This is a genomic window from Oceanicola granulosus HTCC2516 (assembly GCF_000153305.1).
Classification (GTDB): Bacteria; Pseudomonadota; Alphaproteobacteria; order Rhodobacterales; family Rhodobacteraceae; genus Oceanicola; species Oceanicola granulosus.
Map to the genome: position 1 here is coordinate 2,501 of NZ_CH724107.1, position 54,780 is coordinate 57,280.

50 protein-coding genes, 4 tRNA genes and 2 rRNA genes (1 of these 56 running past the window's edge) are annotated in these 54,780 nt (G+C 70.2%); 22 read left to right on the plus strand and 34 right to left on the minus strand.

Annotation, left to right across the window (positions count from 1 at the left end; all coding sequences use genetic code 11):
- Positions 1–112 precede the first annotated feature (112 nt).
- From OG2516_RS00050 to OG2516_RS00060, 3 genes are all read left to right on the plus strand, one after another.
- Positions 113–2,943: ribosomal RNA gene (locus tag OG2516_RS00050) — 23S ribosomal RNA — on the plus strand.
- 119 nt (positions 2,944–3,062) lie between these two features.
- Positions 3,063–3,177, plus strand: a 5S ribosomal RNA gene (gene rrf, locus OG2516_RS00055).
- A gap of 49 nt (positions 3,178–3,226) precedes the next feature.
- Positions 3,227–3,303, plus strand: a tRNA-Met gene (locus OG2516_RS00060).
- 186 nt (positions 3,304–3,489) lie between these two features.
- Here the strand turns inward: OG2516_RS00060 and OG2516_RS19825 are convergent.
- A tRNA-Tyr gene (locus OG2516_RS19825) sits at positions 3,490–3,573 on the minus strand.
- A 90-nt stretch (positions 3,574–3,663) separates the two neighbouring features.
- Between OG2516_RS19825 and rlmB the strand changes: the two genes are divergently transcribed.
- From rlmB to OG2516_RS00075, 3 genes are all read left to right on the plus strand, one after another.
- Positions 3,664–4,443 (plus strand): 23S rRNA (guanosine(2251)-2'-O)-methyltransferase RlmB, encoded by a 780-nt coding sequence (rlmB, locus tag OG2516_RS00065; protein WP_007253536.1) that lies wholly within the window; start codon positions 3,664–3,666, stop codon positions 4,441–4,443.
- A 9-nt stretch (positions 4,444–4,452) separates the two neighbouring features.
- Positions 4,453–4,740 (plus strand): hypothetical protein, encoded by a 288-nt coding sequence (locus OG2516_RS00070; protein ID WP_007253537.1) that lies wholly within the window; start codon positions 4,453–4,455, stop codon positions 4,738–4,740.
- Positions 4,741–4,901: 161 nt separating this feature from the next.
- The gene (locus OG2516_RS00075) at positions 4,902–5,318 is read left to right on the plus strand and encodes a CoA-binding protein (RefSeq protein WP_007253538.1); all 417 of its coding nucleotides are present in this window, start codon (positions 4,902–4,904) and stop codon (positions 5,316–5,318) included.
- Here OG2516_RS00075 and OG2516_RS00080 read toward each other — a convergent pair.
- From OG2516_RS00080 to hisA, 3 genes are read right to left on the minus strand one after another with little or no spacing between them, the layout of a single operon-like run.
- A complete protein-coding gene (locus tag OG2516_RS00080; protein ID WP_007253539.1) occupies positions 5,300–5,620 on the minus strand; it encodes a phosphoribosyl-ATP diphosphatase in 321 nt (106 codons plus the stop codon). The two genes, OG2516_RS00075 and OG2516_RS00080, sit on opposite strands and share 19 nt — an antisense overlap.
- Positions 5,617–6,378: an imidazole glycerol phosphate synthase subunit HisF gene (gene hisF / locus OG2516_RS00085; protein WP_007253540.1), complete on the minus strand. Its 762-nt coding sequence runs from the start codon at positions 6,376–6,378 to the stop codon at positions 5,617–5,619. The genes OG2516_RS00080 and hisF overlap by 4 nt, the downstream gene beginning before the upstream one ends.
- Positions 6,379–6,424: 46 nt before the next feature.
- Positions 6,425–7,141: a 1-(5-phosphoribosyl)-5-[(5-phosphoribosylamino)methylideneamino]imidazole-4-carboxamide isomerase gene (gene hisA / locus OG2516_RS00090; protein WP_007253541.1), complete on the minus strand. Its 717-nt coding sequence runs from the start codon at positions 7,139–7,141 to the stop codon at positions 6,425–6,427.
- 154 nt (positions 7,142–7,295) lie between these two features.
- Between hisA and OG2516_RS00095 the strand changes: the two genes are divergently transcribed.
- The gene (locus tag OG2516_RS00095) at positions 7,296–7,847 is read left to right on the plus strand and encodes a TetR/AcrR family transcriptional regulator (protein ID WP_007253542.1); all 552 of its coding nucleotides are present in this window, start codon (positions 7,296–7,298) and stop codon (positions 7,845–7,847) included.
- 15 nt (positions 7,848–7,862) lie between these two features.
- Here the strand turns inward: OG2516_RS00095 and hisH are convergent, their stop codons facing one another.
- From hisH to OG2516_RS00120, 5 genes are all read right to left on the minus strand, one after another.
- The gene (gene hisH / locus OG2516_RS00100) at positions 7,863–8,501 is read right to left on the minus strand and encodes an imidazole glycerol phosphate synthase subunit HisH (protein WP_007253543.1); all 639 of its coding nucleotides are present in this window, start codon (positions 8,499–8,501) and stop codon (positions 7,863–7,865) included.
- Complete coding sequence (gene hisB, locus OG2516_RS00105) at positions 8,498–9,085, minus strand: imidazoleglycerol-phosphate dehydratase HisB (RefSeq protein ID WP_007253544.1); 588 nt, start codon at positions 9,083–9,085, stop codon at positions 8,498–8,500. Before hisB ends, hisH begins: the two co-directional genes overlap by 4 nt.
- Positions 9,086–9,196: 111 nt before the next feature.
- Positions 9,197–9,598 (minus strand): response regulator, encoded by a 402-nt coding sequence (locus OG2516_RS00110; protein WP_007253545.1) that lies wholly within the window; start codon positions 9,596–9,598, stop codon positions 9,197–9,199.
- Positions 9,588–13,550, minus strand: coding sequence for a chemotaxis protein CheB (locus tag OG2516_RS18795; RefSeq protein ID WP_007253546.1), 3,963 nt, complete (start codon positions 13,548–13,550; stop codon positions 9,588–9,590). The genes OG2516_RS00110 and OG2516_RS18795 overlap by 11 nt, the downstream gene beginning before the upstream one ends.
- On the minus strand, positions 13,537–16,149 hold the full coding sequence (locus OG2516_RS00120) for a CheR family methyltransferase (protein ID WP_040614849.1): 2,613 nt from the start codon (positions 16,147–16,149) through the stop codon (positions 13,537–13,539). Before OG2516_RS00120 ends, OG2516_RS18795 begins: the two co-directional genes overlap by 14 nt.
- A gap of 100 nt (positions 16,150–16,249) precedes the next feature.
- Between OG2516_RS00120 and OG2516_RS00125 the strand changes: the two genes are divergently transcribed.
- From OG2516_RS00125 to OG2516_RS00135, 3 genes are all read left to right on the plus strand, one after another.
- Positions 16,250–16,612 carry a response regulator gene (locus OG2516_RS00125; protein ID WP_007253548.1) on the plus strand — a complete coding sequence of 121 codons (363 nt, stop codon included), beginning with the start codon at positions 16,250–16,252 and terminating at the stop codon, positions 16,610–16,612.
- 70 nt (positions 16,613–16,682) lie between these two features.
- On the plus strand, positions 16,683–18,083 hold the full coding sequence (locus OG2516_RS00130) for a dihydrolipoyl dehydrogenase (RefSeq protein ID WP_007253549.1): 1,401 nt from the start codon (positions 16,683–16,685) through the stop codon (positions 18,081–18,083).
- 61 nt (positions 18,084–18,144) lie between these two features.
- Positions 18,145–18,651: a superoxide dismutase family protein gene (locus OG2516_RS00135; protein ID WP_007253550.1), complete on the plus strand. Its 507-nt coding sequence runs from the start codon at positions 18,145–18,147 to the stop codon at positions 18,649–18,651.
- 55 nt (positions 18,652–18,706) lie between these two features.
- Here the strand turns inward: OG2516_RS00135 and OG2516_RS00140 are convergent, their stop codons facing one another.
- The 3 genes from OG2516_RS00140 to OG2516_RS00150 all read right to left on the minus strand — a co-directional run bounded on the left by OG2516_RS00140 (position 18,707) and on the right by OG2516_RS00150 (position 20,853).
- On the minus strand, positions 18,707–19,312 hold the full coding sequence (locus tag OG2516_RS00140) for a BON domain-containing protein (RefSeq protein ID WP_007253551.1): 606 nt from the start codon (positions 19,310–19,312) through the stop codon (positions 18,707–18,709).
- A 153-nt stretch (positions 19,313–19,465) separates the two neighbouring features.
- A complete protein-coding gene (locus OG2516_RS00145; RefSeq protein ID WP_007253552.1) occupies positions 19,466–19,966 on the minus strand; it encodes a YciE/YciF ferroxidase family protein in 501 nt (166 codons plus the stop codon).
- A 125-nt stretch (positions 19,967–20,091) separates the two neighbouring features.
- Positions 20,092–20,853: a ZIP family metal transporter gene (locus OG2516_RS00150; RefSeq protein WP_425357547.1), complete on the minus strand. Its 762-nt coding sequence runs from the start codon at positions 20,851–20,853 to the stop codon at positions 20,092–20,094.
- A gap of 140 nt (positions 20,854–20,993) precedes the next feature.
- Between OG2516_RS00150 and ku the strand changes: the two genes are divergently transcribed.
- Both ku and ligD read left to right on the plus strand, forming a co-directional pair.
- Positions 20,994–21,860 carry a non-homologous end joining protein Ku gene (ku, locus tag OG2516_RS00155; RefSeq protein ID WP_007253554.1) on the plus strand — a complete coding sequence of 289 codons (867 nt, stop codon included), beginning with the start codon at positions 20,994–20,996 and terminating at the stop codon, positions 21,858–21,860.
- Entirely contained in the window at positions 21,857–24,304 is a 2,448-nt protein-coding gene (gene ligD / locus OG2516_RS00160; protein WP_007253555.1) for a DNA ligase D, read from the plus strand. Before ku ends, ligD begins: the two co-directional genes overlap by 4 nt.
- Before the next feature lie 27 nt (positions 24,305–24,331).
- Here ligD and OG2516_RS00165 read toward each other — a convergent pair.
- The 5 genes from OG2516_RS00165 to OG2516_RS00185 form a co-directional block, all read right to left on the minus strand.
- Positions 24,332–24,406, minus strand: a tRNA-Gly gene (locus OG2516_RS00165).
- Positions 24,407–24,489: 83 nt separating this feature from the next.
- Complete coding sequence (locus OG2516_RS00170) at positions 24,490–25,008, minus strand: hypothetical protein (protein ID WP_156799251.1); 519 nt, start codon at positions 25,006–25,008, stop codon at positions 24,490–24,492.
- A gap of 81 nt (positions 25,009–25,089) precedes the next feature.
- Positions 25,090–25,839, minus strand: coding sequence for a TerC family protein (locus tag OG2516_RS00175; protein ID WP_007253557.1), 750 nt, complete (start codon positions 25,837–25,839; stop codon positions 25,090–25,092).
- 226 nt (positions 25,840–26,065) lie between these two features.
- Entirely contained in the window at positions 26,066–29,509 is a 3,444-nt protein-coding gene (locus OG2516_RS00180) for a pyruvate carboxylase (RefSeq protein WP_007253558.1), read from the minus strand.
- Positions 29,510–29,614: 105 nt separating this feature from the next.
- A complete protein-coding gene (locus OG2516_RS00185) occupies positions 29,615–30,010 on the minus strand; it encodes a hypothetical protein (protein WP_007253559.1) in 396 nt (131 codons plus the stop codon).
- A gap of 146 nt (positions 30,011–30,156) precedes the next feature.
- Here OG2516_RS00185 and OG2516_RS00190 point away from each other — a divergent pair, with 146 nt between their 5' ends.
- Positions 30,157–32,541 carry an ATP-dependent helicase gene (locus OG2516_RS00190; protein ID WP_007253560.1) on the plus strand — a complete coding sequence of 795 codons (2,385 nt, stop codon included), beginning with the start codon at positions 30,157–30,159 and terminating at the stop codon, positions 32,539–32,541.
- A gap of 76 nt (positions 32,542–32,617) precedes the next feature.
- Here OG2516_RS00190 and OG2516_RS00195 read toward each other — a convergent pair whose 3' ends face one another.
- Entirely contained in the window at positions 32,618–33,085 is a 468-nt protein-coding gene (locus OG2516_RS00195) for a YbaK/EbsC family protein (RefSeq protein WP_007253561.1), read from the minus strand.
- Between the two features lie 91 nt (positions 33,086–33,176).
- Between OG2516_RS00195 and OG2516_RS00200 the strand changes: the two genes are divergently transcribed.
- Positions 33,177–35,948, plus strand: coding sequence for a [protein-PII] uridylyltransferase family protein (locus OG2516_RS00200; protein ID WP_007253562.1), 2,772 nt, complete (start codon positions 33,177–33,179; stop codon positions 35,946–35,948).
- The gene (locus OG2516_RS00205) at positions 35,941–36,204 is read left to right on the plus strand and encodes a hypothetical protein (protein WP_007253563.1); all 264 of its coding nucleotides are present in this window, start codon (positions 35,941–35,943) and stop codon (positions 36,202–36,204) included. The genes OG2516_RS00200 and OG2516_RS00205 overlap by 8 nt, the downstream gene beginning before the upstream one ends.
- Positions 36,205–36,283: 79 nt before the next feature.
- Here OG2516_RS00205 and eda read toward each other — a convergent pair whose 3' ends face one another.
- Positions 36,284–36,931: a bifunctional 4-hydroxy-2-oxoglutarate aldolase/2-dehydro-3-deoxy-phosphogluconate aldolase gene (gene eda, locus OG2516_RS00210; protein WP_007253564.1), complete on the minus strand. Its 648-nt coding sequence runs from the start codon at positions 36,929–36,931 to the stop codon at positions 36,284–36,286.
- Positions 36,932–37,066: 135 nt separating this feature from the next.
- Entirely contained in the window at positions 37,067–38,869 is a 1,803-nt protein-coding gene (gene edd / locus OG2516_RS00215; RefSeq protein WP_007253565.1) for a phosphogluconate dehydratase, read from the minus strand.
- 175 nt (positions 38,870–39,044) lie between these two features.
- On the opposite strand from edd, the gene OG2516_RS00220 reads away from it, so the two are divergent.
- Both OG2516_RS00220 and OG2516_RS00225 read left to right on the plus strand, forming a co-directional pair.
- Positions 39,045–40,241, plus strand: a complete 1,197-nt coding sequence (locus tag OG2516_RS00220) for an RSP_2647 family RNA methyltransferase (RefSeq protein WP_040614851.1) — start codon at positions 39,045–39,047, stop codon at positions 40,239–40,241.
- Positions 40,238–40,795, plus strand: coding sequence for an RSP_2648 family PIN domain-containing protein (locus OG2516_RS00225; protein ID WP_007253567.1), 558 nt, complete (start codon positions 40,238–40,240; stop codon positions 40,793–40,795). The genes OG2516_RS00220 and OG2516_RS00225 overlap by 4 nt, the downstream gene beginning before the upstream one ends.
- A gap of 61 nt (positions 40,796–40,856) precedes the next feature.
- On the opposite strand, the gene OG2516_RS00230 is transcribed toward OG2516_RS00225, so the two are convergent.
- The 4 genes from OG2516_RS00230 to ihfA all read right to left on the minus strand — a co-directional run bounded on the left by OG2516_RS00230 (position 40,857) and on the right by ihfA (position 43,161).
- The gene (locus OG2516_RS00230; RefSeq protein WP_007253568.1) at positions 40,857–41,933 is read right to left on the minus strand and encodes a 2'-deoxycytidine 5'-triphosphate deaminase; all 1,077 of its coding nucleotides are present in this window, start codon (positions 41,931–41,933) and stop codon (positions 40,857–40,859) included.
- Positions 41,934–41,995: 62 nt separating this feature from the next.
- Positions 41,996–42,072: transfer RNA gene (locus OG2516_RS00235), tRNA-Pro, on the minus strand.
- Positions 42,073–42,129: 57 nt separating this feature from the next.
- Positions 42,130–42,852, minus strand: a complete 723-nt coding sequence (locus OG2516_RS19250; protein ID WP_007253569.1) for a MerR family transcriptional regulator — start codon at positions 42,850–42,852, stop codon at positions 42,130–42,132.
- A 3-nt stretch (positions 42,853–42,855) separates the two neighbouring features.
- A complete protein-coding gene (gene ihfA, locus OG2516_RS00245) occupies positions 42,856–43,161 on the minus strand; it encodes an integration host factor subunit alpha (RefSeq protein WP_007253570.1) in 306 nt (101 codons plus the stop codon).
- 144 nt (positions 43,162–43,305) lie between these two features.
- On the opposite strand from ihfA, the gene OG2516_RS00250 reads away from it, so the two are divergent.
- A complete protein-coding gene (locus OG2516_RS00250; protein WP_040614852.1) occupies positions 43,306–43,575 on the plus strand; it encodes a DksA/TraR family C4-type zinc finger protein in 270 nt (89 codons plus the stop codon).
- A gap of 3 nt (positions 43,576–43,578) precedes the next feature.
- On the opposite strand, the gene OG2516_RS00255 is transcribed toward OG2516_RS00250, so the two are convergent.
- From OG2516_RS00255 to OG2516_RS00270, 4 genes are all read right to left on the minus strand, one after another.
- Complete coding sequence (locus OG2516_RS00255; RefSeq protein ID WP_007253572.1) at positions 43,579–44,547, minus strand: beta-ketoacyl-ACP synthase III; 969 nt, start codon at positions 44,545–44,547, stop codon at positions 43,579–43,581.
- A complete protein-coding gene (gene plsX, locus OG2516_RS00260; RefSeq protein ID WP_007253573.1) occupies positions 44,548–45,687 on the minus strand; it encodes a phosphate acyltransferase PlsX in 1,140 nt (379 codons plus the stop codon).
- A gap of 16 nt (positions 45,688–45,703) precedes the next feature.
- Positions 45,704–45,910, minus strand: coding sequence for a 50S ribosomal protein L32 (rpmF, locus tag OG2516_RS00265; RefSeq protein ID WP_007253574.1), 207 nt, complete (start codon positions 45,908–45,910; stop codon positions 45,704–45,706).
- Positions 45,911–46,062: 152 nt separating this feature from the next.
- The gene (locus OG2516_RS00270) at positions 46,063–46,623 is read right to left on the minus strand and encodes a YceD family protein (protein ID WP_007253575.1); all 561 of its coding nucleotides are present in this window, start codon (positions 46,621–46,623) and stop codon (positions 46,063–46,065) included.
- 80 nt (positions 46,624–46,703) lie between these two features.
- On the opposite strand from OG2516_RS00270, the gene OG2516_RS00275 reads away from it, so the two are divergent.
- Both OG2516_RS00275 and OG2516_RS00280 read left to right on the plus strand, forming a co-directional pair.
- Positions 46,704–47,180, plus strand: coding sequence for an outer membrane protein assembly factor BamE (locus OG2516_RS00275; protein ID WP_007253576.1), 477 nt, complete (start codon positions 46,704–46,706; stop codon positions 47,178–47,180).
- A 53-nt stretch (positions 47,181–47,233) separates the two neighbouring features.
- On the plus strand, positions 47,234–47,944 hold the full coding sequence (locus tag OG2516_RS00280; RefSeq protein WP_007253577.1) for a GNAT family N-acetyltransferase: 711 nt from the start codon (positions 47,234–47,236) through the stop codon (positions 47,942–47,944).
- Between the two features lie 96 nt (positions 47,945–48,040).
- Here the strand turns inward: OG2516_RS00280 and OG2516_RS00285 are convergent, their stop codons facing one another.
- Entirely contained in the window at positions 48,041–48,610 is a 570-nt protein-coding gene (locus tag OG2516_RS00285) for a 5-formyltetrahydrofolate cyclo-ligase (RefSeq protein WP_007253578.1), read from the minus strand.
- Complete coding sequence (gene mgtE, locus OG2516_RS00290; protein ID WP_007253579.1) at positions 48,607–49,983, minus strand: magnesium transporter; 1,377 nt, start codon at positions 49,981–49,983, stop codon at positions 48,607–48,609. The genes OG2516_RS00285 and mgtE overlap by 4 nt, the downstream gene beginning before the upstream one ends.
- Positions 49,984–50,097: 114 nt before the next feature.
- Between mgtE and guaD the strand changes: the two genes are divergently transcribed.
- Entirely contained in the window at positions 50,098–51,402 is a 1,305-nt protein-coding gene (gene guaD / locus OG2516_RS00295) for a guanine deaminase (protein ID WP_007253580.1), read from the plus strand.
- Positions 51,399–51,914 carry a hypothetical protein gene (locus OG2516_RS00300; protein ID WP_007253581.1) on the plus strand — a complete coding sequence of 172 codons (516 nt, stop codon included), beginning with the start codon at positions 51,399–51,401 and terminating at the stop codon, positions 51,912–51,914. Before guaD ends, OG2516_RS00300 begins: the two co-directional genes overlap by 4 nt.
- Here the strand turns inward: OG2516_RS00300 and OG2516_RS00305 are convergent.
- The 4 genes from OG2516_RS00305 to OG2516_RS00320 all read right to left on the minus strand — a co-directional run.
- Positions 51,850–52,314, minus strand: coding sequence for a CAP domain-containing protein (locus tag OG2516_RS00305; protein ID WP_007253582.1), 465 nt, complete (start codon positions 52,312–52,314; stop codon positions 51,850–51,852). The genes OG2516_RS00300 and OG2516_RS00305 overlap by 65 nt on opposite strands.
- Before the next feature lie 101 nt (positions 52,315–52,415).
- The gene (locus OG2516_RS18805) at positions 52,416–52,937 is read right to left on the minus strand and encodes a CAP domain-containing protein (RefSeq protein ID WP_156799253.1); all 522 of its coding nucleotides are present in this window, start codon (positions 52,935–52,937) and stop codon (positions 52,416–52,418) included.
- 76 nt (positions 52,938–53,013) lie between these two features.
- Entirely contained in the window at positions 53,014–54,348 is a 1,335-nt protein-coding gene (locus OG2516_RS00315) for an 8-oxoguanine deaminase (RefSeq protein ID WP_007253584.1), read from the minus strand.
- Positions 54,341–54,780: the 3' portion of an inositol monophosphatase family protein gene (locus OG2516_RS00320; protein ID WP_007253585.1), read on the minus strand. It continues 382 nt past the right edge of the window; 440 of the gene's 822 nt are visible here — the last part of the coding sequence; the start codon falls outside the window, past its right edge; its stop codon occupies positions 54,341–54,343. Before OG2516_RS00320 ends, OG2516_RS00315 begins: the two co-directional genes overlap by 8 nt.

Below are 54,780 nucleotides of genomic sequence, written 5' to 3' on the forward strand. Positions count from 1 at the left end.
TCAAGTACACTAACCCGTGCGATCGCGAGATCGCACAGAGCTCCACACGAACCAGGTGGAGCTCGGGAAAGTATGACTTCTGATCGGAAGAGGCCTTGCTTCTTCTGGATCAGATCAAGCGCGAAAAGGGCGTTTGGTGGATGCCTTGGCAGTAAGAGGCGATGAAGGACGTGATACTCTGCGATAAGCCATGGGGAGCTGAGAATAAGCTTTGATCCATGGATCTCCGAATGGGGCAACCCACCTGACAGTTTGTTATAATTGCCGCTTGCGGCAGCCTATAATGAGCTGAACCAGGTACTTCTCACCTGAATACATAGGGTTTGAAGAGCAAACCCGGGGAACTGAAACATCTAAGTACCCGGAGGAAAGGAAATCAACAGATACTCCGCTAGTAGTGGCGAGCGAACGCGGACCAGCCGAGCAATGAGAGTGACCGGAACATGTTGGAAAGCATGGCCACAGCGGGTGACAGCCCCGTACGGGAAGCTCGATTTGACGTATTAAGTAGGGCGGGACACGTGAAATCCTGTCTGAAGATCGGGGGACCACCCTCGAAGGCTAAGTACTCCTTACTGACCGATAGCGAACCAGTACCGTGAGGGAAAGGTGAAAAGCACCCCGACGAGGGGAGTGAAACAGTACCTGAAACCGAACGCCTACAATCAGTCGGAGGCTCCTTGCGAGCTGACGGCGTACCTTTTGTATAATGGGTCATCGACTTGGTCTCACGAGCAAGCTTAAGCCGTTAGGTGTAGGCGCAGCGAAAGCGAGTCTTAATAGGGCGCATGAGTTCGTGGGATCAGACCCGAAACCGAGTGATCTAGGCATGACCAGGATGAAGGTAAGGTAACACTTACTGGAGGTCCGAACCCACACCTGTTGAAAAAGGTCGGGATGAGTTGTGCCTAGGGGTGAAAGGCCAATCAAACTCGGAGATAGCTGGTTCTCCGCGAAATCTATTTAGGTAGAGCGTCATCCGAATACCCTCGGGGGTAGAGCACTGGATGGGTAATGGGGCCCCACAGGCTTACTGATCCTAACCAAACTCCGAATACCGAGGAGTACTAGATGGCAGACACACGGCGGGTGCTAACGTCCGTCGTGGAGAGGGAAACAACCCTGACCTACAGCTAAGGCCCCCAATTCGTGGCTAAGTGGGAAAGCAGGTGGGACGACCAAAACAACCAGGAGGTTGGCTTAGAAGCAGCCATCCTTTAAAGATAGCGTAACAGCTCACTGGTCTAAACAAGTTGTCCTGCGGCGAAGATGTAACGGGGCTCAAGCCACGAGCCGAAGCTTAGGATGTGCATAGCACATGGTAGCGGAGCGTAGTGTGACATAATTCCATGTCTCCTTACTGCCCTCGGGCAGATTGGAGACACGGAGTTTTCTGTGAAGCCGGGGCGTGAGCCATCCGGTGGAGAGATCACTAGCGAGAATGATGACATGAGTAGCGACAAACAGGGTGAGAGACCCTGTCGCCGAAAGTCCAAGGGTTCCTGCTTAAAGCTAATCTGAGCAGGGTGAGCCGACCCCTAAGGCGAGGCCGAAAGGCGTAGTCGATGGGAACCAGGTTAATATTCCTGGGCCAGGAGGATGTGACGGATCTCGACGGTAGTTCGTCCTTATCGGATTGAACGGGCTGCTTAGAGGTTCCTGGAAATAGCCCTCCATGAGATCGTACCCTAAACCGACACAGGTGGACTGGTAGAGAATACCAAGGCGCTTGAGAGAACGATGTTGAAGGAACTCGGCAAAATACCTCCGTAAGTTCGCGAGAAGGAGGCCCGGTTTTTACGCAAGTAGAGGCCGGGGGCACAAACCAGGGGGTGGCGACTGTTTACTAAAAACACAGGGCTCTGCGAAGTCGCAAGACGACGTATAGGGTCTGACGCCTGCCCGGTGCCGGAAGGTTAAAAGGAGAGGTGCAAGCCTTGAATTGAAGCCCCGGTAAACGGCGGCCGTAACTATAACGGTCCTAAGGTAGCGAAATTCCTTGTCGGGTAAGTTCCGACCTGCACGAATGGCGTAACGACTTCCCCGCTGTCTCCAACATCGACTCAGCGAAATTGAATTGCCGGTCAAGATGCCGGCTTCCCGCGGTTAGACGGAAAGACCCCATGAACCTTTACTATAGCTTCGCACTGGCATCAGGATTGCGATGTGCAGGATAGGTGGTAGGCTTTGAAGCAGTGACGCCAGTCGCTGTGGAGCCATCCTTGAGATACCACCCTTCGCACTCTTGATGTCTAACCGCGGCCCGTTATCCGGGTCCGGGACCCTGCGTGGTGGGTAGTTTGACTGGGGCGGTCGCCTCCCAAACAGTAACGGAGGCGCGCGAAGGTTGGCTCAGAGCGGTCGGAAATCGCTCGTTGAGTGCAATGGCAGAAGCCAGCCTGACTGCGAGACTGACAAGTCGAGCAGAGTCGAAAGACGGCCATAGTGATCCGGTGGTCCCGAGTGGAAGGGCCATCGCTCAACGGATAAAAGGTACTCTGGGGATAACAGGCTGATGGTGCCCAAGAGTCCATATCGACGGCACCGTTTGGCACCTCGATGTCGGCTCATCTCATCCTGGGGCTGAAGCAGGTCCCAAGGGTATGGCTGTTCGCCATTTAAAGAGGTACGTGAGCTGGGTTTAGAACGTCGTGAGACAGTTCGGTCCCTATCTGCCGTGGGTGTAGGATACTTGAGAGGAGTTGCCCCTAGTACGAGAGGACCGGGGTGAACGATCCACTGGTGGACCAGTTGTCGTGCCAACGGCAGTGCTGGGTAGCTATGATCGGAAAGGATAACCGCTGAAGGCATCTAAGCGGGAAGCCCCCCTCAAAACAAGGTATCCCTGAGGACCGTGGTAGACCACCACGTCGATAGGCCGGAGGTGTAAGCGCAGCAATGTGCTCAGCTGACCGGTACTAATGGTCCGATAGGCTTGATTTGATCCAGTAGAAGCAAGGTCGAAAGACCGACTGGACCAGAAGTCACACACACAACACGACCTGGACAATCCTGATGTTCGCACCCCCGCCCGAAAGGGCCGCGGGGTGTTCCTTTCTCGGTTTGGTGGTCATAGCACGAGCAAAACACCTGGCTCCATTCCGAACCCAGCCGTTAAGTGCCGTAGCGCTGATGGTACTGCGTCTTAAGACGTGGGAGAGTAAGTCACCGCCAAACCTAGCAAGGAACACCCGATCTCTCGACGATGATCAAACAAAGAAATTGGCGCGGGATGGAGCAGCCCGGTAGCTCGTCAGGCTCATAACCTGAAGGTCGTAGGTTCAAATCCTACTCCCGCAACCAAACACAAGCCGCAAAAACGCCGCCCAAAAAGGGCGGCGTTTTGCTGTGGGGCAGTGAGCAGCCAGACAGGCGAGTTCAAGCTGCTCAGCGGCTTTGAACACGTCGCAATGCCTGATTTGCCAGCTATCGAAATATGGGATTGAACGCGATTGTTTCCGCGTCCCTCACCACCACTCCCGAAGGGAATGGTGGGCGACCCTGGAATCGAACCAGGCATGGGTCTCCCCGGCGGAGTTACAGTCCGCTGCCGCACCTTGCAGCTCGTCGCCCTTTGTGGGAGGCACCGATAAAGCCGGCGCATGGGAGCGTCAAGGCGATTTTCCCGTGTATGTTAACCTCCGTTAAGTCAGCGAGACGACCATGAAAAAGCCGACCTGGGTGATCGACAAGGAACGCGCCAAGCGGGCGGCAGCGGCCGAGACGCTGTGGCTCTTCGGCCTCCACGCGGTGCGGGACGCGCTGGAGAACCCGCGCCGCGACAAGCGCCGGCTGGTGGTGACGAAGAATGCCCTCGACCGCCTCGGCGACGCGGTGGGGCAGGCCGGTCTCGAGCCCGAGATCAGCGATCCCCGCAAGTTCGCCGCGCCGCTCGATCCGGGCTCCGTTCACCAGGGTGCGGCGCTCGAGGTGCGGCCGCTGGACTGGGGGTCGCTGGCGGACGTCTGTACGGCGGGGAGCGACCTGCCGCCCCGCGTCGTGCTCCTCGACCGGGTGAGCGATCCGCACAATGTCGGGGCCATCCTGCGCTCCGCGGAGGTGTTCGGCGCCCGCGCCGTGATCGGCGTGCAGCGCCATTCCGCCCCGGAGACGGGCGCGCTCGCCAAGGCCGCCTCGGGCGCGCTGGAGCGGCAGCCCTACCTGCGGGTGACGAACCTGGCGCGCGCGATGGAGGAGCTCAAGGACATGGGCTACCTCGTCGCCGGATTGGCCGGGGAGGCGGAAACGGACATCCGTCCGGCACTGGACGGCCACCGGGACCGGCCCGTCGCGCTGGTGCTGGGCGCCGAGGGGCCGGGCCTGCGCGACAAGACCCGTGAGACCTGCGACGTGCTGGTGCGTATCGACGCAGCCGGCGGGTTTGGCTCCCTCAACGTCTCAAATGCGGCCGCGGTCGCCTTATATGCCTCTCGGAGCGACTAGAGAGGCGAGATGGGCGAGGCGAAGATTGCAACCTGTTGTTATTGCGGCACGCGGGCCGCGCTGGTGCTGAAGGGGCAGGGGCGGCACGAGCTGGCCTGCGCGACGTGCGGCGCGCCGCTCCACGACATGAAGCGGCTGAGGGCCGATGTTCCGCACCCTGCGCCTCCCAAGCCCGGGCCGCCGCGGCCCAAGCCGGGGGGCTGGAAGGGCAGGAAAGTCAAGAAGATCAAGAAGAAGTCTCTGAAGCGCAAGGTGTTCGGTGAAGTCTTCGACATGATCGAGGACCTGTTCGACTGACGCAACGTGATCACATTGTGATGAGGCGACCTGTTCCTGCGGCCGATCGGACACATGTCCTGTACCAGACGCGCACTTGGAACATCCGCGTGTCTGCACTGTCCCTCGTTCCACAACTCTGCGCCCTTGGCTTTCGGCCTCGGGCGCATTTTTATCAGGCCATGCATTACCCCGACTCGCTCCTCAAGGACGTGTTGAGCCAGGCCCGGACCATCGCGGTCGTCGGCTTCAGCGCGAACCCGATGCGCCCGGCGCACTACGTGTCGCGCTTCCTGCGCGACGTCGGCTACAGGGTGATCCCGGTCAACCCGGGGCTGGCGGGGCAGAGCTTCCTCGGCGAGGAGGTGCGGGCGGGGCTGTCCGACATCGACGAAGCAGTGGACATGATCGACATCTTCCGTCGCCCCGAGGCCGTTGCCGGGGTGGTCGATGAGGCGCTTGCGATGACACCGCTACCGAAGGTCATCTGGATGCAGCTCGGCATCACCGAACCGCAAGCCGCGGCGAGGGCCGAGGCGGCCGGCTTGACGGTGATCCAGGACCGCTGTCCGAAAATGGACTATCCGCGGCTCTTCTGATCGCGCGCCGCTTTCTCGGCGAGCCCGCTCTGCGCCGAGCGGCGCTCGAGCTCGCGCTCGATGTCGGCGAGGGTGATGTCGTTTACCGCACACATGACCAGCAAGTGGTAGATGACGTCCGCGGCCTCCGAGACCAGCCGGTCGCGATCGCCCTTGACCGCCTCGATGATCGCCTCGACGGCCTCCTCGCCGAACTTCTCCGCGGCCATCTCGGGCGATGCGAGCAGCCGCGCCGTCCAGCTCTTGTCCGGGTCCGCGCCCTTGCGGCGCGCGATCGTCTCTGCCAGCGCGGCGAGGCTCATGACAGGCGCACCGGGATGCCAGCGCCGGCCATGTGGGCCTTGGCCTCGGCGATGGTGAAGTGTCCGAAATGGAAGATCGACGCCGCCAGCACCGCCGACGCGCCCCCCTCCGTCACCCCCTCGACGAGGTGGTCGAGCGTCCCGACGCCGCCCGAGGCGATGACCGGCACGTCCACCGCGTCGGAGATCGCGCGGGTCAGCGGGATGTTGAAGCCTTGCCGCGTGCCGTCGCGGTCCATCGACGTCAGCAGGATTTCCCCCGCGCCATTTTCCGCAGCGGTGACAGCGAATTGCACCGCGTCGATCCCCGTTGGCTTGCGGCCGCCGTGGGTGAAGATTTCCCACCGTCCGGGCGCGACGGTCTTGGCGTCGATGGCGCAGACGATGCACTGCGCGCCGAAGATCATCGCCGCATCGGTCAGCACCGACGGATTGGCGACGGCGGCGGAGTTGAAGCTCACCTTGTCGGCGCCCGCGAGCAGCAGCGCGCGGACGTCGTCGACGGTGCGGACGCCGCCGCCGATGGTCAGCGGCATGAAGCACTGCTCGGCGGTGCGCGTCACGAGATCGTACATCGTGCCGCGGTTTTCGTGGGTGGCGTGGATGTCGAGGAAGCAGAGCTCGTCCGCGCCGGCCGCGTCGTAGGCGCGGGCGCTCTCGACAGGGTCGCCGGCGTCGACGAGATCGACGAAGTTGATGCCCTTGACGACGCGCCCGTCGGCAACGTCGAGGCACGGGATGATGCGGGTCTTCAGCATGTGACCGTCCGTTTGTGGACGCACGCCCGATACCGGACACTCCCAGTCATTTCAGCATCTCCAGCGCCTCTTCCAGGTCGATCGCGCCGTCGTAGAGCGCGCGCCCGGAGATCGCCCCGGAGATCACGCCGGTCTCTTTCAGACGCCGCAGGTCCTCGAGCGAGGAGACGCCGCCGCTGGCGATGACGGGCACGTCCACGGCCCGCGCGAGCGCGGCCGTCGCCTCCGTGTTCGGCCCGCCCATGGCGCCGTCGCGGTCGATGTCGGTGTGGATGATCGCGCAGATGCCGGCATCCTCGAGCTCGCGGGCGAGGTCGATCGCATCGACGTCCGTTTCCTCGGCCCACCCCTTCGTCGCGACCTTGCCGTTGCGCGCGTCGAGGCCGACCGCGACTCGTCCCGGGAAGGCTTTGGCCGCTTCCCGGACAAGCGTCGGGTTCTCGACAGCCACCGTGCCGAGGATCACCCGCGCCAGCCCCTGCTCGAGCCAGCGCTCGATCGTCGCCATGTCGCGCACGCCGCCGCCGAGCTGGACGGGAATGTCGACGGTGGAGAGGATCTCGCGCACCGGCCCGGCATTGACGGGGGTGCCGGCGAAAGCGCCGTTGAGGTCGACGATATGGAGCCATTCCGCACCCGCGTCCGCAAAACGACGCGCCTGGTCGGCCGGAGCGTCGTTGAACACGGTCGCCTTGTCCATGTCGCCGCGCAGAAGGCGCACGGCCTGGCCGTCCTTGAGGTCGATGGCGGGGTAAAGGATCATCGGCTCGCTCCTGTCTGTGCGCCAATTGGCATGAAGACGACGTGGATGCAACGCGCGCCCGTGGACGCGTGTCCGCAAATGGACATGCCGGCTTAACGCTTTGGCAACCTGTCCTGCGCTATCCCGTCCGCGGGAGGCGGCGAAGGAGACCGACATGGCGAGAGACAGCACGGACCGGCGCGTCCGCCGGACGAGGACCATGCTGCTGCAGGCCGCAGAGCGGCTGATCAAGGAGGAGCGCTGGCCGGAGATCTCGGTGCAGGCCCTGTGCGAGGAGGCCGATATCGCCCGCTCGTCCTTCTACGCCCATTTCGGCAGCAAGGAAGCGCTGCTGGCGGAGGTGCTGGAGCGTGTGCTGACACGGGCGGAGGACGAGATCGGCTCGCTGCCGCGCCGCCCCGGCCGGCTGGTGAGCCTGACGTGGATGGTCTGGCACATCCGGGGCAACCGGGAGCTCTACCGGCTGATCCTGGGCGGTGAGGGGGGCGACGGTCTGCGCCGCCGCGTCGAGGGGCGCTTCCGCGCGGCCATGGGAGGCGAACTGACCGCGCGGGGCATGGCGGCGCCGCTCGAGGCGCGCCGCTTCGTCTCGGCGGGCCTGCTCGCGGTGTTGGACGCATGGCTGCGGACGGACACCACTATCGGCGCCATCGAGCTCGAAATCCGCCTGCAGCGCCTCGCGGCACCGGCGTTGTCGGTCACCTGACCGACAACGGACAGGTCAGGGCCGCCAGGCGAGGAAATTGGCGATCAGCCGCAGCCCGGCCGCCTGGCTCTTCTCCGGGTGAAACTGCGCCCCGACCACCGTGTCGCGCGCGACGATGGCCGTGACGTCGCCGCCATACTCCACGTGCGCCAGCCGATCGGCGCCGTCGGCGACCTGCATCTGGTAGGAGTGCACGAAGTAGGTATGGTCCCCCGTCGCCAGCCCCTCGAGGACCGGGTGAGGGCGGTCGACGACAAGGTCGTTCCACCCCATGTGCGGCACCTTCAGAACTGCCGGCTCCGGCGTGATCCGCCGGATCTCGCCGGGCACCCAGCCGAAGCCCGAAGTCTCTTCGAACTCGTGTCCGACACTGGCCAGCAGTTGCATCCCAACACAGATGCCCAGAAACGGACGGCCCTGTCCTTCGACCGCCTCGACCATCGCCTCCGCGAGCCCCGGCACGGCGAACAGCGCGTTGCGGCAGGCGGGAAAAGCGCCGTCGCCGGGCAGCACCAGCCGGTCCGCGCGGGCCACGAGATCGGGATCGGACGTGACGATGACCGGGCCCGCGCCCGTCTCGGCGGCCATGCGCTCGAAGGCCTTCTGCGCGGAGTGCAGGTTGCCGCTCTGGTAGTCGATGATGGCCGTGGTCACAGGGCCCCCTTCGTCGACGGGATCGCATCGGACTTGCGCGGATCGGGCTCGATGGCCGTCCGCAGCGCCCGCGCGACGGCCTTGAAGGCGGCCTCGGCGATGTGGTGGGAGTTCAGCCCGCGCACCAGGTCGATATGCAGGGTGATACCGCCATGGGTCGAGAATCCCTGGAAGAATTCGCGCACGAGCTCTGTGTCGAAGCTGCCGATCCGCCCGGAGGGGAAGGGCAGCTCGCACACCAGGTAGGGCCGCGCGGAGAGGTCCAGGGCGGCGCGCACCTGCGTGTCGTCCATCGCGAGCGCGCAGTCGCCGTAGCGGCGGATGCCGCGCTTGTCGCCGAGGGCCTTGGTCAGCGCCTGGCCGAGCGCGATGCCAACATCCTCGACCGTGTGGTGATCGTCGATGTGCAGGTCGCCCGTGCAGCGGACCGTCATGTCGATCAGGGAATGGCGGGAGAGCTGGTCGAGCATGTGGTCGAAGAACCCGACCCCCGTCCGGTTGTCGTACACCCCGCTGCCATCGAGATCGATCTCGACGGAGATGTCCGTTTCGGACGTCTGTCTGCTAACGGTCGCCTTCCGCATCCTGAGCTCCTTCGGCCGGTCGGGGCGCTTATAGGCACCCCTCCCGCCGGTGGAAAGCCGCTGCGTCAGCCGCCGGGCCGCGCTTGACGAATTTGCAGGGACGCCCGGGAGCTAGGAGACCTGCTCGCTTCGCTGCGCGACGAGGCTGTTGATGTGGCCGAGCAACTCGGATTCGCGGAACGGCTTGGCGATCAGCGGCCGGTGGCGATGGCGCTCGGGCAGCGCCTCGCGGGTGTGGCCGGTGAGGAAGACGAACGGCACGTCGCAGGCCTCGAGGCTGTCGGCGATGTCGTCGCTGCGCTCGTCGTGGAGATTCACGTCGAGCACCGCCGCGTCGATGTGTTCGCCGCCGATCAGCGCCAGCGCGTCGCTCACCGAGCCCGCCGGTCCGAGGACCTCGAAGCCGGCCTCGTCGAGCACCATCTCGAGCTCCATCGCAAGCAGCGCCTCGTCGTCGACGACGAGCACCAGCGGCCGGGATGGCCTCGCCGCTGTCGTCTTCTCAGCCTCCATTGGCGGCGTCTCCGTCCGTGTTGGTCAGCCGGATCGCGCAGCGCAGGCCGTCGTCGCTGTAGGTGGTGCTGAGGTCGCCGCCGAGCTGACGCAGGATCGCGCCCTCGATGACCGAGATGCCGAAGCCGGGCCGCTCCGGGCGCTCCACGGGGCCCACGCCGCTCTCGGACCAGTCGATCTCGAGCACCGCGTCGCCCTTCCGCCACACCACCTCGAGCCGTCCGGCGGGCCGCGCCAGGGCACCGAAGCGGGCGGCGTTGGTGGTCAATTCGTGGACCGCGAGCGACAGGGTCTGAGCAGAGCGGTTGGAGAGGGTGACGTCGGGCCCCTCGAGCGCGACGGCGCCGGGCGCGCCCGACGCATAGGCCTCGATCTGCTCGGACAGCAGCGTGCGCAAGTCCATCCCCCTCCAGTTGGTGGCCGCAAGCTTGACGTGCGTCCGCGACAGTGAATCGATCCGTTCCATGAAAACGCGACGGAACTCGTCAAAGTTCCTCGCGTGGCGTCCCGTCATCCGGGCGATGGTGCCGACCAGCGCGAGCACGTTCTTGACGCGGTGATCGAGCTCGGCCGACATCACCCGGTTCTGCTCCTCCCAGGCCTTGCGCTCGCTGATGTCGAGGGCGGCGAGGAAGTAGCCGTGGGTGGGCTGGCCCGCCACGCGGGGGACGCAGTAGAGCAGGTAGGTGCGCCGCTCGCCGTGGGGCAGGGCGACGGCGATTTCGGCGGAGGCGGGCTCGCCGGAGTCGGAGCGGGCGAGCTCGGCCGCGGCGGCGCCGGCTTCGGCACCGAGGATGCGGCTCACGGGCTCCGAGAGCACCTCGTCGGGGGTGAAGCCCAGTTCTCCGAAGGTGTTGTTGAACAGCTCGAAGCGCATCCCGCCGTCGACGATCCCGATCAGGATCGGCAGCCCGTCGATCAGCGCCTGCAGCTCTTCGCGCTCGCCCTCGCGGAGCCGCTGGGTCTCGGCCTGGTGGATCGCGAGCCACAGCACCCCGGCGACGGCGGTGAGGAAATGGACGTCCTCCTCGCTCGGCGCGCCGGTGATGCGCCACCAGGCGTGAAGCACGCCCCACGGCTCGACCACGGGACCGATAGGCAGGCAGATGCCGGCGCGGCCGGTGGCGTCGGCGAGCTTGGTGGAGGGGGAGAAGCGGGTGTCGGCGGTGGCGTCGGCGGTGCTGAGCGCGTTGGCGTGGCGGAAGGCGAAGCCGAGCTCGTTGCGAACGTCGTCCCACGTGGCGGTGTTGCCGGCGAGGCCGCGCGCCCAGCCGTGCCCGGCCAGCAGCTTGAAGGTGGCGTCGTCGGCGTCGTAGCGCTCGATCCCGACGAGGTCGGCGCCGAGGCCACGCGCGACCTCGCGCGCCGCCCGCTCGAACAGCGCCGGCACGTCGCCCGACCCGAGCGCCTGGGTACCCAGTTCGGCGATGATCGCCTGCCGGTCGACCTGCCGCTGCAGGTTGCGGGTGGCGCGGCGCAGGCGGGTGACGTCGGCATAGGTCACCACCGCGCCCTCGATGCGGTCGTCGGCGGTGCGGAACGGCGAGATGCGGCGCAGGTAGGCGACGCCGTCCCCGTCGATCTCGGCCTCGCGGGTCTCGAGATCGGCGAGCACCCGGCCGAGGTCGTCGAGCAGCGTCGGGTCGTCCACCTTCAGCGACAGCTCGGCCAGCGGACGGCCGATGTCGGCGTCGCGCACCGCGAGCAGATTGCGGGTCTGGGCCGAGAAGCGGCGGATGGCGAGGTCGGTGTCGAGGAACAGCGTGGCGACGTCGGTGGAGCTGATGAGGTTGGCGAGGTCGTCGTTCGTCGCCTCGAGCTGGGCGATCTTGTCCTCGAGCTCGGCGTTGATCGTGGTGAGCTCCTGGTTGAGCGATTGCAGCTCCTCGCGCGAGGTCTCGAGCTCCTCGTTGGAGCTCTGCAGCTCCTCGTTGGCGCTCATCACCTCCTCGTTGGCCGCCTGCAGCTCCTCGTGCGAGGTCTCGCCCTTCTCGATGACGGTGTGCAGCTCCTGGCGCAGGGCCATCACCTCGGCCTGGTAGTTGGCGACCAGCGCGGTGGCGTCGCCGCTGGGGCGCACGGTGCCCTCGCTTTCGCCGACGGCGGGCGGGGCGGGGGCGTCGGGGCGCAGGAAGTAGAGCAGGTAGTTGCGCCGGCCGCGGGCCTGGATCGGCTCGACGAGAAGGGTCAGTGCCTGCTCTCCCTCGCGCACCGGGTTGACCGGCATCTCCGCGAGGCTCTCCTCGCGCCGCGCGGTGTGCAGGGCGGTCCAGACCTGCGCGCGCAGCGGCTCGATCACCATGTCGGGAAAGCTGCGGGTCATCGCGCCGGAGCGAAAGCCGAGGATGCCATCGAGGTCGCCGTGCAGGCCGAGCAGCTCGAAATCCTCGCCCAGGTGCACCGTCGGCGGCGCGAAGCGGCCGAGCATGGCCTGCACGGCGGAATCGGCCCCGAAATGCGTCGCGGGGCGGCCCGGCTCGGCCTCGCGCACGGTCGGGCGGCGCGGGGTCGGCGCGCGGCGGCGGCCGCCCGAGCGGCGGCGGTAGATGCGGTGGCGCGGCGACAGGGCGACGAAGTGGTCCTCCGCGCGGTCGGCGCTCTCGGACAGGCCGAGGACGAGCACCCCCTCGGGGCGCAGCGCGAAGTGGAACGTCTCGATCAGCCGGTTCTGCGCCGAAGGCTCGAGGTAGATCATCAGGTTGCGGCAGCTGACGATGTCGAGCGACGAGAACGGCGGATCGGTGACGGCGTTCTGCACCGCGAAGACCAGCCGGCCGCGCAGCTCCGCCGTCACCCGCACCTCGTCGCCCACGTCCGCGAACCACCGCGCCCGCCGCTCCGCGTCGATGTCCTCGACGCTGGCGCGCGGGTAGCGGCCCAGGCGGGCGGTCTCGATCGCGATCGGGTTCACGTCGGTGCCGAAGACCTGGACCTCGATCGACTTCCCGCTCGCCTCCACCGCCTCGGTCAGCGCGATGGCGAGGCTGTAGGCCTCCTCGCCGCTGGCGCATCCCGCGACCCACGCGCGCAGCGCCTCGCCGGGCTGGAGCCGCTCGACGACGGGCGCGATGGCGACGCGGGCGATCTCGTCCCAGGTGTCGCGGTCGCGGAAGAAGCGGGTGACGCCGATGAGCATGTCGCGCACCAGCTCGTCGAGCTCGCCGCGCTCGCGCTCGACGGTGTCGATGTAGCCGGCGACGCTCTCCTGCCGGGCGATCGCCATGCGGCGGCGGATGCGGCGGGTCAGGGTGCCGGGCTTGTAGTCGCGGAAGTCGTAGCCCGTCTCGCGCAGCATCAGCTCGAGCAGCCGGGCAAGGTCCTGCGGGTCGATCTCCTCCTCGGGCGCCGTCTCCTCCTCCGCGCGCGGCGGCGCAGCGGGCGGGCCGCGCAGACGGGCGGCGAGTTCCGTGACGGCGCCGCTGAAGTCGACGCGCCCTGTGGAGAGCGCGGCGCGGGGCATCCCGTCGAACTCCGCCTCCTCGGGCGACTGCGCCAGCACCAGCCCGCCGGCGTCGGCGATCTCGACGAGCCCGCGGCTGCCGTCCGTGCCCGTCCCCGACAGCACCACCCCCACGCTGCGCGCGCCGTACTGGGCGGCGAGCGAGCGGAGCATCGAGTCGATGGGCGCGCGCCCGATGGCCTCGCCGCTGCGCTCCGAGATCCGGATGCGCCCGTTGGCGACGGTCATCTCCATGCCCGGCGGCGCGGTGTAGACGGCGTCGGGGCGGATCTCGTCGCCGTCGGTCGCCTCGCGCACGCTGAGGTCGCAGCGCCGCGCGATCAACTCGTGCATGATGCTCGGATGGCTCGGGTCGAGGTGCTGCACCACCAGCACCGCCGCGCCCAGCCGCTCGCCCAGCGCGCCGAACAGCCGCTGCAGCGCGTCGAGCCCGCCCGCCGAGGCGCCGATGCCGATGACGGGGTAATCCCGGCTGGGGTCAGTCGGTGTCATGCCGTTCCTTCTTGCCCGCCTCACGGAGGTAGGGCCCGCTGAACAACATGGCCACCCCCCGCTTCGGTCCGGAGCCGAACGGGACAGCGCGCATGGTCATCTCGGCGCCCTGGAACGTGCCGCGCGCCTCGCGCACCTCGCCGCTGTCGAGCGCCGTCTGCGCCAGCTCGGCGGGATCCGCGAAGCCCGGCCGCACGCCGACGCTGGTGAGCGGCCGGCCGATATCGTGGCGCTCGAGCTGCAGCAGGCGGCCGCAGATCTCGGTGATCCGGGTCAGCCGGAGGTCGGCGTCGAGCACCAGCACGCCGATGTCGAGCATCTGGAAGACCAGCTCGGTGTCGCGGTTGAGGTCGGACAGCAGGTCGATCTTGCGCTCGTGCTCGGCGCTGACCGAGACCAGCTCCTCGTTGACCGCGTGCAGCTCCTCGTTCGAGCTCTGCAGCTCCTCGTTGGAGGCCTGCAGCTCCTCGTTCGACGCCTGCAGTTCCTCGTTCGACGCCTGCAGCTCCTCGCCCGACGCCTCGAGCCGCTCGGTGACGTATTGCAGGCTCTCCTCGGTGAGCCGCAGGTCGCGCTCCAGCTCGCGGATGCGCCGCGTCAGGACCTGCCGGTCCTCGTGGTCCGGATCCTCCCCTGCGGCGAGCCGCACCACGCGCTCCGCCTCGCGGTCCTCGGCGTCGTCGAGCCGCTGCAGCGTGACCAGCATGAAGCGCTTGCCGTCGGCGCGCCCGCCCAGCGGCTCGATGCGCACCAGCAGATCGTGCGGATCGCCGCCCACGTCGGGGATGCGCACCTCGCGCTCGTAAAGCCCGTCCTCGCCGTTGCGCAGCCGCTCGACGCCGACGTTGATCGGGTAGTGCAGGGTCGGGTGGATGATCTCCTCGACGGTCCAGGCGGCGAGGTTGCTCATCGTGTCGACGTAGGCGCTCGCGGCCCCGAACCAGGTGAGCACGGTGCCGTCGAGCGTGATCAGGATCGAGGAGGGGGCGAAGCGCTTCAGCAGCGCGTCGTAGCCGCGCAGCAGGCTGTCGCGGTCGCGGCGCGGCTCCTGGTCGTGGTCGACTTCCGCCAGCGGCGGGCGGGCGGCGCGGGGCCGGCCGGGTTCGTTGCCCCGGTGCCCGCCGAACGAGCCGTGGCCGCCGCGCCCGGCGAGCAGCGCGGTGTCGACGACGCGCCGGTCGGTCGACTTGCGGAACACCCGCCACTTGGCGTCGATGGCGGTGAAGTCCTCATTGTGATGGCCCACCGTCTCCGACGAGCCGAGGAACAGGAAGCCGTCCTTGCGCAGCCCGAACACGAACATCGACAGCACCCGCGCCTGCGCTTCCTCGTCGAAGTAGATCAGCAGGTTGCGGCAGGAGATCAGGTCGAGCCGCATGAAGGGCGGATCGCTCAGCACGTCGTGGACCGAGAAGATCACCTTCTGGCGCAGGGCCGGGTCGACGAGCACGCCGTAGCGGTGCTCGATGAAGTAGCGCTGCCGCAGCGCCTCGGGCAGCTTGTGGATCGCGCGCGCCGGGTAGATCCCGGCGGCGGCGTGATCGACGGACGGGCGGTGGACGTCGGTGGCGATGATGCGGAAGTTCGGCTCGCGGTTGGCGGCGCGCATCACCTCCGACAGCTCGATGGCGATGGTGTAGGCTTCCTCGCCGCTGGCGCAGGCCGGCACCCAGATCCGCAGCTCGGTGTCCGGGTCGGACTGGCTCACCAGCGTCACCAGCGCGTTGCGCGACAGCGACTGCATCGCATCCGGGTCGCGGAAGAACTCCGTCACCCCGATCAGCATGTCGTGGTAGAGTTCCTCGAGCGCCTCGCGGTCGTCGAGCAGCAGGTCGCGGTAGGCCTCGATCGTGTCCAGCCCGCGCAGGTTCTGGCGCCGCTCGATGCGGCGGATCACCGTGGGCGACTTGTAGGCCGAGAAGTCGATCCGGTGTTCGCGCTCGAGCAGGTGCAGGATCGCCTGCGTCGGGTCTTCGGGCATCCGCCGCAGCTGCGCGTCGGGCGAATCCTCGCGCTCGAGCAGCTCGGCGATGGCGCGGGGGATGTCACCGGCGTCGAGCACCCGGTCGACGGACCCGGAGGCGAGCACCGCGCGCGGCATCGAGGTGAACTTCGCCTCCGCCGGCGACTGCACCACCACCTTGCCGCCAGCCCGCTGCACCTCCACCGCGCCACGCGCCCCGTCGGCGCCCGAGCCCGACAGCACCACCGCCACCGAGCGCGCGCCGCCGCGCACGGCCATCGAGTAGAAGAACGCGTCGATGGGCAGGTGCGGCCGGCGGTCGGTGTCGTCGTAGCGGGTGAGGCGGAACGTGTCGCCGTCGAGCTCGGCGAGCGTGTTGGGCGGGTTGAGGAAGATCGTGTTGGGGGCGAGCTTGGCGCCCTCCTCGATATGGCGGATCTCGAGCGAGGACTTCCGCGCCAGCAGCTCGTCCATCATCGAGCGGTAATCGGGCGACAGGTGCTGGAGCACCACGAAGCACCAGCCCGCGTCGGCCGGCGCGGCGCTGAAGAAGGCCTCGAGCGGGTCGAGGCCGCCGGCCGAGGCACCGAGGGCGATGAGAGGAAGCCTGTCGTTTCGCTCGTCCGCGCTCGTCATCGCCTCGTCCCCATCGTCAATGAACACTTTCCCCTTTTGCCGGGTCCGCAACCTGTGCGAAAGGCAAAGTTCGGGCTCGGCCCGCTTTCGGAGGTTCACGATGGCGCGGATTCTCATCGCCGACGACGACCCGAGCTATCACCAGGCGTTCTACGCCGCCGTCGAGGTGCTCGGCCACGAGGCCGTCGGCGTCGCCTCCAGCGACAAGGTGGTGCCGGCGCTCAAGGAGCAGCGCTTCGACATCCTGTTCCTCGACGTGCTGATGCCCGGGGGCGGGGCGATCAGCACCATCCACGCCGTGCGCGCCGTCGACGCCGACCTGCCCATCGTCATCATCACCGGCAACGCCGCCGTGTTCGACTCGCCCATCGTCTCGGAGGGGCTGAGGATGGCGCAGGCGCGGGTGCCCAAGACGGCCGGGCTCGACGATCTGCGCCGGGTGATCGACGACCTCCTCGCCTGAGACCGCGTCCGCTTCGGGAACGCCACGACCGCGGACGGGTTTAGGTTGCGCTGCAACCGAGGGGGCCGAGATGATCACACTGACCTGCGACGTCGCCGTGATCGGGGCGGGAACGGCGGGCATCGCCGCCGAGAGCCGCGCCCGGGCCGCCGGCGTCCGCACCATGCTGATCGACCCCGCCTTCGAGGGCACCCTCTGCGCCAACGTCGGCTGCATGCCTTCCAAGCTGCTCATCGCCGCCGCCGAGGCCGCCCACGCCGTGCGCGGCGCGCATGCCTTCGGAGTCGCGGCGACCGGGGAGGTCGACGGCGTCGCGGTGATGGCCCGGGTGCGCGCTTGGCGCGACCGCTTCGCGCAGGGGGTGCGCGACAACCTCGACGAACTGCCCGAGGGCGTGAGGGTGCGCGGACGGGCGCGCTTCGTCGGCGAGACGGTGCTCGCGCTCGAGGACGGCACCCGCATCGAGGCGGGCTCGGTGGTCATCGCCACGGGCTCCGAGCCGATGATCCCCGACAGCTTCGACATGGTCCGCGACCTCGTCCTCACCAACCGTACCGTGTTCGAGCTCGAGGACTTGCCCGAGAGCCTCGGCGTCATCGGCGCCGGGCCGGTCGGCGTCGAGCTGGCGCAGGCGATGGCGCGGCTCGGGGTGGCGGTGACGCTGTTCGACGGCGGCACCTCCATCGGCGGACTTCCCGACGAGACGAGCGCGGTGCTCCACGACATCCTCTCCGAGGAGTTCACCCTCCATCTCGGCACCAGGCCCGAGGTCAGCCGCGCCGGCGACAAGGTGCGCCTGTCCCACCCGGGCGGCAGCGTCGAGGTGGCGCGGGTGCTCGTCGCGGCGGGGCGGCCGCCGGCGCTCGACGGGCTCGACCTCGCCAAGGCCGGCCTCGCGCTCGACGACCACGGCACGCCGCTGTTCGACCCGGAGACGATGCGCTGCGGCGACTCGCAGGTGTTTCTCGTCGGCGACGCGAACGCCGACCGCCCGGTGCTGCACGAAGCCTCCACCGAGGGCACCGTCGCCGGCTACAACGCCGCCTGCTGCCCCGAGACCAACGCCGCCCGCCGCCGGGTGCCGATGGCGGTCACGTTCACCAGCCCCGCCGCCGCGGTGGTCGGCAGGATCCCCGGCGAGGGCGACGACATCATCACCGGCCGCGTCGACTTCTCCGACCAGGGCCGCGCCAAGGTGATGCACCGGGCCCACGGCCTCTGCCGCATCCACGCCGAGCCCGGCACCTGCCGCCTGCTCGGCGCCGATCTCTGCGCCCCCGGCGGCGAGCACCTCGCGCACCTGCTGGCCTGGGCGATCCAGTGCGGGCTGACGGCGGCCGAGGTGCTGCAGCTGCCGTTCTACCACCCGACGCTCGAGGAGGGGCTGAAGACCGCGCTCAAGGATGTCACGCGCCTCGGCGAGGACGAGACGCCGTGGGATCGCGAACGGGTGCCCAGCCCCGGCACCTAGGCGGGAACCCCCGGTGGCGAGTCCGCCTTGTGGTGGCGGTAACCATTGGGAGGTTTCACCGATGAAATCGTATCAACTCGCACTCGCCAGCCTCACCGCCTGCACCCTCGGCACCGCCGCCCTCGCCGACAGCGTGAGCGGCGAGGTCATGGACCGCGACGGCAACGCCGTCGGCACCGTCTCCGTCGAGGACACCGCCTCGGGCCGCGCGCTCGTGACCCTCGATCTGAACGGCCTGCCGGAGGGGATGCACGCGGTCCACCTGCACGAGACCGGCGACTGCTCCGCCGACGACTTCTCGTCCGCCGGCGGCCACATCGCCGGCGACAACGCGCACGGCGTGCTCGCGGAGGGCGGCCCGCATCCGGGCGACATGCCCAACCTCGAGATCGACGCCGACGGCACGGCCTGGGCGGAGGTCTTCCTCTCCGACCTCGACGTCGGCACGCACCTGACGGACGAGGACGGCGCGGCCTTCATCGTCCACGCGGGCACCGACGACTACGAGAGCCAGCCCTCGGGCGACGCGGGTGACCGGATCGCCTGCGCCGAGCTCGCGGCGCAGTAACGAAAAAGGCCCCGGCGGCGTGCCGGGGCCTTCCTCGCTCAGGTTTCATTGAGGGTCAGAACGTCGAGGCCTGACGCCGCACCCGCAGGTTGTTCTGCACGTGCTCGACGCCCACGCAATCCTCGGCGCAATCCTCCGCCCGGCGCTTCGCCTGGCGCGAATCGACCTCGCCGTCGAGCGTCACTTCCCGGTCCTTGACCGTCACCGTGATCTCGGACGCATCGACCAGCCGGTCGTGCGTCAGCGCGTCGTTGACGTCCTCGGAGATGCGTGCGTCGGAGCGGACATAGCCCTTCGGCCCGCGACCGCGGTGATCCTGTTCGCGACGGCGCTCCGCGTCGTCGTCGCCGAACCACGAGGCGATCTCGTCTCCGGCCTTGTCGAAGAAGTCCCGCTCGTGCGGGTGCCGGTCGCGGCCCGGGCCGCCCCGCCCGTAGGGCGCGCCCATCCAGGGCATCATCGGGGCGGGCCAGCCGGCGGCCCAGGGGAACATGCCTGCACTGTAGGGGTCGAAGCCGCGGCGCTGGCGTTCGTCGTAGTCGCTGTCGGCGTCGCCGTAAGGATCCTGCCCGCGCTGGGCGGATTGGCGGTAGGGGTCGAAGCCGCGCCGGCCGCGCGTGTCGTCGGGGTCCGGGCGGAAGTCGTGCTTGCTGCGAGCCATTGTCTCCTCCTTTGGACGTGGCGGCGCGCATCTTTCGCGCGTCGGGAAAATAACGAACTGCGAGAGGCCCTGTTCCGGCCCCGTCGCGCACGAAAAAGGCCCGGCGGAGGTCCGCCGGGCCGTGATCGGTCGTAACGGTCGCGCAGCGCCGGATCAGGCGGCGTGGTTCAGCCGGGTCTCGGCGAGCTGCGTCAGCTTCTCGTCAGTCGCGCGCTCCTCGGCGAGGGTCTGCGCGAGGATGTCGGCGGCCTCGTGGCGGCCGAGCTCCTTCGACCAGGCGATCAGCGTGCCGTAGCGCGTGATCTCGTAGTGCTCCACGGCCTGCGCGGCGGCGGCGAGGGCGGCGTCGAGCACTTTCTGGTCACCGATGTCGCCGGCGATGTGGTTGGCTTCCTTGATGATGCCGTCGATGGCGGGGCAGGTGACGGCCTTCGGGCTCTCGCCGATGGTCTGGAACACGCGCTCGAGCCGGTCGATCTGGCCGCGGGTCTCCTGCAGGTGCGTCTCGAAGCCGCTCTTGAGCGGGCCCGCCGAGGCCTTCTCGATCATCTTGGGCAGCGCCTTCTCGATCTGCTGCTCGGCGTAGTAGATGTCCTGCAGGGTGTGCAGGTAGAGGTCTTCCATGGTCTGGATGTCGTTGGTGAAAAGTCCCATAACGTGAGTCCTCCTGAGTTTGGCAGCCGCACGGTGGCGGCGTGTCATGCCCCCAGAAACGAGTGGCGACGACGCCTGTTCCGCGCAGATCACGGTTCCCTGAATAATGTTAGGATCGGCCGGTTTCAGCCGAGCCAGACGTCCAGGAACAGCATCACCACGAGGCCGACGGCGAGGCCCGCCGTGGCGCGGTTCTGGTGGCCCCGGCGGTGGGTCTCGGGGATGATCTCGTGGCTGATGACGTAGAGCATCGCGCCTGCCGCGAAGGCGAGCGCCCACGGCAGCAGCGGCTCCGAGATCGACACGATGCCCGCCCCGAACAACCCGCCCAGCGGCTCGACGAGGCCGGTCAGGGCGGCGATGACGAAGGCGCGCAGGCGGCTGTAGCCCTCGCCGAGCAGCGACACGGCCACGGCCAGCCCCTCCGGCGCGTTCTGCAGCCCGATCCCGATGGCGAGCGGCAGCCCGCCGCTGACTCCGTCGGCGCCGAAGCCGACGCCCACGGCCATGCCCTCGGGCACGTTGTGGATGGTGATGGCGAAGACGAACAGCCAGATCCGCCTCAGCGACGCGCCGCCCGGCCCCTCGGGGCCGCTGTCGAAATGCTCGTGCGGCAGCTTCTCGTTGAGCAGCGCCACCGCGCCCATGCCCAGCAGGATCGAGACGCATACGATCGCCGCCGGCCCGGCCTTGCTCGCGCCCTCGCTTCCGGCGGCGTCGAGCGCGGGGATGATGAGCGAGAAGAACGACGCCGCGATCATCACCCCGGCCGCGAAGCCGAGCGCGAGGTCGCGCGTCGCCGAGCCTATGGTGCGGCCCAGCAGCACCGGCAGCGCGCCGACGCCGGTCATCAGGCCCGCGGCGAGCGCGCCGAGGAAGCCGAGCATCAGCGGGTTGTCGATCACGCGCTCTCTCCTGTCGCTGCCAGAGCGACGAGGTGGGGCGCCCGCCGCGCCTGACCAGTGCGGAAACCATCGCGCATCGCGGACGTTCGCTCTGCAACCGCCCCGGCACAGGAGACGACGACATGGCATCCCGCGCGATCTGGAAAGGCCAGCTGCGCCTTTCGCTCGTCTCGATCCCCGTCGAGATCCACTCCGCGAAGAACTCCTCCAAAAGGGTCTCGTTCCGCCAGATCCACCAGCCCTCCGGCAAGCCCGTGCGCTACGAGAAGGTCGTCGCCGGGGTCGGGCCGGTGGAGAGCAGCGAGATCATGAAGGGCTACGAGGTCGGCGACGACGAGTACATCCTGCTCGAGCCCGAGGAGATCGACGCGATCAAGCTCGAGACCAAGAAGACGCTGGAGCTCGTGCAGTTCGTCGACGCCACCGAGATCGCCCCGCTCTGGTTCGACCGGCCCTACTACGTGATCCCCACCGACGACCTCGCCGAGGATGCCTACCGCGTGGTCCGCGACGCGCTGCGCAAAGCCAGGAAGACGGCGCTGGGACAGCTGACGATGCGCGGCAAGGAGTATCTCTGCGCCATCCGCCCCTGCGGCGACGGCCTGCTGATGGAGACGCTGCACTACGAGAGCGACATCCGCTCCGCCGAGCCGCTGTTCTCCTCCATCGAGGACAAGCCCGCCGACGACGAGCTGCTCGACGTCGCTACCCAGCTCATCGAGCGCAAGACCGCCCCCTTCGACGCCTCCGCCTTCAAGGATCACTACGCCGAAGCGCTGCGCGAGCTGATCGCGCGCAAGCAGAAGTCGAAAACCACGAAGCGCACCAAGACCTCCGACAGCGACAAGGCCCCCGAGGCGACCAACGTCGTCGACCTGATGGACGCGCTGAAGAAGAGCCTCAAGGACGGCGGCACCGCCAAGAAGAAGGCCCCGGCCAAGAAGCCCGCCGCCAAGAGCGGCGGAGGCAGCCGCAAGAAGGCCTCATGAGCAGCCTCGACGCGTACCGCGCCAAGCGCGACTTCGACCTCACCGCCGAGCCCGGTGCCGACATCGCCGACGCCGCCACCGAGCGCCCCGCCTTCGTGGTCCAGAAGCACGACGCGACGCGCCTGCACTACGATTTCCGCCTCGAGCACGGCGGCGTACTCTGGTCGTGGGCCGTCACCAAGGGCCCCTCGGCCGATCCGTCGGAGAAGCGCCTCGCGGTGCGCACCGAGGACCACCCCGTCGCCTACGGCGACTTCGAGGGCACCATTCCGAAGGGCCAGTACGGCGGCGGCACGGTCATGCTCTGGGACCAGGGGTGGTGGGAGCCGGTGGGCGATCCCGAGGCGGGGCTGGCGAAGGGCAAGCTGAAGTTCCGCCTCCACGGCGCGCGCATGAGCGGCGGCTGGACGCTGGTGCGGATGCGCGGGCGGGGCAACGAGACGCGCGAGAACTGGCTGCTCATCAAGGAGCGCGACGACGCCGCCGGCCGCACGCCCGACGCGCTGACCAACAAGTACAAGACCTCCGTCACCACCGGCCGCACCATGCGCCGGATCGCCGCCGGCGCCGAGACGGCGAAGCCCGCCGGCCACGCCAAGCCGACCCCGCCGTTCCGGAAGGTCCAGCTCGCCAGCCTGCGCGACGCCCCGCCCGAGGGCGGCGAATGGCGCCACGAGGCCAAGTTCGACGGCTACCGCTGCCTGATCGCCATCGGCAAGGACGGGGTGCGGCTCTACACCCGCAACGGCAAGGACTGGACCGACCGCTTCGGCGACCTCGCCGCCCCCGCCGACGCGCTCGCCTGCGACGCCGCGCTGATCGACGGCGAGGTGATCGCGGGGCAGGGGGGCGGCGACTTCTCGGCGTTGCAGAAGGCGCTGAAATCCGGCGCGCCGCTGACCTTTTACGCGTTCGACCTGCTCCACCTCGACGGCACCGACCTCACCGGCGAGCCGCTCACCGCCCGCCGCGCCGCGCTCGAGGGCCTGCTCGCCGACGTGCCGCCGCGCGGCCCGCTGCGGCTCAGCCCGTTCATCGAGGGCGCGGGTGACGAGGTGCTGGCGGCGATCTGCGAGGGCGGCGGCGAGGGCATCGTCTCCAAGCTGGCCGACGCCGCCTATCGCGCCGGGCGCGGCACCGCGTGGATCAAGTCCAAGTGCATCCGCCGCGCCGAGTTCGTCATCGTCGGCTGGGCCCCCTCCGACAAGCGCGGCCGCCCGTTCTCGTCGCTGCTGCTGGCGAGCCAAGAGGACGGCGCGCTGACCTATCGCGGCCGCGTCGGCACCGGCTTCGACGCCGCCGCGTTCGAGGAGCTGGCCCGCGCCCTGAAGCCGCTCGCCCGCAAGACGCCGCCGCTCCCCAAGCCGCTGCCGCCCGAGACGAAGGGCGCACGCTGGGTGACGCCGAAGCTCGTCGCGGAAGTGGCGTATGCCGAGTTCACCGACGACGGCGCGGTGCGCCACGGCGTCTTCCAGGGCCTGCGCGAGGACAAGGCGGCCGAGGATGTCAGCGCCGGGGCCGAGGCCGCACAGGCACGCCCGGCCAAGGGCGAGGCCACCGTCGCCGGCGTCCGCATCTCGAGCGCCGATCGTGTGGTGTTCCCCAAGGCGAAGCTCACCAAGGGCGGCATCGCCGAGCACTACGCCGAGGTGGCCGACCGCTTCCTCTCCCATGCCGCCGATCACCCGGTCTCGCTGCTGCGCTGCCCCGGCGGGATCGACGGCGAATGCTTCTTCCAGAAGCACGCCGGCAAGGGCTTTCCCGACGCCGTCAAGCCCGTCCCCATCGAGGAGAGCGACGGCGAGATCGAGGATTACATGTACCTCGACAGCGCCGAGGGCATCCTCGGCGCTGTGCAGATGGGGACGATCGAGTTCCACATCTGGGGCAGCCGCCGCGACCGGCTCGAGCGGCCCGACCGGCTGGTCTTCGACCTCGACCCCGACGAGGGTCTGGCCTTCGCCGAGGTCAAGGCGGCGGCCGTCGAGGTGCGCGACGCCTTGGCCGGGCTGGGGCTGGAGAGCGGCGCGATGGTGACGGGGGGCAAGGGCGTCCACGTCATCGTGCCGCTGCGCCGCGTGGCGGGGTGGGAGACGGTCAAGACCTTCTCGCAGACCGTCGCCACGATCCTCGCCCAGCAGCAGCCCGACCGCTACGTCGCCACCATGTCGAAGGCCAAGCGCAAGGGGCGCATCTTCGTCGACTGGCTGCGCAACGATCGCGGCGCGACGGCCATCGCGCCCTATTCCCTGCGCGCCCGCCCCGGGGCCGGCGTCGCGGTGCCGGTGACGTGGGACGAGCTGGCCGACCTCGAGCGCGCCGACGGCTTCGCGCCCGCCGACATGGCGGCCCGGTTCGCCGCGCCGTGCCCACTCGCGGCGGTGCCGACGTCGAGCATCACGACCAAGGTCGTCGACGCGCTGGGCGACTGGGCCGGCGGCTGACCTCTGATCCTGTGTGGGAGGCGAAACTGGAGCGGGTGATGAGATTCGAACTCACGACCCTTACCTTGGCAAGGTAATGCTCTACCCCTGAGCTACACCCGCATCCGTTTCGTGAGGCGTGATCTACAAAGTGCCGCGGGCGGCTGCAAGAGGAAATTTCGCCGATCCGCCGGCTTCCTCCGACGTCACCTCCAGACCGCCGGAACGGGGTCCTCCGAGAGTGTCGCCCCGAGCGCCGCGGCGGCGGAGGGGTGGAAGGACGGCAGGCTCGCGCGGGCGATGTAGCTGCCGTAGAGCCGGCCGTCCTCGCCGCGCCAGATCCAGTCGCGTATGTGGCTCGGATCGAACGACACCCGACCCGGCCGACCCTCCACGACGCCGCTGAACTGGATGTTGTCGACCCGCACGTCGCTCACCAGCACGACCTGCAGGCCGGGCCCGTCCTCGGCCGGCAGGGCGACCTGCAGCGCCGCCCCCTCCGCCGCCCGGCCGTCGGGGCCGACGGCATGTCGCAGGAACATCGCCAGCGTCTCCGACGCCTGCACCCGCGCCGCCTCGAGCGTGCGGGGCGCGAGCGGCAGTCCCGTATCGGCAGCCGCCGCGCTCCTGACCGGCTCGGGCAGGGCGAAGAGCGGATTGTCCGCCATCAGGAAACAGCCGAAAATCCCCGCCGCCGCGACACTCACGAAGGTTCGATCACTCATCAACAAACTACGCAAGGACACCATCCGTACATACGTTACCCATACAAGCTTGCGTTGTGTCGTGGCAGAAGAAGGGCAACCTCAGGCCTTCTTGTGGTCAATGGTCGCTCTGGCCCGCATCCGCCGCTTCTGCCGCCACAGGTTGAGCCCCTCGACCGCGCCGGCGAAGACCATGGCCGCGTAGATGAACCCGCGCTCCACGTGGACGTGGAAGCCGTCCGCGACCAGCGCCATGCCGACCATGACGAGGAACGCCAGCGCGAGCATCTTGGTGGAGGGGTGCGCCTCCACGAAGTTGGCGATGGGCGTGGCGGCGACCATCATCACGATGATCGCGATGACCACGGCGGCGATCATGATCTCGATGTGGTCGGCGATGCCCACGGCGGTGATGACGCTGTCGATGGAGAACACCAGGTCGAGAATCATGATCTGCACGATCACCGAGGCGAACCCCGCCCGCACCGTCGCCTCGGCGGCGGTCTGGAGGTGGCCGCCCTCGACCTCGTCGAAGATCTCGGTCGCGGCCTTGTAGATCAGGAACAACCCGCCCGCGAGCAGGATCAGGTCGCGCCACGACACTTCCCAGCCGAAGACGGAGGCGAACGGCTCGGACAGGCCGATGATCCAGGCGATCGAGAACAGCAGCGCGACCCGCAGCACCAGGGCGCCGGTCAGCCCCAGGATGCGCGCCCGCCGCCGCTGCGCCTCGGGCAGCTTGGCGGCGGCGATGGAGATGAAGATCACGTTGTCGACCCCGAGCACGATCTCGAGGATGGTCAGCGTCAGGAACGAGGCCCAGACGGCGGGGTCGGAGAACAGCTCGAGCATGGTGGCTCCGTGAGTGCGTGTTGCGCACATCTAGCGTGGCCCGCCGCCGCTGCCAGAGCCGCGCGCCACCCCGGCGTCCGCTCCGTGAGACGCCGGTCGCCGTGCATACTTACGGCCAGATGAAGCAGGGGCGCATTAACCTTAACGGCCCCCCTTTCATCTGGCTCCAAATATGCACGGCAAGACCTCCCCGCCGCCGCGACGCCGCGGCAGCGGGGCGGGGCGGTCAGTCCTCGAACTCGACGAGCAGGTCCTTGGCGTCGATCTGCGCGCCCGGCGCGACGTGGACCGCCTTGACGGTGGCTGCGCGCTCGGCGTGCAGGCCGGTCTCCATCTTCATCGCCTCGATGGTCAGAAGCAGGTCGCCCTCCTTCACCTTCGCGCCCGGCTGGGCGGCGACGGTGGCGATGACGCCGGGCATGGGCGCGCCGAGATGGGCCGGGTTGCCCTGGTCCGCCTTGGGCCGCGCCGTCGCGCCGCCGCCGGCCTTGCGGTCGGGGACGCGGATGGTGCGGGGCTGGCCGTTGAGCTCGAAGAAGACGCGCACGTCGCCCTCCTCGTTGGTCTCGCTGACCGCGCTGAGGCGGATCTCGAGCGTCTTGCCCGGGTCGATCTCGGCGGAGATCTCCTCGCCCGGCTCCATGCCGTAGAAGAAGGTCGAGGTCGGCAGCGAGCGCACGGGGCCGTAGGTCTCGTGGCGGCGGGCGTAGTCGGTGAAGACCTTGGGATACATCAGGTAGCCGTTCAGGTCCTCGTCGTCGATCTCGACGCCCAACTCCTCCGCCAGTGCGGCGCGGGTGGCCTCGATGTCGGCGGCGGGCAGGTGCTTGCCGGGGCGGTCGGTCATCGGCGTCTCGCCCTTGAGCACCTTCTTCTGGATCCCGTTGGGCCAGCCGCCGGGGGGCTGGCCGAGGTTGCCCTTCATCATGTCCACCACCGAATCGGGGAACGAAACCTCGACCGAAGGATCCTCGACCTGCTCGCGGGTGAGCCCCTGGGCGACCATCATCAGGGCCATGTCGCCGACGACCTTCGACGACGGCGTCACCTTCACGATGTCGCCGAACATCATGTTGACGTCGGCATAGGTCTTGGCGACCTCGTGCCACTTCTCCTCGAGCCCGAGCGAGCGGGCCTGGGCCTTGAGGTTGGTGAACTGCCCGCCGGGCATCTCGTGGAGGTAGACCTCGGAGGCCGGCGCCTGCAGGCCGCTCTCGAAGGCGGTGTAGTGGTTACGCACCGACTCCCAGTAGTTCGAGATCTCGCGGATCGCGGCGATGTCGAGGCCGGTGTCGCGCTCGTCGAAGCGCAACGCCTCGACGATCGAGCCCAGCGTGGGCTGGCTGGTGTTGCCCGAGAGCGCGTCCATGGCGGCGTCGACGCAGTCCACGCCGGCGCGCGCGGCGGCCATGATCGTGGAGATCGCCGCGCCCGAGGTGTCGTGGGTGTGGAAGTGGATCGGCAGGCCGGTCTCGGCCTTCAGCGCCTCGATCAGCGCCGTGGCCTGGCGCGGCTTGAGCAGGCCGGCCATGTCCTTGAGGCCGAGCACGTGCGCCCCGGCGGCCTCGAGGTCGCGGGCCATGCCGACGTAGTACTTCAGGTCGTACTTCGAGCGGTCCGGGTCGTACAGGTCGCCGGTGTAGCAGATCGTGCCTTCGCAGACCTTGCCCGACGCAATCACCGCGTCCATCGCGACGCGCATGTTCTCGACCCAGTTCAGCGAATCGAACACCCGGAACACGTCGACGCCCGAGGTGGCGGCCTGGGCGACGAAGCTCTGCACGACGTTGTCGGGGTAGTTGGTGTAGCCGACGCCGTTGGAGGCCCGCAGCAGCATCTGGGTCAGCACGTTCGGCATCTTGGCGCGGATGTCGCGCAGGCGCTGCCAGGGGCATTCCTGGAGGAAACGGTAGGCGACGTCGAAGGTCGCGCCGCCCCAGCATTCGACGCTGAACAGGCCCGACATGCGCTCGGCGTAGGTGGGGGCGATGCGCACCATGTCGATCGAGCGCATCCGTGTCGCCAGCAGCGACTGGTGACCGTCGCGCATGGTGGTGTCGGTGATGAGCAGGCGCTGCTGGTCCTTCATCCAGACCGCCAGCGCCTCGGGGCCCTGGCGCTCGAGGATCTGGCGCGTGCCGTCGGGGGGCGGCGCGTCGGAGGTGCGCGGCGCGACCGGCTCCTTGATGTCGGCGGGCGGACGCGGGCGGCCCTCGGTCTCGGGATGCCCGTTGACGGTGATGTCGGCGATGTAGGTGAGGATCTTCGTCGCCCGGTCGCGGCGGGGCTTGAAGTCGAACAGCTCGGGCGTCGTGTCGATGAACTTGGTCGAGTACTCGTAGTTCAGGAAGGTCGGGTGCTTGAGCAGGTTGATGACGAAGTCGATGTTGGTACTCACGCCGCGGATGCGGAATTCGCGCAGCGCCCGGTCCATCCGCTTGATCGCCGCCTCCGGGGTCGGCGCCCAGGCGGTGACCTTGGTGAGCAGCGAATCGTAGTAGCGGGTGATGACCGCGCCCGAGTAGGCGGTGCCGCCGTCGAGGCGGATGCCCATGCCGGTGGCCGAGCGGTAGGTCTGGATGCGGCCGTAATCGGGGATGAAGTTGTTCGTCGGGTCCTCCGTGGTCACGCGGCACTGCAGCGCGTGGCCGTCGAGCTGGACGTCGTATTGCGAGGCGACGCCCGTCGCCTCGGTCAGGCTCTTGCCCTCGGCGATCAGGATCTGGGCGCGCACGATGTCGATGCCGGTGACCTCCTCGGTGACGGTGTGCTCGACCTGCACGCGGGGGTTCACCTCGATGAAGTAGAACTCGCCCGACTCCATATCCATCAGGAATTCGACGGTGCCGGCGCACTCGTAGCTGACGTGCTCGCAGATCTTCTTGCCGAGGTTGCAGAGCCGCTCGCGCTGGGCGTCGGAGAGGTAGGGGGCGGGGGCGCGCTCGACGACCTTCTGGTTGCGGCGCTGCACCGAGCAGTCGCGCTCCCAGAGGTGGTAGATGTTGCCCTCCTTGTCGCCGAGGATCTGCACCTCGACGTGGCGGGCGCGGGTGATCATCTTCTCGAGGTAGCCCTCGCCGTTGCCGAAGGCCGCCTCGGCCTCGCGGCGGCCCTCGCGGACCTTGTCCTCGAGCTCGTCGGCGCTCTCGATTGGCCGCATGCCGCGCCCGCCGCCGCCCCAGCTGGCCTTGAGCATCAGGGGATAGCCGATCTCGTCAGCCTGCTTGCGGATCAGCGCCATGTCGTCGCCGAGCACCTCGGTGGCCGGGATCACCGGGACGCCGGCCTCGATGGCGACGCGGCGCGCGCTGGCCTTGTCGCCGAGGGCGCGCATGGTCTCGGCGCGGGGGCCGATGAAGGCGATGCCGGCCTCGTTGCAGGCATCGACGAAATCGGGGTTCTCGCTCAGCAGCCCGTAGCCCGGATGAATCGCGTCGGCGCCGCAGGCGCGGGCGACGCGGATGATCTCGGGGATCGACAGGTAGGCGGCGACGGGGCCGAGACCCTCGCCGATCCGGTAGGCCTCGTCGGCCTTGAAGCGGTGCAGCCCGAGCTTGTCCTCCTCGGCGTAGACGGCGACCGTCTTCTTGCCCATCTCGTTGGCGGCACGCATGATGCGGATCGCGATCTCACCGCGGTTGGCAACGAGGATCTTGTCGAAGTCGGGCATACGCTGGAACTCCTTTTCGCAGTCGCAGAAAAACCTAAAAGGTTTACGCGACGGCGTAAATGGCTCCAGGCGCAGAAGGCGCGGGTTCGCGCCGCTGGCGGCGGGTCAGTATTCGATGATCGGGTTGCCGTTCCAGTCCCAGATCTGGGTCAGCATGCACTCCATGATGTAGGGGCGCAGGGAGGTGTCGCAGAGCGTCTCGCCGACGGCGCGGGCGACGTCCTCGTCGGGCAGGCCGCAGAAGGTCTCGTGCCAGTGGTTGCCCGCCTGGTGCTGGACGAAGACGTCGATCGAGTAGCCGGCGTGGTCGCAGGCGACGATGAGGCAATCCTGCTCCATCGCGCCGCCCTCGACGCACTGGGCGCGAGCCTCGGCGATGGCCGCGTCGGCCGTGTCGGCCACGGCCATTCCGTCGCTCTGCTCGACGGCCTGCGCGAAGGCGATGGACTGTGCCGAGGCGGGGGCGGCGAGCAGCAGGAAGGCGGCGGCGAGGCGGATCATGGCGGGTCTCCCGGGCGGTTGTCTCCGCGTCAGCCTAGCGGCGGGCCGGAACTTCTCCTAGCCTTTTCCGCGCCTTCGCGGGCGTGATGGAACAGAGCGGGAACGCGCTCTTCCTTCCCGGGCGGGCATGGGCTAGTTTGCGGTGCATGAGCAGCTTTTCCGAAGAAGACGCCTTCGAGGGGGCGATGTCGCTGTCGCAGCGGGCGATGCGGCAGAGCGCGCCGCCCTATCTCGACGGGCTGAACCCGGCGCAGCGCGCGGCCGTCGAGGCGCTCGAGGGGCCGGTGCTGATGCTGGCCGGCGCGGGCACCGGCAAGACCAAGGCGCTGACGACACGGATCGTGCACCTGCTGTGCACCGGCAGTGCACGGCCCAACGAGATCCTCGCCGTCACCTTCACCAACAAGGCGGCGCGCGAGATGAAGTCGCGCATCGGCGGCCAGCTCGGCGAGGCGGTCGAGGGGATGCCCTGGCTCGGCACCTTCCACTCGATCTGCGTCAAGCTCTTGCGCCGCCATGCCGAGCTCGCCGGGCTCAAGTCGAACTTCACCATCCTCGACACCGACGACCAGATCCGGCTGCTCAAGCAGCTCGTCGCCGCCGCCAACATCGACGACAAGCGCTGGCCGGCGCGGATGCTCGCCGGGGTCATCGACAACTGGAAGAACCGCGCCTGGACGCCCGAAAACGTCCCCGTCGGCGAGTCCAGCGCCTACGACGGCAAGGGCGTGGCGCTCTACGCCCAGTACCAGGCCCGGCTCAAGGAGCTGAACGCGGTCGATTTCGGCGACCTGCTGCTGCACGTCGTCACCATCTTCCAGCAGCGCCCGGACGTGCTCGAGCAATACCAGCGCTGGTTCCGCTACATCCTCGTGGACGAGTACCAGGACACCAACGTCGCCCAGTATCTCTGGCTGCGGCTGCTGGCGGGCGGGCACAGGAACATCTGCTGCGTCGGCGACGACGACCAGTCGATCTACGGCTGGCGCGGCGCCGAGGTGGGCAACATCCTGCGCTTCGAGAAGGATTTCCCCGGCGCCGAGGTGGTGCGGCTCGAGCAGAACTATCGCTCGACGGGCCACATCCTCGCCGCCGCCTCGGGCGTGATCGCCGCCAACAAGGGCCGGCTCGGCAAGACCCTGTTCACCGACGGCGAGGACGGCGAGAAGGTCCGGCTGATCGGCCACTGGGACGGCGAGGAGGAGGCGCGCTGGATCGGCGAGGAGATCGAGGCGATGCAGGGCGGCACCCGCGGCATGGCGCCGGTCTCGCTCGACGACGTCGCCATCCTGGTCCGGGCCTCGCACCAGATGCGCGGCTTCGAGGACCGCTTCCTCACCATCGGGCTGCCCTACCGGGTGATCGGGGGCCCGCGCTTTTACGAGCGGATGGAGATCCGCGACGCGATGGCCTATTTCCGTCTCGCCGTGAGCCCCGACGACGACCTCGCCTTCGAGCGCATCGTCAATACCCCCAAGCGCGGCCTCGGCGACAAGGCGGTGCAGACCATCCAGCGCACCGCCCGCGCCAACGGCGTCAGCCTGGTCGAGGGGGCGCGGCTGGCGGTGGAGGCGGCGCTGCTCAAGGGCAAGGGCGCCAAGGAGCTGCGCAACCTCGTGCAGTCGCTCGACCGCTGGCACGCCCAGGTTCGCGCCGAGGCCGACACCCATGTCGAGCTCGCCGAGATGATCCTCGACGAGAGCGGCTACACGGGGATGTGGCAGGCCGACAAGACGCCCGAGGCGCCGGGCCGGCTGGAGAACCTCAAGGAGTTGGTCAAGGCGCTCGAGGGCTTCGACAACCTGCAGGGCTTCCTCGAGCACGTGGCGCTGATCATGGACAACGAGACCGAGGAGCACGGCGCCAAGGTCTCGATCATGACCCTGCACGCCGCCAAGGGGCTCGAGTTCCCCGCGGTGTTCCTGCCGGGCTGGGAGGACGGGCTGTTCCCGTCCCAGCGCAGCATGGACGAAAGCGGGCTGAAGGGGCTCGAGGAAGAGCGGCGGCTGGCCTACGTGGGCATCACCCGGGCCGAGCGGCTCTGCACCATCTCCTTCGCCGCCAACCGCCGGGTCTACGGCCAGTGGCAATCGGCGCTGCCCTCGCGCTTCATCGACGAGCTGCCCGAGGACCATGTCGACGTGCTCACCCCGCCCGGCCTCTACGGCGGCGGCTACGGCGCGGCGGGGATGGCCGGGGGGCTCGGGGTGACCGGCGGGCTGAACGACGCGATGACCCAGCGGGTGCGCGACGCCGACGGCTACAACTCGCCGGGCTGGAAGCGCCTGCAATCGCGCAGCCAGCAGCGCGGCATGAGCCAGCCGCGCGAGAGCCGCAACGTGACCATCGACCTCACCGCGGTCTCGGCCTTCACCGAGGGCGACCGGGTGTTCCACCAGAAGTTCGGGTACGGCGAGGTGATGGCGATCGAGGGCGACAAGCTCGACATCGAGTTCGACAAGGCCGGCAGCAAGAAGGTCGTCGCGCGGTTCGTCGTGGCGGCGGAGCAGGCGGACGACGTTCCTTTTTGAGATGCGTTTGCGCGGGGCGGGCGGGTGCGCAATGAGTGCGCACCCTACGCGACGCGTGGGGCGGTTGCGCAATGTGTCAGGTGAAATCGGCGACGGTGGCGGCGGTGACGCGCAGGAGGTCGTCGGGGGCGACCGGGAAGATGTGGCGCGGGGTTCCGGCGGCGGCGTAGATCAGGGGGAAGTCCGACAGGCGCGGGTCCCAGAAGGTCGGGATCGGGGCGAGGTGGCCGACCGGGGCGACGCCGCCGATGGCGAAGCCGGTGCGGGCGCGGATCAGCGCGGCGTCGGCCTTGCCGAGCGGCTCGCCGGCCACCTCGGCGGCACGCGCGGGATCGACCTTGTTGCCGCCGGCGGTGAGGAACAGCACCGGCTCCCCCGAGGCTTCGCCGCGGAACACGATCGACTTCGCGATCTGGTCGAGCGCGCAGCCGGCGGCGTCGGCGGCCTGTTGGGCGGTGCGGGTCTCGCTGTCCATCTCGACGACCACGTCGGCCAGCCCCGCCGCGCGCAGCGCCGCCGTCACCCGTGCCAGGCTCTTGCTCATCGACCATCCTCCCTCGTCAACGTCTCGCGGGCGCGACCCTACAAGTCCTGCCTCCATTGACCAGCCCCCCGGCCGCCGCCAAAGGTGCGCCATGACCTTCGCCGCCCGCCTGACCCGCTCGCCCGACCCGTTCGACACCGCCCGCGGCGCCGAGCTCGCCGGGCGCTTCGCCGACCAGCCGCCCGAGCTGCGCGACCTGGTCGCGGGCACGGCGGGCTGCAGCCCCTACCTCGCCGGCCTCCTCGAGAGCGAGGCGGACTGGATCGAGGCGGCGTTCGACGATCCCGAGGCCGCGCTCGCCGCCGAGATCGCCGCCGCGCGCGGACTCGCCACCGACGACCTCGCCGCCGGGCTGCGCCGGGCCAAGCGGCGGGTGGCGCTGCTCACGGCGCTGGCGGACCTCGGCGGCGTCTGGCCGCTCGAGACGGTGACGGCCGCGCTCACCGATCTCGCCGACGCGGCCACCGACGTCTGCCTGCAGCGCCTCGTCGCCGCCGAGATCGCGCGCGGCAAGGTGCCCGGCATCCACGAGCCCGACGCCACCGCCGCCGGGATCGTGGCGCTCGCGATGGGCAAGGGCGGGGCGCACGAGCTGAACTACTCGAGCGACATCGACCTGATCTGCCTCTACGACGAGACCCGCTTCGAGCGCGACGACCACCACGAGGCGCGCGCCGCCTTCGTCAAGGTGGTGCGGCGGATGTGCGCGCTCCTGTCGGACAACAAGGCCGGCGGCTACGTCTTCCGCACCGACCTGCGGCTGCGCCCCGACGCCGCCGTCACCCCCGTCTGCCTCGCCATGAGCGCCGCCGAGACCTACTACGAGAGCGTCGGGCGCACCTGGGAGCGGGCGGCCTACATCAAGGCGCGCGCCGCCGCCGGCGACATCGCGGCCGGCGAGCGGTTTCTCGAGACGCTGACGCCGTTCGTGTTCCGCAAGCACCTCGACTTCGCCGCGATCCAGGACGCCCACGACATGCGGCTGAAGATCCGCGACCACAAGCGCCTCGGCGGCGCGCTGGTGCTCGAGGGGCACGACATGAAGCTCGGGCGGGGCGGCATCCGGGAGATCGAGTTCTTCACCCAGACCCGCCAGCTCATCGCCGGCGGGCGCGACAGCTCGCTGCGGGTGCGCGGCACCATCGACGGGCTGGCGGCGCTGGCGCGGGCCGGGTGGATCGCCGAGACCACCGCCGACTCGCTGACCCGGCACTACCGGGCGCACCGCGAAGTCGAGCACCGGCTGCAGATGATCAACGACGCCCAGACCCACCAGCTGCCGCGCGACGAGGAGGGCTTCGCCCGGCTCGCGGCGTTCATGGGCACCGACGTCGCCGCGCTGCGCAAGGGGCTGGAGGAGCGGCTGTCGGCGGTGCACGAGCTGACGGAGGATTTCTTCGCCCCCGGCGCCGCGCCCGAGGACGACGACGATTTCGGCGCCGCGATCACCGAGCGCTGGACCAGCTACCCGGCCTTCCGCTCGCCGCGCGCGCAGGACACGTTCAATCGCCTCAAGCCCGGCCTGTTCCGCCAGCTCAAGGAGGCGGCGCGGCCCGAGGAGGCGCTGGTGCAGTTCGACGGCTTCCTGCGCGGGCTGCCGGCGGGGGTGCAGATCTTCTCGCTGTTCGAGGCCAACCCGCAGCTTACCGGCCTGATCGCCGACATCTGCGCCACCTCGCCCGCGCTCGCGCAGTACCTGTCGCGCAACGCCGGGGTGCTCGACGCGGTGCTCGGCGGCGACTTCTTCACCGAGTGGCCCGGCACCGACGCGCTGGTCGAGCGGCTCGGCGCGGAGATGGCGCGGGCGTCCGACTACGAGACCAGGCTCGACGCGGCGCGGCGCTGGGCGAAGGAATGGCACTTCCGCACCGGCGTCCACCACCTGCGCGGGCTGATCTCGGCGGCGGAGGCGGGGGCGCAATACGCCAGCCTCGCCGACGCCTCGGTGCGCGGCCTGTGGCCGGTGGTGGTGGAGGAGTTCGCCGCCAAGCACGGGCCGATGCCGGGGCGCGGCGCGGTGGTGCTCGGGATGGGCTCGCTGGGCGCGGGGCGGCTCAACGCGGCGTCCGACCTCGACCTGATCGTCGTCTACGACGCCGCCGGGGTGGAGAGCTCGGAGGGCCGCCGCCCGCTCGCGGCGCGGCCCTATTACGCCCGGCTGACCCAGGCGCTGGTGACGGCGCTGTCGGCGCCGATGGCGGAGGGGCGGCTCTACGAGGTGGACATGCGTTTGCGCCCCTCGGGGCGGCAGGGCCCCGTGGCGACCGCGCTCGCCGCGTTCCGCAGCTACCACGCCGAGGAGGCCTGGACCTGGGAGCACCTGGCGCTGACGCGGGCGCGGCCGGTGGTGGGCACGGATGCGCTGGCCGACGAGGTCGAGGCGATCCGGCGCGAGGTGCTGGCCCTGCGGGGCGGCAGCCGCGACGTGCGCGCCGACGTGGCCGACATGCGCGCCCGCATCGCGTCGGCCAAGCCGCCGCAGGGGCTCTACGACGCCAAGATCGGCCGCGGGCGGCTGCAGGACATCGAGCTCTGCACCCAGGCCGCCGCGCTGCTGGCCGGCAGTCCGGAGCGCACGCCCGAGGGCCAGCTCTCCGCCGGCGTGGCGGCGGGGGTGCTGTCGGAGGCGCAGGCGGAGGTGCTGGCGCGCTCGGCGGAGATGTTCTGGGGGCTGCAGGCGGCGTCGCGGCTGTTGACCGGCGAGCCGCTCGATCTCGGCGCGGTCGGCGAGGGCGGGCTGCGGCTGATCCTGCGCGAAACGGGCATGGCAAGCGAGGCCGAGCTGAGGCAGGCTATCGAGGAAACCGGCGCGGCCGCAGGAGCGGTCGTCGACGCGGTGACGGGGGCGGCGAGCGATGCGTGACGAGAACGATCCCAAGGGGCTGATCGGCGAAGCCTACCGGATGAAGGGGATCGGGCGCGCCGAGTGCCGGTCGATCTTCCTTGACTGGGCGCTGTCGCTGACCGACGGGCGCAGCCCGGAACAGGCGATCCCCGAGTTGCTCGCCCGCCACGAGGAGGGCGACGAGACCCACCCGATGACCGAGACGCTGCGGGAGGGACTCGCGGCGCCGCCACGGCCGACCCGGCGCGGTGGCCGGGAAGGGCGGCGGTCTTAGGGGGCTGCACGGGGGTAAGGTGCGCGATGAATGCGCGCCCTACGTGGGCCGGGGGGAGGGTGCGCGATGAATGCGCACCCTACGTGGGCCGGTCCAGGCGCGCGGCTTCGGCGGCGAGGGCGGTGATGCCGGCCCAGTCGCCGGCGGCGACCTTGTCCTTCGGGGCGACCCAGCTGCCGCCGACGCAGATGGTGTTGGACAGCGCCAGGTAGTCGGGCGCGTTCTCGAGGCTGACGCCGCCGGTGGGGCAGAAACGCACCTGCGGGATCGGCGCGCCGATCGCCTTCAGCGCCGCGACGCCGCCGTTGGCCTCGGCGGGAAAGAACTTCTGCACGTTGTAGCCGCGCTCGAGCAGCGCCATCGCCTCCGTCGAGGTGGCCACGCCGGGCAGCAGGGGCAGGTCGTTGGCCTCGCAGGCGTCGAGCAGCCGGTCGGTCGCGCCCGGCGAGACGCCGAAGGTCGCGCCCGCCGCCTTGGCGTTCTCCACGTCGCGCGCCGTGAGCAGCGTGCCCGCCCCGACCACGCCGCCCTCCACCTTCGCCATCTCGGCGATCGCCTCGAGCGCCGCCGGCGTGCGCAGCGTCACCTCCAGCGCGGGCAGCCCGCCCGCCACCAGCGCGCGCGCCAGGTCGGCGGCCTGCGCGGCGTCGTCGATCACCAGGACCGGCACCACGGGCGCGAGCGCGCACACCTTGGCGTTGAGCTCGGAAGCGTGTTCGGGGGTCATCTCGTCATCCTTTCCCATGGCGTCTGGCGCCGTGATAGGCCTCCGGCGGGGATATATGAAGGACAGAGAAAACCGGGCGCGCGCCGCCCCCTCTGTCCGTCAAATATCCCCGCCGGCAGGCGGAACATGCGTCTTTCAGACCACCACCGCGGCGCCCTCCGAGGCGAGGCCGACATTCTCGCGGAACGCCTTGAACAGCTCGCGCCCGACGCCGGTGCCGTTGCCGGCGAGGTCGGCGTCGGCGGGGGTGCGGCCGTCGAGGCTGTCGAGGCATTCGAGCGTGCCGCTGGTGGCGTCGAGGCGCAGGCGGTCGCCGTCGCGCAGGAGCGCGATGGGCCCGCCGTCGGCGGCCTCGGGGGAGACGTGGATCGCCGCCGGCACCTTGCCCGACGCGCCCGACATGCGCCCGTCTGTGACGAGCGCGACCTTGTGGCCACGATCCTGCAGCACCGCGAGTGTGGGGGTGAGGCCGTGCAGCTCGGGCATGCCGTTGGATTTCGGCCCCTGGAAGCGGACGACGACGATGGTGTCGCCGGTGAACTCGCCGTTGCGGAAGGCCGTCTTGACCGCCTCCTGGTCGGAGAAGACGCGGGCCGGGGCCTCGATCACCTGGCGGTCGGGGGCGACCGCGCTGACCTTGATGACGCCGCGCCCGAGGTTGCCGGTGAGCTGCACCAGTCCGCCCGTCTTCTGGAACGGGTCGGCGGCGGGGCGCAGGATCTTGTCGTTGTGGCTCTTGCCGTCGGACTCGACGAACGAGATCCCGGCGTCGGTGAGCTTCGGCTCGTGGGTGTAGAGCGACAGCCCGTCGCCCGCGACGGTCTTGACGTCGTCGTGCAGCAGGCCCGCGCCGAGCAGCTCGCCGATCATGAATTGCAGGCCCCCGGCGGCGTGGAAGTGGTTCACGTCGGCGAGGCCGTTGGGGTAGACCTTGGCCATCAGGGGCGTGACCGCGGAGAGGTCGGCGAAGTCCTGCAGGTCGAGGATCACCCCGGCGGCGCGCGCCATGGCGGGGAGGTGGAGCACGAGGTTGGTCGAGCCGCCCGTCGCCATCAGCCCGACGATCCCGTTCACGAAGGCCTTCTCGTCGAGGATGTCCGACACCGGCCGGTAGTCGTTGCCGAGGGCCGTGATCTCGAGCGCGCGCTCGGTGCCCGCCACGGTCAGGGCGTCGCGCAGCTCGGTGCCCGGGTTGACGAAGCTCGCGCCGGGCAGGTGCAGGCCCATGAACTCCATCAGCATCTGGTTGGTGTTGGCGGTGCCGTAGAAGGTGCAGGTGCCGGAACCGTGGTAGCTCGCCATCTCGGCGGCCATGAGCGCGTCGCGCCCGACCTCGCCGGTGGCGTACTTCTGGCGCACCTTGGCCTTCTCGTCGTTGGGCAGGCCCGAGGTCATCGGTCCCGCGGGCAGGAACACCGCCGGGATGTAGCCGAAGGTGGCGGCGGCCATCACCAGGCCGGGGACGATCTTGTCGCAGACGCCGAGGTAGAGGGAGGTGTCGAAGACGTTGTGGCTGAGCCCGACCCCGGCGGCCAGCGCGATCACGTCGCGCGAGAACAGGCTCAGCTCCATGCCCGTCTGCCCCTGCGTGACCCCGTCGCACATGGCCGGCACGCCACCCGCCACCTGCGCCGTCGCGCCGGCGCGGCGGGCGGCCTCGCGGATCAGGGCGGGGTAGGTCTCGAAGGGCTGGTGGGCCGAGAGCATGTCGTTGTAGGCGGTGATGATGCCGATGTTGGGCGTCTTCTCCGCCACCAGCGCGTCCTTGTCGCCGCCCATCGCGGCGTAGGCGTGGGCCTGGTTCGAGCAGCTCATGTGGGCGCGGCGCGGGCCGTCGGCGGCGGCGGCGGCCATCGTGTCGAGGTAGCGCCGGCGCGGACCCTCGGAGCGGGCGACGATGCGGTCGGTGACGTCGGAGATCACGGGGTGAAGAGCCATGACAGGTGCTCCCTTGCTCAAGATTGGCTGCCCGATAGCAGAGGCCGTTACCGCTAACAACCTGCCCCGTTGCCGCAGGGCCGGGTCTGCGGCGCAACATGGGGCGGCGGCGGCGAAAGGCACGCGCGGGCGGCGCGGTCTTGCCGGGCGGGTGGCTTGGCCGTAGGAGGCGGCCATGCAGGATACATCCCTCCCCACGATCCGCCTGATGCCCAGGGCCGAGGCGCGCGCCATCCGCCACGGCTTTCCCTGGGTCTATGCCAACGAGCTGGTGCTCGACCGGCGCACCAAGGCGCTCGCGCCGGGCACGCTGGCGGTGCTCGAGGATGCCGAGCGCCGGCCGATGGGGCTGGTGGCGGTCAACCCGCTCTCCAAGATCGCGGCGCGGATGCTCGACCGCGCGCCCGACGCCACCATCGATGAGGCCTGGTTCGAGGCGCGGCTGACGCGGGCGCTCGCGCACCGGGCGCGGCTCTACGAGGCGCCGTTCTACCGGCTCGTCCATGCCGAGGCCGACGGGCTGCCGGGCGTGGTGATCGACCGCTTCGGCGGCGCGGCGGTGATCCAGCCCAACGCCGCCTGGGCCGACCGGCGGCTGCCCGAGCTCGTCGCGGCGCTGCAGCGCGTCACCGGCGTCACCACGGTGCTGAAGAGTGCCACCGGCCGCACCCGCGCGCTCGAGGGGCTCGACGCCGAGGGCGGGGTGCTGGCGGGCGAGAGGCCCGGGGGGCCGGTGGCGGTGCCGATGAACGGGGCGCGCTACATGGCCGATCTCGCGGGCGGGCAGAAGACGGGCCTGTTCTACGACCAGCGCCCGAACCACGCCTTCGCGGCCGGGCTGGCGCGGGGCGGGCGGGTGCTCGACGTGTTCGCCCATGTGGGCGGCTTCGGCCTCGCGGCGCTGGCGGCGGGAGCCGAGAGCGCGCTGGCGGTCGACGGCTCGGCCGCCGCGCTCGGGCTGGCGCGGGCCGGCGCGGAGGAGAGCGGGCTGGCCGCGCGCTTCGAGACCCGCGAGGGCGACGCGTTCGAGGTCATGGCCGCGCTGGGCGAGGAGGGGGAGACGTTCGACCTCGTGGTTTGCGACCCGCCCGCCTTCGCGCCCGCCAAGCCGGCGCTCGAGGCCGGCCTGCGCGCCTACGAGCGGGTCGCGCGGCTCGCGGCGGGGCTGGTGGCGGAGGGCGGCTACCTCGTCCTGTGCTCCTGCTCGCACGCCGCCGATCTCGCGCGCTTCCGCAACGCCTCGGCGCGCGGCATCGGCAAGGCCGGCCGGCGCGGGCCGCTGGTCCACACCGGCTTCGCCGGGCCGGACCACCCCCTGCTGCCGCAACTCGCCGAGAGCGGCTACCTCAAGGCGCTGGTGTTCCGCCTGTGAGCGAGCGGAAGCGCTGGCTCATTGACGCCTGCGTGCTCTACCCGACGGTGATGCGCGAGATGGTGCTCGGGGTGGCCGAGGCCGGCGCCTTCGACGTCCGCTGGTCGCCGCGCATCCTCGAGGAGTGGGCGCGCGCCGCCGCCAAGCTCGGCCCGGCCGGGGAGGCGCAGGCGCGCGCGGAGGTGGCCGCGCTCGCGCCGCGCTTTCCGCGCGCCGAGGTGCGGCCGCCGCCCGGCGCCGAGGCGCGGCTGTGGCTGCCCGACCCGGCCGACATCCACGTCCTCGCCGCCGCCGTCACCGGCTCCTGCGACGGCATCATGACGCTCAACGCCAGGGACTTCCCGCGCAACCTGCTCGCCGAGGAGCGGCTGGTGCGGGTCGACCCGGACGGGGCGCTGCTGACCGCCTTCCACGCCGACGAAGCGGCGGTGCGGAGCGTGGCCGATCGCGTGCTCGCCGAGGCGCGGCGGCTGTCGGGCGAGGATTGGGAAATCCGCGCGCTCATGCGCAAGGCGCGTCTGCCGCGCCTCGGCAAGGCCCTGGGCGCGGGCTGAGCCTTCATCTGGCCAAAAGTATGCAGAACACGACACCGGCCGTCCCGCGCGGTGGCCGGGGTCAGGGCGCGCGGAAGTGCTTCGACAGCTTGAGCCCCTGGCCCTGGTAGTTCGACGCGATCTCGCGGCCGTAGAGCTGGTCGGGCGTCTCGGACATGCGCTCGTAGACGAGCCGGCCGACGACCTGCCCGTGTTCGAGCACGAACGGCGCCTCGTGGCAGCGCACCTCGAGCACGCCGCGCGAGCCGCGTCCGCCGGCGGCGTCGTGGCCGAAGCCCGGGTCGAAGAAGCCGGCGTAGTGGACGCGGAACTCGCCGACCATCGCGAGGTAGGGGGCCATCTCGGCCGCGTAGGCCGGCGGGATCGTCACCGCCTCGCGGCTGACGAGGATGTAGAAGGCGCCCGGATCGAGGATGATGCGGCGGCGCGTGGAGTGCAGCTCTTCCCAGAACTCGGCCGGGTCGTAGAAGCCGATCCGGTCGAGGTCGATGACGCCGGTGTGGGGCTTGGCGCGGTAGCCGACGAGGCTGCCGGCCGCCGGCGCGAGGTCGACGGAGAAGCCGAGCCCGTCGTCGATCACCGCGTCGCCGTCGACGAGCGGCGCGTCGGCATGGAGCGCGGCGAGGGCGGCGTCGTCGAGCCGGGCTTCGCCGCGGCGCAGGCGCAGCTGGTTGAGCCGCTGGCCGGGGCGCACGAGGACGGAGAAGGAGCGGGGGCAGATCTCGGCGAAGAGCGGGCCCTCGTAGCCCGGGGCGATGCGGTCGAACTCGGTGCCGCCGTCGGTGATGGTGCGGGTGAGCAGGTCGAGCCGGCCGGTGGAGCTCTTGGCGTTGGCGATGGCCTGGATGCCCTCGGGCAGCGCCAGCCGCTCCATCAGCGGCACGACGTAGACGCAGCCCTTCTCGAGCACCGCGCCGTCGGTGAGGTCGATGCGGTGCATCTCGAACTCGTCGAGCCGTTCGGCGATGCTGCGCCCGTGGCCGGCGAGGAACGAGGCGCGGACGCGGTAGGCGACGGTGCCGAGGCGCAGGTCGAGGCTGGCGGGCTGGATCTGGGCCTTGGTGACGGGGCTGTCGGCGGCGATGGCGCCGGCGTCGATCAGCGCCGCGATGCGCTGGCTGGGCAGGACGCCGGTCATGCGCGCAACTCCCTCGTCGGATGGCAAAACGCCCGCCCCTTGCGGGAGCGGGCGGTTTTGAATGGTCGGGCTAGCAGGACTTGAACCTGCGACCTTCCGTCCCCCAGACGGACGCGCTACCAGGCTGCGCCATAGCCCGACTATGGGCGGGTTCTACAAGTTTTGCCGGGCGGCGCAACCCCCGATCCCGCCTCTTTCACGGCCCTGCCGCCGGGTCGGCGGCGAGGCGGGCGTGGAGCGCGTCGAGGCGCTTCAGGACGGCGGCGGTCCGGCGGGGATCGGGCCGCGCGGGGAGCCGGGCGACGGCGGCGAGCAGGCCGGGGGCCGGGGCGTCGGCGGGAGTGTCGGAGGGCGCGGGAATGGCGGCGGCGGCCGCGGCGAGGGGGCCGGGGGCGGTTTCGGCGGGAGCTTCGTCGGGCTCGGCCGGTGCCTCCTCGGGGAGCTCTTCGACCGGTGGCGCGGGCGCGACGGGCTCGGGCTCCGGTTGGGGGGCGTCCATGCCGCGGCGCAGGAAGGCGGGGACCTCGTTGCGGGGCAGGGGCACGACGTTGGTCTCGGACTCCGCCGGCGGCTCGGCGGGCGCGCTCGCCTCGGCCTCGGCCTCGGGCTCCGCCGCGGGCGCTTCGGCCTCGAGGGGCTCGACCCCCGGCGCGGGGCCGAGGCTCGAGACGTGGCGCACGCCGCGCTCGCGCAGCAGTTTCTGCACGCCCTTGATGGTCATGCCGTCGTCGTGGAGCAGGGTCTTGATGCCGCCGAGCAGCGCCATGTCCTCAGGCCGGTAGTAGCGCCGCCCGCCGGCGCGCTTGACCGGCTTCACCTGCGGAAACTTGCTCTCCCAGAAGCGCAGCACGTGCGCCGGGGTGTCGAGCCAGTCGGCGACCTCGGAGATCGTTCGGAACGCGTCGGGCGACTTCGGCACCCGTCAGCCCTCGCGGTTGCCCGCGGCGACACGGTCCTTCATCAGGTGCGAGGGGCGGAAGGTGAGCACCCGGCGGGGGTGGATCGGCACCTCTTCGCCGGTCTTGGGATTGCGGCCGACGCGGGCGGCCTTCTCGCGCACGGAGAAGGTCCCGAACGAGCTGATCTTCACCGTCTCGCCGCGCACCAGCGCGTCGGAGACGTGGGTCAGGATCGACTCGACCAGCTCGGCGCTGTCATTGCGACTGAGGCCGACTTCGGCATGCACCGCCTCAGCCAGGTCCATCCGCGTGAGCGTCTTGTTCGCCATCGACTTCCCCCGGGTGCTGATGCGCGAGCTTAGGCGTCGGGCATTTTCAGAGTCAATATCAGGTGCTTGCGCGAGGCTCTTCACTGGCTACATGATCTCGGGGCAAGCGCCATGTCGGGCGCGCACGATACGGGGGAGACGGAGATGGCGGGCGGCTGGTCGCGCGACGGCGCGGTGAACGAGCAGATCGATGCGTCGATCCAGGACGAATTGCTGCGCCTCAAGGCGCGGCGCGGGCCGGTGGGCGAGAGCCTGACCCACTGCGCCGAGTGCGACGAGCCGATCCCGGAGCGGCGTCGCGCGGCGATCCCGGGCGTGAAGCTGTGCGTGGATTGTCAGCAGGAGCGGGACGGGCGGCCGGTGGCGCGCGGCGGGGTCAACCGGCGCGGCTCGAAGGACAGCCAGCTGAAGTGACGCCTACCAGCGGATGACGACGGAGCCCCAGGCGAGGCCGCCGCCGATTGCTTCAGTCACCACGACGTCGCCCGGTTTGATCTGGCCGCGCGCGACGCCCACCGAGAGCGCCAGCGGGATCGAGGCGGCGGAGGTGTTGCCGTGGTCCTGGACGGTCACGACGACCTTGTCCATGTCGAGCCCGAGCTTCTTGGCGGTGGACTGGATGATGCGGATGTTCGCCTGGTGCGGCACGACCCAATCGACGTCCTCGTGGCCCAGCCCCGCCCTGGCGAGCGCTGCGTGCGCGGTCTCGGCGAGCTTCTCGACCGCATGTCGGAAGACCTCGCGGCCCTGCATCCGCAGCACGCCCGAGGTGCCGGTGGAGATGCCGCCGTCGACGTAGAGCAGGTCGCGGTAGCGGCCGTCGGAATTGAGGTCGGTCGACAGGATCCCGCGGTCGGCGCCGTCGCCCGCGCCCTCCTCGGCCTGCAGGATCAGGGCCCCGGCGCCGTCGCCGAAGAGCACGCAGGTGGAGCGGTCGGTCCAGTCCATGATCCGCGAGAACGTCTCGGCGCCGATCACCATCACCCGCTCGGCCTGGCCCGACAGGATCAGCGCGTTGGCGTTGGCGAGCGCGTAGACGAAGCCGGCGCAGACGGCCTGGACGTCGAAGGCGAAGCCCCGCGTCATGCCGAGCCGGTTCTGCACCATCGTGGCGGCGGAGGGGAAGGTGAAGTCGGCGGTGGAGGTGGCGACGATGATCGCGTCGATGTCGTCGGGCGCGAAGCCGGCCATTTCGAGCGCCTTCTCGGCGGCGCGCTGGGCGAGGTCGGAGGTGGTCTGGCCCTCGGCGGCGAAGTGACGCCGCTCGATGCCGGAGCGCGAGCGGATCCATTCGTCGGTGGTGTCGAGCGTCGCCTCGAACTCGGCGTTCTCGACGACGCGCTCGGGCAGGTAGTGCCCGATCCCCTTGACGACTGCCCTCAACATCTAAGCGCTCGTGCCTCCGGTCCGCATCTGGTCCGTGGGTCCGTCCCCGTCGGTGGTGTCCGCGACGTCGCTGGACAGGGCCACGCTGGAGGCGACCCGGGCGGCGAGCTTGTCGGAAAAGCCCGATATGGCAAGGCGATAGGCCAAGTGAACGGCCGCTGCAACACCCAGCGCGTCGGCCGAGCCGTGGCTCTTGACCACGGTGCCGTTGAGCCCGAGGAACACCCCGCCGTTGACCCGGCGGGGATCTATGCGCATTTTCAAGCGGTTCAGCGACGTCATCGACAGCATCGCCGCGACGCGCGACAGCGGAGAATGGCCGAACGCCGCGCGCAGTAGCTCACTGATGAGTGAAGCGGTGCCCTCGCCCGTCTTGAGCGCGACGTTGCCGGTGAAGCCGTCGGTGACGATCACGTCGACCCGCGCCGACGGCAGGTCGCCGCCCTCGACGAAGCCGACATACTCGAAATCGGCGCCCGGCGCGGCCGCGGCGATCAGCTCGTGCGCCACCTTCAGCTCGGCGCGGCCCTTGTGCTCCTCGACCCCGACGTTGAGCAGGCCGATGCGCGGCCGCTTCAGCCCGAGGCCGTTGCGGGCGTAGGAGGCGCCCATGAGCGCGTAGGTGAGCAGGTCGTCCTGGTCGGCGCGGATGTCGGCGCCGGCGTCGAGCATGACGTTGAAGCCGGAGGGATTGCGCGAGGGCCAGAGGCAGGCGATGGCCGGGCGGTTGACGCCCTCGACCTTGCGCAGGCGCACCATCGACACCGCCATCAGCGCACCGGTGTTGCCGCAGGAGACGCAGACCTGCGCCTCGCGCGAGCGCACCGCCTCGATCGCCGACCACATGGAGGTGGACTTGCCGTGCCGCATCACCTGGCTCGGCTTGTCGGTCATGGCGACGACGTCCCGGGCGTCGCGGATCTCGATCCGCTCGCGCCCGGCGCGCTTGGCCACGAGCGGCGCGAGCACGTCGCGGGGGCCGTGCAGGATCACCCGCGCGTCGCCCGTGTCGTCGAGAAACTTGGAGAGGCCGGCGATCACCGCGGCGGGGCCGTTGTCGCCCCCCATCGCGTCGACCGATATGACGACGCCCCCCGCTTTGGGCGAGGGGCCTGTCGGCTCGATCGGATCAGTGGTCATCGGCCGGTCGCGCGGCTTACGCCGCGTCGTCGTCCAGGTCCACCTCGTCGGCGGCCGCGATCACTTCGCGATCATTGTAGTGGCCGCAGGAGGGGCAGATGTGATGCGGGCGCTTCAGCTCGCCGCAATTGTCGCACTCGTTCGGGTTGGCACCCGAGAGCGAGTCGTGGGCGCGGCGCCAATTGCGACGGGCCTTGGAAACTTTGTTCTGAGGGACAGCCATGTCTCAACCTCGGTAGCTGGGGGCACGTCATGGCCCATGTCTCATTTACTCTTACGAGCGGTATCGGCGGGCCTTAGTAGATTCCCGCCGCGCTGTCGAGCCGTGTTTGGTGGAAGCGCGAAAATAGCGAAATCCGCCGCCCGCGCAAGGGCTCATGACGCATCGTCGTCGTCGCTCTTGCCGAGCTTGTCGCGCAGGCCGGCGAGGCCGGCAAAGGGGCGGGCGTCGTCGTCGGTCATCGGGGTCACGCCGGGCCCGGCGAACACCGCGTCGCCGGGATCGACGCCGGGCGCGCGCGGGTAGGGCGGCAGCGCCAGCGCCAGCGCCTCGAGCGCGACGTCGTAGAGATCGAGCACCGCGGGCAGCGGCTCGGCGGTGTCGTCCTCGGGCATCTCCACCTCGGTGCCGCCCTCGGGCAGCTCGAGCGCGGCGAGGTAGCGGCGGGTGACGGTCTCGTCGATGCGCGTCGCCACCGGCTCGAGCGTCACCACGCAGCTCTGCACCGCCGTCGCGCCGAGGGTGCCCTCGAGCCGCCAGTCGCTGCGCCCCTCCGGGTGCAGCACCGCCTCGAAGCGGAACTTGCGCAGGCCGGGGATATCGAGCTCGGCGGCCAGCGCCTCGCGGCCCGCGGCATCGGGCTCGAGCACGATGCGGCTGTCGCGGCGGGCGGGCAGGTCGGCGAGGCGGACGGGTTCGGTCGGGCGGGCGGTCATGGCGGATCGAACCTTGTGTTTTTTCCACATTTCGATGTAATCGGCCTAATTGGCGAGCACAGCCAGCACAAGGGGGCACCATGAGCAAGGCGGCCGGACGGACGACAACGGCGCTGCGGCGCGCGGCGCTGGCGGCGGCACTGGTCGCGGCCGGGGCCTGCTCGCCGGTCTATCGCCACCATGGCTACGTCCCCAACGAGCGCGACCTGCTGGAGCTGACGCCGGGCGTCGACACCCGCGAGACGGTGGCCGACCTGGTCGGCCAGCCGACGGCGGGCGGGGTGCTCGACGACAGCGGCTTCTACTACGTGCAGAGCCGGTTCCGCCATTTCGGCCCGCTCGGGCCGCAGGAGATCGCGCGGGAAGTGGTGGCGATCTCGTTCACCGACGACGGCGTGGTGCGCAACATCGAGCGCTTCGGGCTCGAGGACGGCCGCATGGTCGAGCTGTCGCGCCGGGTGACCGACGACAACATCCGCGATACCACCTTCATCCGCCAGCTGCTCGGCAACCTCGGCCGGGTCGACGCCTCGACGCTGCTCGGCGGCGACGAGTAGGGCGCGACATGGCGCCCCGGCGGGATTGTGGTGATCCTGGAGCGGGGGGCGAGATGCTGTCGCGCGGGCGCTACCGGGCGCGCTTCGCCGCCGGTGCGGCGGACGTCGCGGCGGCGCAGGGGCTGCGCCATCTGTGCTTTCGCGGCGGCGCGGGGCGGGACGAGGACCGTTTCGATGCGGCCTGCGCGCACGTGCTGGTGGAGGATGTGGACGGGGGGCGGCTGGTCGGCTGCTTCCGGCTGCAGGCGCTGACCGGCGAGGGGATTTCCGACAGCTACGCGGGGCAGGTCTACGATCTGTCGCGGTTGGCGGGCTTTCCCGGGCCGATGGTCGAGCTCGGCCGCTTCTGCATCCACCCCGACGCGCGCGACGCCGATATCCTGCGCGTCGCCTGGGGCGCGCTGACCCGCCACGTGGACGCCCACCGCATCGCGCTGCTGTTCGGGTGCGCGTCGTTCCGGGGGACCGATCCGGCGCCCTACCGCGACAGCCTTGCGCTGCTCGCCGCGGGGCACCTCGCGCCGGAGCGCTGGCGGCCCGGGGTGAAGGCGGCGGAGGTGGTGCGCTTCGCCGGTTGGGGCGGTGCGGACCGGCGCGCGGGGCTGGCCGGGATGCCGCCGCTGTTGCGGACCTATCTCGCGATGGGCGGCTGGGTGAGCGATCACGCGGTCGTCGACCGGGAGATGGGGACGCTGCACGTGTTCACCGGGGTGGAGATCGGCCGGGTTCCGGAGCGGCGCGCGCGGGCGTTGCGGGCGCTGTAGGGTGCGCATTCATTGCGCATCCCGGTCGGGGCGTGGGTGAGCAATGAATGCGCACCTTACAGGGGGTTACATCTCGCTCTTCATCCGGCGCGTGAACTACGGCTCGATGATCTCGCGTTCGGTGACGATCATGTCCAGCGGCTGATCGGTCGGCTCGAGGGGCAGCTCGTCGCTCTCCTGCGCGGCGTAGGCGAAGCCGATGGCGAGGACGGGGCCGTGGGCGCGCAGGAGGGCGAGGGTGCGGTCGTAGAAGCCGCCGCCGTAGCCGAGCCGGCCGCCCCTGCGGTCGAAGGCGACGAGCGGGACGATGACGATCTCGGGCACCATCCGCTCGGCGTCGACGGGGATCAGCGCGCCGAACGGGCCGGGGCGGGTGGCGCAGCCGGGGAGCCAGCGGTGGAACTCGAGCGGGTGGTCCTGGCCGAGGATGATCGGCACGCCCACCGGCCCGTGCGCCGCCGCCTCCTCCATCGCCGGAGCCGGGTCGATCTCGGTGCGCATCGCCATGTAGCCGGCGATCGGCGCGCCGCGGTGGCCGGCGAGGACGGACGACAGCAGCCCGGCCGAGGCCCAGGCCATCTCGTGGGCGACGCGGCGGCGCTCGAAGGCGGCGGCGCGGGCCGCGGCCTTGCGGGCGGCGATGGCGTCGGGGGCGCATCCGCTCACAGCAGCACCAGCGCGGCGAGGCCGAGGAAGGCGAAGAAGCCCACCACGTCGGTCACGGTGGTGACGAAGGCGCCCGAGGCGAGGGCCGGATCGACGCCCATCCGGTCGAGCGCCACCGGGATCACCGTCCCCGCCAGCCCGGCGATCACCAGGTTGATGACCATCGCCGCCGCGATGACCACGCCGAGCAGCGGCTCGCCGAACCACGCCAGCCCGATCACCCCCATCACGACCGCGAAGATCACCCCGTTGATCATCCCCACCAGCACCTCGCGGCGGATCACCCGCAACACGTTGGAGCCGGTGAGGTCCTTCGTCGCCAGGGCCCGCACCGCGACGGTGAGCGACTGGGTGCCGGCGTTGCCGCCCATGGAGGCGACGATGGGCATCAGCACCGCCAGCGCGACGAGCCCGGCAATGACCTCCTCGAAGAGCGAGATCACCAGCGAGGCGAGGATCGCCGTCACCAGGTTGACCGCCAGCCACGGAAACCGCCGGCGCGTCGTGGCGACCACGCGGTCGGAGACGGTGCTCTCGCCGACGCCGGCGAGGAGCAGCAGGTCCTCGGCGTTCTCCTCGGCGAGCACGATCATCGCGTCGTCGATGGTGATGACGCCGACGAGCCGGCCGTCCTCGTCGACCACGGGCGCGGTGATGAGGTGGTACTGGTTGAAGGCGTAGGCCACCTCCTCCTCGTCCTGGGTGGCGGGGATGGTGACGAACAGGTCCTCGCGGATGTCGGCGAGCCGCACCTCGCGGCGCGACGACATCAGCCGCCCCAGCGTGACGTTGCCCACCGGCTTCATGCGCGGGTCGACGAGGATGACGTGGTAGAACTGCTCGGGCAGCTCGTCGGAATGGGCGCGCAGGTGGTCGATGGTCTCGCCCACCGTCCAGTGCTCGGGCGCGCGCACCGTCTCGACCTGCATCAGGCGGCCGGCCGATTCCTCGGGGTAGGCGAGGGCCTTCTCGACGGCGACCCGGTCGAGCGGCTCGAGCACGTCGAGCACCGCCTCCTGCTGGTCGTCGTCGAGGTACTCGACGAGGTCGACCACGTCGTCGCTCTCGAGCTCGCGGACCGCGTCGGTGAGGTCTTGCGGCGAGAGGTAGCCGAGGATCTCCTCGCGCACCGAATCCTCGATCTCCGACAGGATCTCGCCGTCGAGGCCGCCCTGCCAGATCTCGAGCAGGCGGCGGCGCTCGTGCGGCTCGATCTGCTCGAGGAAGTCGGCGATGTCGGCGGCGTGGAGCGGCTCCATGAGCCGGTCGATGGCCGCTGCGTCGGCCGCCGCGATGGCTTCGCGCACGGCCTGGAAGAGGTCGGTCCTGAGGGCGTAGACGTCGCCCTCGATCTCGATCGGTTCGTCCGCCATCGTGCCCCTTTCCGCCCCGCTGGCGCGAGCATAGTGCCTGGCGCGCCAGCCTCAACCGCGCTGCCGCGCGGTCGGCGATTTACGCCACACCCGCACGGCCCTAACGTGATGCCCATGACCGCGCACCTGCTCCTTGGCCAGACCCTTTCGTTCACCGCCGATCCCTTCGCCGTGCCGTGGCGGGAGGCGGTGCGCCATCGCCGCCGGGGCGGGGTGCTGGTGCGGGCGGGGCGGATCGTCGAGGTGGGCGAGGGCGACGCGCTCGCCGCCGCGCATCCCGAGGCCGAGCGGCACGAGTACGGCGACGCGCTGATCGGCGCGGGGTTCGTCGACGCGCACATGCACTACCCGCAGACGGGGATGATCGCGAGTTGGGGCAAGCGGCTGATCGACTGGCTCGACAGCTATACCTTCCCCGAGGAGCTGCGCCTCGCCGATCCGGCCTACGCCGCCGCCACGGCCGAGACGACGCTCGCCCTCGCGCTCGCCCACGGCACCACGACGCTGACGAGCTTCGGCACCGTCCACGCGCATTCGGCCGACGCCTTCTTCGAGGCGGCCGAGGCGCACGGGATGCGGGTGATCGCGGGCAAGACCTGCATGGACCGCAACGCGCCCGACGGCCTGACCGACGACGCGCGCAGCGCCCACGACGACAGCGCCGCGCTGATCGCGCGCTGGCACGGGCGCGGGCGGGCGCTCTACGCGATCACGCCGCGCTTCTCGCCGACCTCGAGCCGCGAGCAGCTCGAGGCGCTCGGGGCGCTGTGGGCGGCGCATCCCGACTGCCTGATGCAGACCCACCTCTCGGAGCAAACCGACGAGATCGCCTGGGTGCGCGAGCTGTTCCCCGAGGCGCGCGACTACCTCGACACCTACGAGGCCGCCGGCCTGCTCGGGGCGCGCGGGCTCTACGGCCACGCGATCCACCTCGAGGCGCGCGAGATCGACCGGCTCGCCGAGGTGGGAGCGGCGGTGGTGCATTGTCCGACCTCGAACACCTTCATCGGCTCGGGGCTGTTCGACATGGCCGGGCTGAAGGCCCGCTCCATCCCGGTGGGCCTCGCGACCGACACCGGCGGCGGGTCGTCGTTCTCGATGCTGCGCACGATGGCGGCGGCCTACGAGATTGGCCAGCTCAAGGGCACGCCGCTGCATCCGGCGCAGCTGATGTGGCTGGCGACGGAGGGCTCGGCGGGAGCGCTGCACCTGTCGGGCACGATCGGGCATCTCGGCGCGGGGGCGGAGGCCGACATCACGGTGCTCGACCTCGCCTCGACCAGCGCCATCGCCCAGCGGGCGGCGCGGGCCGAGGACATCTGGGAGGCGCTGTTTCCGACGATCATGATGGGCGACGACCGGGCGGTGCGCGCGGTCTGGGTGGCGGGCCGGGAGGTGGTGCGGAGCGGCGCGGCGTGAGGCGCCTGCTCGGGCTCGTCGCGGCGCTTCTCGCGGGCGGCATCGTGTTCAGCGGCTTCCTGCCGTGGGTCGAGGTCGGCCCGCTCTGGACGGCGACACTCTACGGCGTCGCCTCCGGGCAGTTCGGCGAGATCGTGGAGGCGGCGCGGGCGGGCCGGCTGCCGGTGCTGGCGGCAATCTTCCTCGCGAGCTTCCCCGTCGCCTTCGTGTCGCTGCTGGTGAGCCTCGGCGGCTTCGTGCGCTGGCTGGCGCTGCTGGCGGGGCTGCTGCCGCTGGTGGCGCTGATCGGCACCGCCATCGACACGCGCGGGCGGCTCGGCGGGCTGATCGGGGATCTGCCGGAGGGGACGCGGGCGGCCCGCAGCCTGATCGGCGACGGGCTCTGGATCTACGGCGGCGCGGCGCTGGCGCTGACGCTGCTGGCGCTGCTCGCGCCGCGCCCCGCGCTCAGCAGGGCGCGGCGACGAGCAGCACCCAGCGGTCGGCGTGGGCGGCAAGGCCGTAGTGGCTGACGCCGGGGTTGAGGATGTTGCGGCGGTGGCCGGTGGAGCTCATCCACCACGACAGGACCGTGCCCGGATCCTGGGTGCCGTAGGCGACGTTCTCGGCGAGCATCCTGTAGCAATACCCGGCCGCGCTGGCGCGGTCGGCGAAGGAGCTGCCGTTGGCGCCGGAATGGCTCATGGTGCCGTTGCGCGCCATCCAGGCGGCGTGGCCGGCGGCGGCGCGGGTGAGACGGGGATCCTCGGCGAGCGGCGCGAGGCCGGCGCTGCGGCGCAGCGCGTTGAGGCCGTGGCCGCCGCCCTGCGTCGAGAGCGTGACGGTGGGGGCGGCGCTTTGCGCGGTGGCGGGCGCGGCGAGGAGAGTGGCCGCGGCGATGGCGGCCGCGAGCAGCGAGCGAAGGTTGGTCATCGGGGAGGATCTACCGGTAGTGGCATGGCATGCGGGTTCGGCGAGGGCTTGTGTCGATCCGGACGCGACCTGTCAAACCGCCCCGGCGGAACCGTGCCGATTCAGCGCTCCTTGCCCATGATGAGCACCCAGGTCCGCTCGGTGCGGCCGATGCCGAAATCCTCCGCCTCGGGCGCCATGATCACCTCGCGGTGTCCGTCGCTGGCGAGCCAGGCCTCGACGACCTCCTCGTTGTCGTCGTAGCCCTGCGCGATGTTCTCGCCGACCCACTGGTAGTCGTAGCCCGCCGCGAGCACCCGGTCGGAGACGCGGCTGCCGTCGGTGCCGACGTGGAGGTTGTCGCCGTCGGCGATGCGCCGGCCGCTGCGGACGATGGCGCCGCTGTAGCCCTGGGCGACGTCGTTGAGGATGTCGTGCGACACCACGGGGGCGAGCGAGCCGCGTGCGTCGTTCAAAACGAGACCGAACTCGGTCCGGTCGAGGCTGGCGACGGGCTCCGGCGCGGTGCGCTGGATGCCGGCGACGGCGAGGATCTCATCGCGCGCCGAGGTGACTTCGCCCCCTGTCCCACTGGTGCTGCAGGCAGCCAGCAAGAACAGAAGACCAAATTTGGCAGCTTTCATTCGTGACGTTCCCCTGTGTTCGACAGGGGTCAGTCAATCAATCGAATTGGATCAATTCGGGACGCGAACGGGTTCCTTACCGGGCAAGATCTAGGGCAAGCCGGCGGGCTTCCGACACGATCCGGCCCAGATCGGCACGAATGAGGCAGCCGTCGCGGACCACGTCGCGGCCCTCGACGATGAGGTCGCGCACCCGCCGCGGCCCTGCCAGGACAAGCGCCGCCGGGTCCCAGCTGCCGGCGCTGTCGATGCCGCTGACATGCCAGATCGCCAGATCGGCGCGATACCCCGGCGCAATCCTGCCGCATTCGCCGCCACGGCCCAGCACTTCGGCACCACCGCGTGTCCCAATCCGGAGCACCTCGCGCGCCGACATCGATTCTGCGCCATGCGCCACGCGCTGCAGCAGCATCGCCTGCCGGGCCTCCTCCATGAGGTTGCCCTGGTCGTTGGACGCCGAGCCGTCGACCCCGAGCCCGACCGGCACGCCGGCGTCGCGCATGGCGCGCACCGGGGCGATGCCGGAGCCGAGGCGGCAATTTGAACAGGGGCAATGGGCGACGCCGGTGCCGCTGGCGGCGAACAGCGCGATCTCGCGGGGGTCGAGCTTGACGCAATGGGCGTGCCACACGTCGTCGCCGGTCCAGCCCAGGTCCTCGGCAAAGTCGCCGGGGCGGCAGCCGAAGCGCTCGAGGGAATAGGCGACGTCCTCGTCGTTCTCGGCGAGGTGGGTGTGGAGCATCACGCCCTTGTCGCGCGCCAGCAGCGCCGCGTCGCGCATCAGTTCGCGGCTGACGGAGAACGGCGAGCAGGGCGCGAGGCCGACGCGCACCATCGCGCCGGGGGCGGGATCGTGGAAGGCGTCGACGACGCGGATGCAATCGTCGAGGATCGCGCGCTCGGGCTCGACGAGGCTGTCGGGCGGCAGGCCGCCGTCGCTCTCGCCGATGCTCATCGCGCCGCGCGTCGGGTGGAAGCGCAGCCCGATCTCGCCCGCGGCGGCGATGGTGTCGTCGAGGCGTGCGCCGTTGGGGAAGAGGTAGAGGTGGTCGCTGCTCATGGAGCAGCCCGACAGCGCCAGCTCGGCGAGGCCGAGGCGGGCGGAGGCGTACATCTCCTCGGGGCCGAAGCGCGCCCAGATCGGGTAGAGCGTCTGCAGCCAGCCGAACAGCAGCGCGTCCTGCGCCCCGGGTACCGCGCGGGTGAGCGACTGGAACAGGTGGTGGTGGGTGTTGACGAGGCCGGGGGTGACGACGCAGCCGGCGGCGTCGACGATCTCCGCGCCCTCCGCGGCGAGCCCGGGGCCGATCTCGGCGATGATCCCGTCGCGGATCAGCACGTCGGCGCCGGTGAGCTCGGCGCCGTCCATCGTGAGCACCGTGTCGGCGTTGCGGATCAGCCGGTCAGCCATCGAAGGCCGCCCGCAGCAGCGCCAGCGCCTCGGCGTGGATCGACGGGTTGGCGGCGGCGATGACCTGTCCGCCCTCGTGCGCCGGGCCGCCGTCCCAGTCGGTCACGAGGCCGCCGGCGGCCTGGATGACGGCGATGGGAGCGTGGATGTCGTAGGGGTGGAGGCCGGCCTCGATCACCAGGTCGATCTGGCCGGCGGCGAGCAGGGCGTAGGCGTAGCAATCGAGCCCGTAGCGCGTCAGCCGCGCCTGCGCCGCCACCGCGCGGAAGGCGCGGCCCTCGGCGGGCGAGCCGACCTCGGGGAAGGTGGTGAGCAGCGTCGCCTCGGCGAGCGGGCGGGGCGGGCGCGTGGCGATGGACTGGTGCCCGCGCGGCCCGACGAGGCTGGCGCGGCCGAAGCCGCCCTCGAAGCGCTCGCCGATATAGGGCTGGT

What these genes read in the sequence shown, in the direction of transcription:
- rlmB (WP_007253536.1), top strand. Translation starts at nt 3,664, where the DNA reads ATGAAAAAGCCGACCTGGGTGATCGACAAGGAACGCGCCAAGCGGGCG.
- OG2516_RS00070 (WP_007253537.1), top strand. Translation starts at nt 4,453, where the DNA reads ATGGGCGAGGCGAAGATTGCAACCTGTTGTTATTGCGGCACGCGGGCC.
- OG2516_RS00075 (WP_007253538.1), top strand. Translation starts at nt 4,902, where the DNA reads ATGCATTACCCCGACTCGCTCCTCAAGGACGTGTTGAGCCAGGCCCGG.
- OG2516_RS00080 (WP_007253539.1), bottom strand. Translation starts at nt 5,620, where the DNA reads ATGAGCCTCGCCGCGCTGGCAGAGACGATCGCGCGCCGCAAGGGCGCG.
- hisF (WP_007253540.1), bottom strand. Translation starts at nt 6,378, where the DNA reads ATGCTGAAGACCCGCATCATCCCGTGCCTCGACGTTGCCGACGGGCGC.
- hisA (WP_007253541.1), bottom strand. Translation starts at nt 7,141, where the DNA reads ATGATCCTTTACCCCGCCATCGACCTCAAGGACGGCCAGGCCGTGCGC.
- OG2516_RS00095 (WP_007253542.1), top strand. Translation starts at nt 7,296, where the DNA reads ATGGCGAGAGACAGCACGGACCGGCGCGTCCGCCGGACGAGGACCATG.
- hisB (WP_007253544.1), bottom strand. Translation starts at nt 9,085, where the DNA reads ATGCGGAAGGCGACCGTTAGCAGACAGACGTCCGAAACGGACATCTCC.
- OG2516_RS00110 (WP_007253545.1), bottom strand. Translation starts at nt 9,598, where the DNA reads ATGGAGGCTGAGAAGACGACAGCGGCGAGGCCATCCCGGCCGCTGGTG.
- OG2516_RS18795 (WP_007253546.1), bottom strand. Translation starts at nt 13,550, where the DNA reads ATGACACCGACTGACCCCAGCCGGGATTACCCCGTCATCGGCATCGGC.
- OG2516_RS00120 (WP_040614849.1), bottom strand. Translation starts at nt 16,149, where the DNA reads ATGACGAGCGCGGACGAGCGAAACGACAGGCTTCCTCTCATCGCCCTC.
- OG2516_RS00125 (WP_007253548.1), top strand. Translation starts at nt 16,250, where the DNA reads ATGGCGCGGATTCTCATCGCCGACGACGACCCGAGCTATCACCAGGCG.
- OG2516_RS00130 (WP_007253549.1), top strand. Translation starts at nt 16,683, where the DNA reads ATGATCACACTGACCTGCGACGTCGCCGTGATCGGGGCGGGAACGGCG.
- OG2516_RS00135 (WP_007253550.1), top strand. Translation starts at nt 18,145, where the DNA reads ATGAAATCGTATCAACTCGCACTCGCCAGCCTCACCGCCTGCACCCTC.
- OG2516_RS00140 (WP_007253551.1), bottom strand. Translation starts at nt 19,312, where the DNA reads ATGGCTCGCAGCAAGCACGACTTCCGCCCGGACCCCGACGACACGCGC.
- OG2516_RS00145 (WP_007253552.1), bottom strand. Translation starts at nt 19,966, where the DNA reads ATGGGACTTTTCACCAACGACATCCAGACCATGGAAGACCTCTACCTG.
- OG2516_RS00150 (WP_425357547.1), bottom strand. Translation starts at nt 20,853, where the DNA reads ATGCTCGGCTTCCTCGGCGCGCTCGCCGCGGGCCTGATGACCGGCGTC.
- ku (WP_007253554.1), top strand. Translation starts at nt 20,994, where the DNA reads ATGGCATCCCGCGCGATCTGGAAAGGCCAGCTGCGCCTTTCGCTCGTC.
- ligD (WP_007253555.1), top strand. Translation starts at nt 21,857, where the DNA reads ATGAGCAGCCTCGACGCGTACCGCGCCAAGCGCGACTTCGACCTCACC.
- OG2516_RS00170 (WP_156799251.1), bottom strand. Translation starts at nt 25,008, where the DNA reads ATGAGTGATCGAACCTTCGTGAGTGTCGCGGCGGCGGGGATTTTCGGC.
- OG2516_RS00175 (WP_007253557.1), bottom strand. Translation starts at nt 25,839, where the DNA reads ATGCTCGAGCTGTTCTCCGACCCCGCCGTCTGGGCCTCGTTCCTGACG.
- OG2516_RS00180 (WP_007253558.1), bottom strand. Translation starts at nt 29,509, where the DNA reads ATGCCCGACTTCGACAAGATCCTCGTTGCCAACCGCGGTGAGATCGCG.
- OG2516_RS00185 (WP_007253559.1), bottom strand. Translation starts at nt 30,010, where the DNA reads ATGATCCGCCTCGCCGCCGCCTTCCTGCTGCTCGCCGCCCCCGCCTCG.
- OG2516_RS00190 (WP_007253560.1), top strand. Translation starts at nt 30,157, where the DNA reads ATGAGCAGCTTTTCCGAAGAAGACGCCTTCGAGGGGGCGATGTCGCTG.
- OG2516_RS00195 (WP_007253561.1), bottom strand. Translation starts at nt 33,085, where the DNA reads ATGAGCAAGAGCCTGGCACGGGTGACGGCGGCGCTGCGCGCGGCGGGG.
- OG2516_RS00200 (WP_007253562.1), top strand. Translation starts at nt 33,177, where the DNA reads ATGACCTTCGCCGCCCGCCTGACCCGCTCGCCCGACCCGTTCGACACC.
- OG2516_RS00205 (WP_007253563.1), top strand. Translation starts at nt 35,941, where the DNA reads ATGCGTGACGAGAACGATCCCAAGGGGCTGATCGGCGAAGCCTACCGG.
- eda (WP_007253564.1), bottom strand. Translation starts at nt 36,931, where the DNA reads ATGACCCCCGAACACGCTTCCGAGCTCAACGCCAAGGTGTGCGCGCTC.
- edd (WP_007253565.1), bottom strand. Translation starts at nt 38,869, where the DNA reads ATGGCTCTTCACCCCGTGATCTCCGACGTCACCGACCGCATCGTCGCC.
- OG2516_RS00220 (WP_040614851.1), top strand. Translation starts at nt 39,045, where the DNA reads ATGCAGGATACATCCCTCCCCACGATCCGCCTGATGCCCAGGGCCGAG.
- OG2516_RS00230 (WP_007253568.1), bottom strand. Translation starts at nt 41,933, where the DNA reads ATGACCGGCGTCCTGCCCAGCCAGCGCATCGCGGCGCTGATCGACGCC.
- ihfA (WP_007253570.1), bottom strand. Translation starts at nt 43,161, where the DNA reads ATGGCGAACAAGACGCTCACGCGGATGGACCTGGCTGAGGCGGTGCAT.
- OG2516_RS00250 (WP_040614852.1), top strand. Translation starts at nt 43,306, where the DNA reads ATGGCGGGCGGCTGGTCGCGCGACGGCGCGGTGAACGAGCAGATCGAT.
- OG2516_RS00255 (WP_007253572.1), bottom strand. Translation starts at nt 44,547, where the DNA reads ATGTTGAGGGCAGTCGTCAAGGGGATCGGGCACTACCTGCCCGAGCGC.
- plsX (WP_007253573.1), bottom strand. Translation starts at nt 45,687, where the DNA reads ATGACCACTGATCCGATCGAGCCGACAGGCCCCTCGCCCAAAGCGGGG.
- rpmF (WP_007253574.1), bottom strand. Translation starts at nt 45,910, where the DNA reads ATGGCTGTCCCTCAGAACAAAGTTTCCAAGGCCCGTCGCAATTGGCGC.
- OG2516_RS00270 (WP_007253575.1), bottom strand. Translation starts at nt 46,623, where the DNA reads ATGACCGCCCGCCCGACCGAACCCGTCCGCCTCGCCGACCTGCCCGCC.
- OG2516_RS00275 (WP_007253576.1), top strand. Translation starts at nt 46,704, where the DNA reads ATGAGCAAGGCGGCCGGACGGACGACAACGGCGCTGCGGCGCGCGGCG.
- OG2516_RS00280 (WP_007253577.1), top strand. Translation starts at nt 47,234, where the DNA reads ATGCTGTCGCGCGGGCGCTACCGGGCGCGCTTCGCCGCCGGTGCGGCG.
- mgtE (WP_007253579.1), bottom strand. Translation starts at nt 49,983, where the DNA reads ATGGCGGACGAACCGATCGAGATCGAGGGCGACGTCTACGCCCTCAGG.
- guaD (WP_007253580.1), top strand. Translation starts at nt 50,098, where the DNA reads ATGACCGCGCACCTGCTCCTTGGCCAGACCCTTTCGTTCACCGCCGAT.
- OG2516_RS00305 (WP_007253582.1), bottom strand. Translation starts at nt 52,314, where the DNA reads ATGACCAACCTTCGCTCGCTGCTCGCGGCCGCCATCGCCGCGGCCACT.
- OG2516_RS18805 (WP_156799253.1), bottom strand. Translation starts at nt 52,937, where the DNA reads ATGAAAGCTGCCAAATTTGGTCTTCTGTTCTTGCTGGCTGCCTGCAGC.
- OG2516_RS00315 (WP_007253584.1), bottom strand. Translation starts at nt 54,348, where the DNA reads ATGGCTGACCGGCTGATCCGCAACGCCGACACGGTGCTCACGATGGAC.